We start from the raw sequence: 57,671 nt of genomic DNA, 5'->3' as shown, positions 1-57,671 counted from the left end.
CGCACTCCCCGCCCCTCCCCTGGAGAATTTCAACGGCGTGGGGGATCGCCGGAAGCACTACCTCCAGATTCTCCCTAACAGCCTGGGGGCTTCCCGGCAGATTGACGATCAGAGTGCGGCCGCGGCTTCCGGCGACTGCCCGGGATAGCATGGCATGAGGAGTCTTGTCCAGTCCCTTTAGGCGCATTGCTTCGGGGATGCCGGGTATCTGGCGTTCAATAACTTCCAGGGTTGCTTCGGGCGTCACATCCCGTGGGGAAAGACCTGTCCCTCCTGTAGTTAAAACCAGGTCCAGCCCCCTCGCATCTGCATACTCAAGGAGCTTTTTCTTGAGCAACTCTTTTTCATCGGGAACCACGTCGTAGGCAACCACTTCCCCGCCTATTTGAGAAACCATCTCTTTGATGACTTCTGCGCTGCGGTCTTCCCGCTCTCCCCGTGCCCCCTTGTCGCTGGCCGTGAGTACGGCAACCTTCATAAGTAAGCCAACTCCTTTGCTTATTGCACCAGAATTGAACAAGCGCCGCAAACAAATCAGTACTTTCTTCCGCTGTTGAAGATACCGCCGCTGTCGCCTTCCGGATTGTCAGTCGGCGACGACCTCAATTTCGTCTCCGACCTCTACCGGACCGCCTTTAAGAACACGGATGAAGATCCCTTTGCGGGGCATGACGCAGTCACCCGCCTGGTAGTAGATGGCGCATCTGCTGTGGCACTTTTTCCCGATCTGGGTCACTTCGCCCAGCGCTTCTCTTCCGATCCGCAGTTTGGTGCTCACCGGAAGGGAAACCAGATCGATACCTTCCGTCGTCAGGTTCTCCGCAAAATCACCAGGCCCGACATCCAGACCCTTTTCCTGCATCCTCCTGATGCTCTCTATCGCCAAAAGGCTCACCTGGCGGGGCCACTCCCCGGCATGGGCATCACCCTCCAGCCCGTGGTTGACAATGAGCATCCCCCTACCGATGTTTCTCTTGCGCTCTCCTGTCTTCTCACTGGTACAAACCGCTATGATTTTCCCCATACGGCTTCCCCTTCCCGATAAAATCTACCGCTTTTCCCCCCGGTTTTTTCCACCAGGCGGATCTCCCCCAGCACCATCCCGCGGTCGATCGCCTTACACATATCGTAGATGGTCAGGGCAGCCACGCTGACAGCGGTCAGGGCTTCCATCTCCACACCGGTCTTCCCCACGCAGCGGACCCTCGCTTCGATCTCCACTGCGCTGCGCTGCTCGTCGAAGCGGAAATCCAGATCTACCCCGGTGATCAGCAGGGGATGGCACATGGGGATAAGATCAGGGGTTCTTTTGGCACCCATGACTCCGGCCACCTGAGCCACGGCCAGAACATCACCCTTTTTAATTCCGCCGCTTCTGATGAGGCGGAGGGTTTCCGGAGCCATGAAAACAGTTCCCCGTGCCCGGGCCTCCCTTACAGTGCTTTCCTTCTCACCAACATCGACCATCCGGGCACGGCCGCTGGCGTCAAAATGAGTGAAATCTTCCACCGTCTATCCTCCAATCTGGCACATTCCTCGCCCCGAACCCGAAGAAGATGCATCCATTGCTGCATGGCAACTTGCGGGTTTAAGAGCCAGGGCCTGATAAAACAAAGCCTTAAGTTCTTCATCCCCGGCGCCGGACCTGATGGCACTGCGGATATCCACCTCGTGCTGGTCATGAAGACAGGGGCGAATTTTTCCATCTGCGGTAAGGCGCAGACGGTTGCAACTGGCGCAGAAGTGACCGCTCATGGCATGGATGAAGCCGATGGTCCCCTTGGCCCCGGGCAGAGCATAGTATTTGGCAGGCCCACCCCCCTGGAGATCTGCCACAGGACGGAGCTCACCCAGTTCCTGCTCGATCGCGCTTTGAACCTCCCCGCAGGGAACGAAGGAGCCTCCGGCCAGCTTCCAGCTTGTGCCTACCGGCATCAGTTCGATAAAGCGCACGTGAAGGGGATATTCAAGGGTCAGGCGGGCAAAATCCACCCATTCCCCGCCGTTATAATCACGCAGGGCAACGGTATTGATCTTGACGGGTTGAAACCCCAATTTCAAGGCCTCGACAATGCCATCCCAAACCTGTCGAAAGTCTCCCCCCCTGGTGATGCGCCGGAACTTATCCGGATTCAGGGTATCCAGGCTGACGTTGACCCTTTTAACACCGGTATCCAGCAGCTGCCGGCCAAGACGGGCCAGCAAAGTGCCGTTGGTGGTCACCGCCAGATCCTCCACTCCCGGGAGCAGTGCCAGTGATCTGATCAGGCTGATAACCCCCTTTCTCAGCAGGGGCTCACCTCCGGTCAACCGAAACCTGGTGATCCCTAACTGCAGGGCAACCTGAGCAACCCTCAAAATCTCCTCCAAGCGCAGGATTTCCTCCCGCGGCTTAGCGGTCACCCCTTCCGGAGGCATACAGTAAAGGCAGCGCAGATTGCAGCGGTCGGTAACAGAAACCCTTAGATAGTTGATCCTGCGCCCGAAACGGTCCTCCATCTATCTCCCCTCCTCGAATCAGCCCTACTCTGTTTCCCCCACTATTTTTCCGCAGTCCCTGAAGTCATACCCCCGCATTCTCTCTGCCAGCCGGCGAAAATCCGGGTCCTTCAAGAGGTCCAGCACCAGGGTGACCTCCTTCTCCTCCCAGAGATCCGCCGGGATACAGAGGTCGTAGCGTTCCTCTCCCACGGGGATAAAATCCAGGTTGAGGGCGCTTGCCGCCGCCTGGATGCCGAGCCCGGCATCGGCGCTCCCCGAAGCCACGGCGACGGCCACCGCCATATGAGTGTACTCCTCCCGCCCGTACCCCTCAATCTCCAGAGGGGAGATGCCCTCCTGGCGCAGTAGATAGTCCAACAAAAGGCGCGTCCCCGAGCCCCGCTGCCTGTTGATGAATTTCAGGCCGGGCCGGGTTAGATCCGCCAGTTTGGTGATTCCATGGGGATTGCCCCGCTGCACCAGGATCCCCTGAATGCGGTAGGAGAGATTAACCAGATACGCCTTCTTCCCACCTAAAATCCGCCGTACATAGGGTGTGTTGTATTCCCCCGTTGACTCATCCAGGAGGTGAATCCCTGCCATGTGGGCCTCACCCCGCCCCACGGCAGTCAGCCCTCCCATGCTCCCCACATGGGAGGAGATCAACCGGAACCCCGGGTGTTTCTCCTGCATCAGGTTCGCCATAATATCCAGCACCATGTCGTGGCTCCCCACAACAACAGTTGTACGGGGAATTCCTTCCGGGCGCAAGATCCGCACCTCAACCTCCGCCCCTGCCGGGTACCCTTCGGAGAGCCGGGGGACCCTTAAAATGCCGTCGGCCTGCACCAGCGAGGTGACCGCTCCCGCCCCGCGGGGGAGAGGCTGAACCAGCAGCCTGTCCCTCACCTTTCCCAGCCGCACCCTGATGAACTCCTCGGCCCCCAGGGGGGAAACTATCTTCCTGCTGACGACGGCCTTCCTGTACTGTTCGGGCGGAAGGGGAAGCCCGTGTTTCCGGTAAACAACGGGGCGCGCAAACAGCTCAAAGGCTAAAGCCGCGGAGACCGGATAACCGGGCACACCGATAACCGGTTTTCCCCTGATCACCCCAAGGCTCACCGGCTTACCCGGCCTGATGGCCACCCCGTGCACAAAAACCTCACCCAGTTCCCGGAAGAGAGGCACCGTATAATCCTCCCTTCCGTGCGAGGACCCGGCGATCACCGCCAGAAGATCCGCCCGATCTAAATATTCCAGAATTCTCTGTTTCAACAGCTCATAATCGTCAACGGTAACTGGAGCAATAACGGGCTCCCCGCCCCATTCCTCCACAAGACCGCCGAGGACACGGCTGTTAGACTCAATGACGTCCCCCGGTTTCAAAGGGGTGCCCGGCGGCACGATCTCCGTTCCCGTAGGGAGCAGGGCGACCCGAACTTTGGGAAAAACGACGACTTCGGTGACCCCAGCTGTGAGCAGCCCCCCGATATCATAAGGGGTTATCCTCTGGTGGGCAGGCAGCACCATCTCCGTTTCGATGAAGTCTTCCCCAACCACCCGCACATGCTGCCAGGGGACAGCCGGAGCGATAATCTCCACCGTATCTTCCTCCGGAAAGTGGAGGTCCTCAATCATGATTACGGCATTAAAACCCTGAGGAAGGGGATCCCCTGTATCGACGACAACCGCCTCTGATCCCAGGCGCAAGCGTAACGGTGTGGTTTCTGAAGCGCCGAATGTAGCAGCCGCCTGAACGGCGACCCCGTCCATGGCTGCGGCGTGGTAGTGGGGTGAGGACACGGCGGCAAAAACAGGCCGCGCCGTTACCCTCCCCCGTGCCCTGTTGACCGGAATCCTCTCTGGTTCTCCCGGCTGCAATGCCCCTCTTTGCTCAAGAGCTTCCAGATACCTCCGGAGCGCCTCCTCGAGGGGGATGTTCTCTAAATAAGGCTGCCCGACACGAGCCAAAAACTCCACCACCTTCGAATCTCTTTAAAGCACATAATCCGTTCCGAACAAATACACATCCACTTCCGCCTCCTGGGCCAGCCCCTCACTCTCGAGGGGAATACGGACAATCCCGTCCGCTTCCACCATCGGCGTCAGGAGACCTGATTTGCCCAGTATGGGATCCGCCCAGATCCTGCCCTGGTCCCGGCGCAACTTTACCCGGAAGTATTCCTCCCGTCCCGGAGCCGATCCCAGGCTGCGCGCCAGCACTGCTTTAACAGGTGATGCTCCCTCAGAGAGGCTGTGATAGCCCCCGAATTTCAAGAGGGGGGACACCAGCAGATCAAAGGAGATCAAAGCGGCGGCCGGGTGCCCCGGCAAACCGAAGACGGGCTTACCGTCTACTACACCTCCGAGGGTGGGCTTCCCCGGCCGCACCGCCAGGCCATGAAAAATCAGCCCCGGCTCCCCAAGGGCAGCAATGCACCCAGCCGTGTGATCCCTCGTTCCTACCGAACTACCACCCGAGATGACCACCAGATCCGTCTCCCGGCAGGCCTCTCGCAGCCTGTTCTCCAGCAATCCGGTATCATCGCGGACCACTCCGTAGAGCACCGGAGCGCCCCCCAGTGCCCGCACCATGCTGTAAAGGGTGTAGGAATTGATATCACGGACCTCTCCCGGGCGCGGCTTCTCCTCCGGTGGTACCAGCTCATCACCGGTAGAGATGATTCCCACCCTCAAAGGTGCAAAAACATCCAACTCTACCTCACCGATAGAGGCAAGGTATCCGATATCCTGGGGGCGCAGCAAATGGTTGCCGGGGAAAACCTCCTCTCCGGCCTTGATGTCCTCATCGGGACGCAGGATATTCTCCCCGGGCCCCACAGGCCTGAGCACCTCGATGCATCCCTCCCCTGCCTCTTCCGTGTATTCAACCATTACCGCGGCATCGGCACCAGGAGGGAGCATGGCGCCGGTGGCAACCCGCATCGCTTCACCGGGGGCGATCACTCGCTCCGGAGCAACCCCTGGACGCACCTCCCCGGTAACGGTGAAGAACGCCGGCAGACCCTCACTCGCCCCAAAGGTATCCTCCGCCCTGACGGCATAGCCGTCCACGGTTGAGCGCATAAAGCCCGGCACATCCTCCCGCGCCACGACGGGGTGGGCAAGGCGCATCCCCAGGCAGTCCAGGAGAGATTTTCTCGTAATCCGGCGAAGGTCCGCCGGTAGGCAGGAAGCCATTTTTTCTCTTGCCTCTTGAACGGTCAGGACATTGAAAAGCTCTTCTCCCATTGAAAACCCCTTCTCAGAAACACCCCAGAGCGCAGTTCTTGATCTTGATCTTCAATCTGTTACAGGCATCCCCGATAACCCTGGGTTCTACGCCGAGGGAGGCCGCCAGTTCCCGGGCAGCCGGGCAAGTTATCCTTCCCTCAGGAGCGGCTTTCAACAAAGCCTCTCTAATTCTGGGCTCGACTCCGTTTGCCTCTCCACTCTGCATCTTTTTCCTCCCCTTCTTCTCGTGTGATCATATAAACTGCCCGAAACGATTAACTTCAGCTCGGGATCGCTTTTCCCGTTTTTGCTCCACAATCTGCTTCAACAGATGAAAAAGAGCGCCAACCCGGTTCGGCTGCGCTCTGCCTATGCTCAGCAACTCCTTTCCAAGGTTGGGAGGCAACCGGGTTTCCCCGTTACCCTATGGCCACTACAACAGCCTGCGTTTAGCTTCCATAGCCATCACGGCCTTAGGAAGGCTAAATCGGAGCCTGCTTTTTTTACCTACTTTAACTCAATTATATTATAAAATTTGCTTTTTGTCGTTTTATTAGAGAAAAAATTCATAAAACCTCATTCAGGCTTCCCCTCCGGTAGCCCATGAGATCAAGAGACACATAACGAAAGCCCAGAGCCTTCAAGTGATCCGCGATCTTCCTGCGGTGCTCCAGAACCGCCGGGAAATGATCGAGAGAAGTCTCAATTCGCCCCACCCCCTGGTGCCAGCGAACCCTCACCGGGCTGCAGCCCAGGGATGACAGATACGCCTCCGCCTCCTCGATCATTCTCACTTTATCCTCCGTAATCTCTTCACCGTAAGGGATACGGCTTGCCAGACAGGCCGCTGCCGGCCGGTCCCAGTTGGGAAGGCCTGCTTTACGAGAGTACTGCCGGATTTCCGCCTTCGTTATCCCCGCCTCCAGGAGAGGGCTCTGAATTCCCAGTTCCAGTGCAGCCCTTCTCCCGGGCCTGTAATCAATTTCATCATCCTTATTGGAACCATCGAGGACCGCGAGATACCCCTCCTTCCGGGCGAAATCGCAGAGCACCCCAAAAAGGTAGCGCTTGCAGTAATAGCAGCGCTCCGGCGAATTCTCCCTCACCTCCCGGAGTTTCAGCGGCTCGGCCGGGAGAATCACGTGACTGCATCCTAAAAGGGATGCCAGTTCCTCTGCCTCCGCCACCTCCCGCCGGGGCATCAGAACGCTGTCAACGGTTGCCGCCACAACCTTCCCCCCCAATTCCCGCATTGCCAGCAGGAGGAGAAAGGTGCTGTCCACACCGCCGGAAAAAGCCACGACAACACTCTGATAGCTTTTTATCTTGTCGCTCAGAGCCTTGATTTTTTCGTCTCGGAAATCGCTCAACCCTACTCCCGCCCGTCTTCTGCGCTCCATATTTCAGAAGCATTCTTAAAGAAGTATTCTTCAATGCTGCCCCGAACCCTTCAACAAAGACCTGAAGAAAAAAAGCCCGGCACCTAATTCATTTGCAAAAAAGGTGCCGGGTAGGAAAAGCCCCTTTTATCTAATTTAAAAGAGGCCCATTACCTTACCTGTCTTCACATCGACATCAACTCTCCTGAAAGCAGGGTCGGAACTTGTTCCGGGCATCAGGCTGATAGAGCCTGCCATCGGGCAGAGGAACCTGGCGCCGCCATAAACCAGGATGTCCCGGATGGGAAGCCTCCAGCCCTTAGGCACACCCTTCCAAGTAGGCTCGTGGCTCAAACTCAGGTGCGTCTTCACCATCATGGTTGCAAAATCCTTGTAGCGGGGATCGGATTCGAACCTTTTAGCCTTTTCCTCGGCCAGGGGATACCAGTCAACGCCATCAGCACCGTAGACCTCTTTAGCAATCGTTTCCACCCGCTGCCGCAGCGGCATCTCCAGCGGATAGAGGAATTTGAAGTCGACTTCCTCCTTGCAGGCATCCATCACGGCATCCGCCAGCTCCAAAGCTCCCTCTCCGCCCTTGAGCCAGTGCTCGGAAACGGCGCAGCGCGCTCCTGCCTGCTCCGCCATTCTCTTTACCAGCTTTATTTCGGCGTCGGTATCGGTGTAGAAACTGTTGATGCAGACCACCGGCTTGATTCCCGACTTCCTGATGACATTGATCAGGTGCAGCAGGTTCTCGCATCCCTTTTCCACTAAGGAAAGATTTTCTTTGGTGTATTCTTCGGGGATCGGGCGGCCGGGAACAACGGTCGGCCCTCCTCCGTGCATCTTCAGGGCCCGGATTGTGGCCACCAGCACAGATACGTTGGGCTTAAGACCGCTCAGACGGCACTTCACATTCCAGAACTTCTCAAATCCGATATCCGCCGCAAATCCGCTCTCCGTCACGTGATAGTCGAACATCTTTAAGCCGAGGCGGTCGGCAATGATCGATGACTGACCAACGGCAATGTTGGCGAAGGGCCCTGCGTGAACCATGCAAGGCTGGTACTCCACAGTGCAGGCCAGGGTGGGATTGATGGTATTGCGCATCCAGGCACACATGGCTCCGTCGACTTCCAGGTCGGCCGTGGTGATCGGCTTGCCGCTCTTGTCATAGGCGACAACAATCTCCCCTAACCGCTTTCTGAGGTCTTCCAGGTCGTTGGCTATGGAGAGGATGGCCATCAGTTCGGAACTCACCGCAATCCCGAACTTGGATGCCATCATAAAACCGTCCTTCTTGCCCCCGATGCCGATGATGATATTGCGCAGCGCCTGTGCACAAAAATCGATGACCCACCCCATCTCTACGTTTTTCGGGTCGATATCAAGCCGCTTCAGGTTCCGTTTTGCCAGCTCCTCATCGGAATAGTTGGCCTCATGCTGCATCCTGGCAGTCAGGGCAACCATCGCCAGGTTGTGGGCATTCATAATATCATTGATATCTCCGGTAAGCCCCAGAGAAAACTCCGTCATGGGAATGAGCAGCGCATTGCCACCACCGGCAGCGGTTCCCTTGATATTCATGGTAGGACCGCCGGACGGCTGGCGGATGGCGCCACCCACATTCTGCCCTCTTTTACCGAGCCCCTCGAGAAGCCCCATGGTGGTGGTTGTTTTTCCCTCCCCCAGGGGTGTCGGGGTAATGGCGGTTACTTCAATGTACTTGCCGTCCGGCCGATTCTCCAATCTCTTCATCATCTTGATAAAATCGAGCTTTGGAGTCCTTCCGTAGGGGATGAGCTCGTCCTTTTCCAGCCCCAACCTGTCAATCCACTCTTCCGGAGTTGGCATGTTTTTTTCCGCCTCTTCGGCGATCTGCCAGTCCTTTAAACGAGTTGGATCCCAAGCCATGTCGTTACCTCCCGTTTAATTTAGAATTTTTTAACTAAGAGAGTTGAAGATATCTTCTTGAAGCACCCCCTTCTTTTGTGCAATATTTCACATAATGAGCCATTCAAACCTCCGGGAAATAGAACCGTCAGGCCCCAATCGTGAAATAAATCACATGCAATTCCCATGCCCGGTCAGGAACTAAACCCCTTGTTTTAGAAGAATCGGGGAAAAAATAAATCCCCGTCATCCGCAAAAACTTGAGGATAACAGGGATAGGGAGACTCTTGCCACGCCGGCCCCTCCCGCCGGTTTTCAATAACAGTGCAGGAGCACGGCCACGATCATTGGCAACACCTTAGAAGAATCTCCACAATTTCGGAAGGCATTGCCAAAATATCGTCAATCGGTGCCGGTTTCTCGGAAAATCCGGGGAAAATATTTTTCACACCCCGGTTACAGCGCAGCCCGATAAATCTCTGCAATTTCCTCTACAGAGGCATCGCGAGGATTGGTAATCAGACAAACGTCCTCTGCCGCCGCCCTGCTCAGCTCCATTATGTGTTCTTCCTGTAATCCGATTTCGGAAAGCCTCCTCTTGGCCCCGATGTCCCGGCAGAGGCGCTCCACCGCCTCAATCGCTTTTTCGGCCGCATCCCTCGTGCTGAGATGATCCACCTTCTCCCCCATCGCTCTGGCAATATCCACGTAGCGATCCATACAGGCGATCATGTTGAAGCGCATGACATGGGGCAGAAGTATGGAGTTGACCTCACCGTGGGGGAGATTGAGCAGCCCTCCCAGCGGGTGCGCCATAGCATGAACCGCCCCCATGATGGCATTGGACATGGCCATTCCGGCCAGCAGGCTGGCCATCGCCATTTTGGTCTTGGCCTCCAGATTGGTGCGGGAGGCCACAGAGGCCCGCAGAGAGGTATTGATCATCTCGATCGCCTTCAGTGCAGCGATATCCGTAATGGGCGTCGCCGCCACCGAAACGTACGCTTCGATGGCATGGGTCAGGGCGTCAATGCCGGTATTGGCGGTAAGCCTGGCGCCTATAGTGCTCAACAAAAGGGGATCGATGATCGCTATATCCGGCACCAGCGACTTCGACCCAATGGTCATTTTGACCCTTCTGTGGCTATCCACAATGATGGCGAATTGGGTCACTTCAGCAGCTGCCCCTGCCGTCGTCGCCACACAGATGAGTGGAGGCATGGGCTTTCTGATCTTATCAACACCCTCATAATCCTGGATCTTACCTCCGTTGGAGGCCAGGATGGCGACAGCCTTCGCAGCGTCTATTGCGCTCCCCCCGCCGAGACCGACAACCGCGTCACACCCTGCATCCAGGTAGATCTCCTTACCCTGGTCGATTTCATAGTCCTTGGGATTTTCACTTGGTCCCGTCCAGACCTGGTACTCCAGTTCGACTTCCTTCAGATGCTTTACCGCCTGGTCCACCCAGCCCGCCTGGGCCACCCCTTTATCGCTTACCACAAGCACCTTGGTGGCTCCCAGGCGGCGAGCGCTATCACCGACCAGGCTTAGGGTATCTTTACCGAAGATTATTTCAGGAACCATAAACTTAAAGATTTCCACCGGCCTCCCCCCCTGTTAAATAATAATCTGACATAATACTTTTTTCTTCGCGAAAAGCTATTTACCTTTTTTAAGAGCTTAATCAATATCAACCGGTTAAAAGAATGACAGCAACACCCGGCGGACCCTCACGCCACCTCCGGCGGCACCAACAGAGTATTAAAATACCCGACGGTTCTGCCGGCGAGCGACCTATGGAAGACCGGGTAACAGGACAGGCGAAGGGAGGATGACAGGTCGGGATGCGAGTACAGACACCTTAAGAGTTTCGATGGAATGGATTTGCAGCAAGGCCAAACGCTGCGATTGGCAGTAGCAGTTTGCAACTTGTTACGCAGCATCCCAGAGCTGTCCCGAAGCGACCCGTCGTCCTGTCCGGCCTGGAATCGGGAGTCGAGCGGCAGACCGGCGGGTGAACTTGATGTAATTTATGACAGGCGTGCTCAAAAAAACGCCTCCGGCATTTTTGGCCGCAGCCGCGCGGCCGCCAGAGGCACTTTACCCTTTTATCAGATGATGCCTCACTTGGGCTGTACACAGACTGCCGCCATCTCCCCGGCAAGTTTTTTCCGCCTGCAGATTGGACAGAGGTTCTCGACTGCGATACCAGTGTTGTCCAGTTGTTCCCGGACATGGCCGAACAGGGGCTGCGCGCCAACAGGAGCCCCGCACTCCGGACATCTGACTACCTGTAACTCCGCCTGCCAGGTATCCCCGAAGAGCCGATCCCCACTTTCTGTAAACTTAACCGTCCCGGTCGGGCAGACCTGTTCACAGGCCCGGCAGCCCATGCAGGCGGCAGCCTGTTTACCGAAGGGCGGGGTGACTCTCCGGCGGACACCCCGAAAGGCAAAACCGATGGCATAGGCGCCAACCTGCTCACAGGCCCGGACGCAGAGCCCGCAGAGGATACAGCCGTCCTTATCCGCTCCCAGGCGCTTAAAGGGGGTATCGGTAACCCCCAGTTTCTCCGCTAGCTCCCGCACCACCGGAGCGTTCGGGGCCATTGCCAGGAGCAGCCGGACCAATACCTGGCGACACCGGCGGACGCGTTCCGAGTCCGTCTCCACTACCAGGCCATCGCTTACCGGTAGGGTGCAGGATGCGGTAAGCCCCGGCCTGCCACCCGCTGTTACCTCCACCACACAGATCCTGCAGGAGCCGTAGGGGTTGAGACCCTCGTGATGGCAAAGTGTGGGGATCCAGATCCCTTCCCTCCTGGCAACCTCCAGGACCGTTTCCCCATCCCGCGCCGGGAACTCTCTGCCGTTAATAGTGATCATCTTGGTTGATACCTCCTCCTGGGGACCACTCTAATCGCTTTGTGTCGGCAGGTATTCAGGCACGCCCGGCACCTGATGCACTTGTCCTGATCCAGCCGATACGGCTTATCCTTTTCACCGACAATTGCACCCTGCGGGCAGACCTCGGAGCACCGGCCGCAGCTTTTACATTTCTCCTCATCGACGGTCAGTTCAAACAGTTCCCGGCAAACACCAGCCGGACAGAACCTCTCGCGAATATGAGCCTCGTACTCATCCCGGAAATACTTCAGTGTGCTTAAAACGGGGTTCGGAGCCGTTTGCCCGAGGCCGCAGAGAGCAGTATCTTTAACGGCATAGGCGAGCTCTTCCAGGAGCTCCAGGTCGGACATTTCCGCCTCTCCCTTACAGATCTTGTCAAGCAGCTCCAGCATCTGCCTGGTCCCTTCACGGCAGGGCAGGCACTTCCCGCAAGATTCGTCCTGGGTGAAGGCGATAAAAAAGCGGGCCACATCCACCATACAGGAGCGTTCATTCATGACGACCATACCGCCGGAGCCCATAATCGCCCCCGCCCTGGTGAGGGCATCGTAATCAACGGGAAGGTCGATTAAAGAAGCGGGTATGCAGCCACCAGAGGGGCCACCGGTCTGTACCGCTTTGAGGTCGAACACTCCGGTCCCCCCGCCGATATCGTAGACGATCTGCCGCAGTGTGGTGCCCATGGGAACCTCTACCAGACCGTTGTTCTTGATATCCCCCACAAGGGCAAATACCTTCGTGCCGCTACTGGTTGCCGTTCCCACCCCGGCGAACCAGTCTCCCCCCCTCATAATGATCGGGGGAATATTCGCCCAGGTCTCGACGTTGTTGATGTTGGTGGGTTTTCCCCAGAGCCCCTTCTGCGCCGGGAAAGGAGGACGCGGCCTAGGCTCACCCATTCTCCCCTCGATAGAGGCTATCAATGCGGTTTCTTCACCGCAGACAAAGGCACCCCGCCCTTCCACAACCCGGATTCGAAAAGAGAAACCCGAACCGAAGATATTATCGCCTAAGAACCCCTGTTTCTCCGCCTGGCGAATGGCTTCCTTGAGCGTGGCTACTGCCAGGGGATACTCCGCCCGGCAGTAAATGATGCCGGTTTGGGCGCCAATGGCATATCCCCCGATGGCCATCCCCTCCAGGACGGTATGGGGATCCCCTTCCAAGATGCTGCGGTCCATGTAGGCCCCCGGATCACCCTCATCGGCGTTGCAGATCACGTACTTGACATCTCCGGAAGCCGCCCGGGCGAAGCCCCACTTCTTTCCAGTGAGGAAGCCCGCCCCACCGCGCCCACGCAAACCGGATTTGACCACCTCCTCGATGATCTCCTCGGGCTGCATCTGCACGGCCTTTTTAAGGGCCAGGTAACCGCCCCGGGCCACATACTCGGCGATACTCTCCGGGTTGATATACCCGCAGTTCCTGGTGGCAATTCTGACCTGGGGGCCGTAAAAAGGGTTCTTTTCCAGCGGATGATCCCCTTCGGGAGCCAGATCCACCTTCTCCCCCGTCAAGAGCAGATCATCTGAGTATATTTTCCCGAGAAGCCTCCTTTTGGGGAGCTTACCGGCAGCAACCCCCTCAACGATCTGTTCGGCCAGCCGGCGGTCTACCCGGGAATAAACATAGCGAGGCCAGCCGGGCTGCTGCACAGTCACCAGCGGCTCTCCCTGGCAGAAACCCAGGCAACCGACAGTAGATACATCCCACTCCAAGCCACGCCGGGCCACCACATCCTGCAAGAATGTGTAAACATCCTCCGCACCTGCAGCTCGACCGCAGGTAGCCCTTCCGACAGAAATCTTCACCCGCTCCGGGTAGAGTGTAGAAAGGCCTTCCTTTTTCAGAATCTCCAGTTCTTTCACTTCTCCTCTTCCTCCTGCCATTCTGCCAACGTGCCGGGGACATCTTCCGGTCTCATACGACCGTAAGTTTTACCATCGATACTCACCACAGGCGCCAAGCTGCAGCAGCCCAGGCACCTCACGCCCTCCAGCGTAAACCTTCCGTCTTTTGTGGTCTGACCTTCCTTGATCTGCAACTCCTTTTCCAGCCGCTCGCTCAGCTGAGCCGCTCCCTTAACATGACATGCCGTACCATGGCAGACCGCAATCAGATGCTCCCCTTTTGGTTCCAGACTGTAGGCAGCATAAAAGGTAGCCACACCATAAACCTGGGTAAGAGGAATCTTGAGCTCCCTGGCCACCAGTTTCATGGCCTCTTCTGGAACATAGCGGTACTTCTGCTGAATGTCCCCCAGGATACCGGAAACTCTGCCGTTAGCATCCTGATATCTGGAAATGATATCGAGAACCTCCAACTCCTTCATAATCTCCTCTCCCTTTCCTTGAAAGCTCCAAAAGGTCAAATGGGGGCGAACTCCAGGTCCACCCCCATCCACCTTTCAGCCCCCTGCCAGCCTGGGGAAAATCGCCACCTCATCCTCTTCCTTTAAAGGTGTTGCCAGACCTGCCAGATGTTCTATTGCCCTCCCGTTGACCAGAATGATCACGTCAGAACTGAGCTGTTTCTCCTGAACGGAATCTGTGGGAGCAAAGAGCCACCGGGTCAGCTCCTTTCCGTAATGCTCGGATAGTTTTTCCAGCAGTTCTACCAATACAGTCGCCGTAAAATCCGCGGTTTCTTTTACACCTGTAATGTCCCGGAGGAGAGCAAAGAACTTCACTTTCAAAGGGGATCACCCCCATTCATGCGTTATTGGAGGCCTAGCTCTTGTAGCTTCTCTGGGGTCGGCCTGCCCTCAGCGTCCCATCCGCGCACCTCGTAGTACTCCGGAAGCATGACATCCAGTTTGCTGACCGCTCCCTTGCAGGGGCCGACCTTGACCGGCTCCTTCAAAATGCGCGGCGGCAGCGTATCGTCCGCTTTGGTAAAGCCGTTCGCCAGGAGGAAGAGTCGCTCCATGTTCCAGATCCTCTCGCCGATCTTCATTATTTCTTCAACGGTAAAGTCAATCCCTGTTGCAGCTGTGAGTTGTTCGGAAAGTTCCGGTGCTCCGATGGCAAATGTCAGGAAGAGGCAGATCCCGGAAGAGTCTACGGCCGCGGTGAGATCCTGGAAGATCTTCGTCCACTGAGCCTTCCCTTCGGTTGCCAGGTTGTCCAGCTTCTCCGGAATTCCCAATATCTCCGGAGCGGTCATATAGCCGCGGACATGGCAGCCGCCGCGGTTGTTGGTGGCGTAGTTGAGGCCCATCCCCTGCAGGACGCGCGGGTCGTAGGCGGCCATTTCCTGTTTCTTGCAACTCATCGACAGTTCCGGATGCCCGTACTTGCTGGCCAGACGGTAAGAACCTTCAGCTATATCATTGCCGAAACCTTCTCTGTAAGCAGCTTTTCTGGAAAGCTCAACCATTGCTGCCGCATTCCCGAATCCCAACGGTATCCCGGTTTCCTTCTCAGTAATGGCTCCAATTTCGTAGAGTTCAAAAGCACAAGCAATAGTGCTACCCAGTGTAATAGGATCCATCCCCAGCTCGTTGCAGTAGTTGTTGGCCTTGAGGATCGCCGCCAGGTCACCAACCCCACAGTCTGCCCCCAGCGACCACTGGGCTTCGTACTCGGGGCCCTCTCCGAATCCCTTATAAGGCCCTTCGGGTACACGGGTGATCCGCCCACAGCCAATGCCGCAGCCCATGCAGCCCTTGTTGCGAACCAGATAGGTCTTGGCCAGGGTTTCACCGCTGGTTTCCTCGGCGAACTGAAACTGCCCGGAATCGCGGAAGTTGTTGACCGGGTAACCACCGGATTGATCAAGGATGTTTACCAGTATTCCGGTGCCATAGGCAGGCAGCCCCTGACCGGTCACCGGATGGTTCTTGACCATTTCTCTCGCCTTCGCCAGCGCTTCCATGAAGGCATCGGGATCCGCTACCCTGACCGCTCCAGTTCCCTTGACCACTACCGCTTTCAGGTTTTTGGAGCCCATAACCGCTCCGACGCCGGAACGCCCGGCAGCACGGGTATAGTCGTTGACGACGCAGGCGAATTTAACCAGGTTCTCCCCTGCCGGCCCGATGCACGCCACCCGGGCATCGAAGTCGGTTTCATTGCGCAGGGTATCGGTCGTCTCATTGACGTCTTTGCCCCAGAGATGCTCTGCACTCCGGATCTCCACCTGATCGTCGTTGATCCAGAGATAAACCGGCTTCTCAGCTTTGCCTTCAATGATGATCCCGTCATATCCGGCGTATTTCAGTTCGGGCCCCCAATAGCCTCCTGAGTTTGATGCCGCCATAGCCCCGGTGAGCGGCGCCTTGCAGATAACATTGTAGCGACCGGCATTAGTTGCCAGTGTACCGGTCAGAGGACCGGTCATAAAGATTAAATTGTTTGCTTCACTAAGGGGATCGATCTCGGCGTCACATTCCTTGACCCAGAAGCGAGTCCCCAATCCCCGGGCACCGATATAATTCCTGGCCTCTATCGGGTCCAAGGGCTCTTTTTTAATGGTTCCGTCACTTAAGTTCACACGCAGAATCCGACCTACCCAGCCGTACATTATTTGCTCACCTCCTGCAGCACCTCTTTGAATTTTGCAGCGTACGCCCGTTTCTTGGCCAGCGCCCCCGCCGTCGCCTCAACGTAAGTGATGGCTCCACCGGGACAGAACCGGGCGCACTGCGGATCGCCACCACAGAGGTCGCAGCGGAGAACCCGGTTCTTCACGGAATCATAGGAGGCATTGCCAAAGGGACAGGCCTGAATGCACATCTTGCAGCGGATGCACTTATTGTCATCTACCTCCAGGGCACCTGTCGCTATATTGCGCTTAAGCGCCCCCGTGGGGCAGACCTTTTCACACGCTGCAGTGTCACACTGCAGACACATCAGTGGTACAGAAATCCCCTCTTTCTCAAACTGCACCACATTGACCCGCGCCGCACTGGGGCGAAACTCTTTGTCATGTTTAAATGAGCACGCCAGTTCGCAGGTGCGGCAGGATATACACTTCTCAGGATTGAGCATCAGTACCTTTGCCATCCGCAAGTCCGGCCTTCAACTCCGGCCAGACGCTTCACCTCCCTTGAGGATTCTGTTTTCTTTTTAACAACTTTTTTTCTTTGAAACACATCCAAGGTACCGTTATTCAGAAAATGCCTTATGACACCTCGAACCAAACAGTCAGGAAACGCCTTCAACCCTTACAGTTTCTAATACAAACCAGACCCTCTCTCGCAACACCTCCCTTTTCTCAGTTTGCTTCGCCGGCTGGAATCCGGTATTTCTTTTATTACTCTCCATGCGATTTGACTGGGGAAAAACAGATGCTCTTTATCTCTTAATCCGTTATCGAGGCGGCATCTCTCCTTCCAAAGAACAGGTATGCTGGGGGACGTTGTAAAGGATCTCTGGTGGGATAGTTGAAATGGGATAACTGGGAAGAACAATGCGGAACCCTCTCATTGAGTTAATTTGTTAATTCTTTTCTTTGTAAAGGTAGCGCAATACCCGGGGCGTCGTCTGCAGCCACTCTGCCGCCTGCGGGTAACGCCATCCTGATTCTTCTAGTGCTTTTCTGATCAGTTGGCGGACTGCGTCTGAGGTAACCCTTTTCAAATCATCTATAAAAGCCGGCAGGTCAAATCCACCTTTCACGTCAACCTCCCGGATAAAGGCTGCCAAGACGGCTGCTGCCTCCTCCTTCCAGCGCTGGTCCGGCGCAGGCGTAGGGTCATCCTGCGCCCTCACCTCATCAGCATCGGCGCCGGGAGCCGCTGCGGCCTGCTCCTCTTCTCGCTGCTTTTTAGTAATCTTGGCCGGAAGATGTTCCGGCAAAATGGTCTTTCCGTCACAGATGGCAGCAACCTGGGCCATCACATTGGCAAGCTCACGGATGTTTCCCGGCCAATTATAGCGTTCTAATGCCTCAACCACCTCGCTGCTGAGACGGGGCACCTGGTCAGGTTCAAAGTAACTGCTGAGAAAGTGTTCGGCCAGCAGGCAGATATCTTCCTTCCGCTCCCGCAGAGGAGGAAGGGTCAGCGTCACCACGTCCAGCCGGTAAAACAGGTCCTCCCGGAAGCGCTTTTCCGCCACAAGCTTTTCCAGGGGAGCATTGGTCGCCGCGATCACCCTGGTATCGACGCGGATCGGCTTCTCACCACCGACCCGAAATATTTCCCCGGTTTCCAGGACCCGCAGAAGCTTTACCTGAATCGCCAGGCTGGCCTCCCCGATTTCGTCTAAGAAAAGGGTGCCCCGGTGCGCCAGCTCGAAAATTCCTCTGTGCATGCTGGTAGCACCGGTGAAAGCGCCCTTTTCGTGGCCGAACAGCTCACTCTCCAGAAGATTCTCGGTAAAGGCACCGCAGTTAATGGCAAGGAAAGGTTGGTCGGCACGGTTGCTGACTGCGTGAATATAACGGGCGAGCACCTCCTTGCCGGTTCCCGTTTCCCCTCTGATTAGAATAGTAATGTTCTTGGTTGCCAGCTTTTCGGCTATAGTCAGCAGCCGCTGCATTTTCTCGCTTCTACCGGCCACAAACCCGATTTTCTCCATCACCTTTTTTCTCTGGGCGAGTGTATCGTCTTCGAAGGTCTCCCCCCGCGCCAGGGCGCGGTTCAAGGCCCGGTCGATAATGGCTTCCAGAGCATCCAGGTCGTCAAAGGGCTTTTCCAAATAGTCGTAAGCCCCCACTTGAATGGCCTCTACTGCAGACTTGACGGTAGAATAGCCGGTCATGATCAAAACTTCACTGCGGGGATGGCGCCCCTTCACCTCCCGCAGAAGGGTAAGGCCGTCGGTATCCGGCAGCTTCAGATCGAGCATCACCAGGTGATAATAGTTCTGCAGGGCCTTCCTTGCCTGCCGGCCGTTTTCGGCAACTTCGACCTCATAACCCTTTCCTTCCAGAAAGAACCGGAAAAAGTTTCCCATTTCTACCTCATCATCGACAACTAAAACCCGCGCCGCTATCGTTTACCCCTCCCTATATCCTCTTCTCATTCCCCGTCGGCCGTTTCCTTCCTTCCGCCGCCGTTCTCGCTCCCACCATCGGTTGGGGTCGGGGAAGGGGGGAGATAGACTGTAAACGTCGATCCCTTGCCGGGCTCACTCTCGACAGCGATGGTCCCGCCGTGCTTCTGAACGATCCCCAGGCTCACCGAAAGGCCCAGGCCCGTTCCGCCACCGCCCTTGCTGGTGAAAAAGGGATCGAAAATCTTGGTGATGATCTGCTGCGGTACCCCTTTGCCGTTGTCGATTACTTTAACAAAAACCTGGTTTCTCTCCTCATCGAAGCCCGTTTGCACCACAATCCGGCGCCCCTCGGTCTTCTTTTCGAAAGACTGTTTGGCGTTAAGCAACAGGTTTACGATGACCTGCTCCAGCTGCTGGGCGTTTCCTTCGATGGGGGGAAGATCCTCGCTTAAGTCGAGGACCATTTCGATGTTGTCGGTCTCAATGTGATAGGACACCAGCTTCAAGGCCTCATCGACGACGCTGTTCAGCGATAGAGGCTCGAAAACGTACTGCTCCTGTCTGGAAAAGGTGAGCAGTCCGCGCACAATCCTCTTGCAGCGCAGCCCGCAGGCCTTGATATCCTCCAAAATCTTGTATCTCCGGTCTGTTTCCGGCAGTCCCCGCATTAGCAGTTGGGCATCTCCTATAATCACGGCAAGGGGAGTATTCAGTTCGTGAGCAACACCTGCCGCCATCTCCCCGAGGGCTGCCAGGCGCGCCGCCTGCAGAAGCTGGACCTGCATTTTCAGCCTTTCCGTTATATCCTTCAGGTAGACCACCACACCGAGATCCCTGATCTGCTGAAAGGCCGGATAGGCATACATCTCCAGCACCCGACCGTCTTCCAGCTGCCGCTGGGTGGTAGCCGTTTCCCCCGTCTCCAGGGCCTCTTTAATGCTGCAATCGGAACAGTTGCCTTTCACCGTACAGAAGATATCGCAGTACTTCTTCCCCAGGATCTCATCCTCGGGAAGCCCGCAGAACTGCAATGCCGCCAGGTTCACCCGCAGAATTTGGAGCTCCCGGTCGAGAAGAACGATGCTGTCCCTTACTGCTTTGAATGTCGCCTCCCATTCGGACTTCGCCCTGTTGACCTCGGCAAAGAGAGCACCGTCCTGGAGGTAAATCGCCAGCTGATTGGCGAGCTGCTGGAGAAAAGCCAGGTCCAAAGGATCGTACGTGGTCTGCCGGTCGCTCCCTACTATAAAAAGACCGTAAATCTTGTTCTGCGTGATCAAAGGGCTGATCACGGCCACCTCCAGGCCCAGCCCCGTCAGGTAGTCGTCCTCGCTGCCGCTATCCCGGAACCAGACAAGCTGCCGTTCCCCGGTTATGGACTCCCAGAGGGTTTTTCCCGCAGACCTGGAAATCTCTTTACCTCTTCGGCAGCGTTCATCAAGGGGGTGGCAGTAAGAGGCGAACAGCCGCCCTCCTTTCAGCGTCAAAATAATAATCCGCTTCAGATAAAAAATCTGACCGGCCTGGTCAAATATCTTCTTCGCCGTGTTGTCGAGGCAATCCTTCGGCAGACTGATATTAAATTCCTGCGCCAGCTCATTGATGATCTCCAGTTGAGAATTCCTCTTGGAGATCTCCGCAATCTTCTCTTTCAATTCGGTGTAATAACTGCGTTTCGAGGCATAAACACCGGTCAGCTTTTCAATCAACTGTGCTTTCTGCTCCGGCATCTTCATCACCTCCCCGAAGCAAACTGCAGCAGGGGCAATCCCCGGCCCTCTTCACTTCCAGCTCATGAAAAGAAGTCGACATACCGTCGAAAAACAGCATCCTGCCGACCAGCGGGTTACCTACCTTCAGCAACAGCTTCAACACCTCATGAGCCTGCAATACGCCGATAATTCCGGGAGAGGTGCTTAAAACGGGAAGGGGGCCGCCCGCATCCGGCTCCTCCCCGCCAACACGCCGGGAAGGGGGGAAGACGCAGGCATAGCAGGGGCCAACACCCGGCAGGACGGTCATCAGACGCCCGCTAAACCCCAGCACCCCCCCCTCGACTAAAGGCTTCCGCAAGGTAACGCAGACCTCGTTTATCAGGTAACGGGTTTCCTCATTATCCAGAGCAGCAACCACAATATCATATCTCTCCACAAGCTCCCGGGCATTGGCAGCGGTCAGTCTGAAATCATAAGGTATAACCTCGATCTCAGGATTGAGGGCACTTAACGTCATTTTTGCCGACTCCGCTTTCGACATCCCGATCCTGCCGGTATCGTGCAGGATCTGTCGCTGCAGGTTGGACAGTTCCACGTCCTGGTCGTCGATGATCCCGATTGTTCCTACCCCGGCAGCCGCCAGGTAATAGGCAGCTGCCGATCCCAGACCTCCGGCGCCGACAACCAAAACCCTCCCCGCAGCAAGGCGCTCTTGTCCTTCTTCTCCAAAGCCGTCGATTATCAGCTGCCTGCTGTACCGCTCGCGTTCTTGCTCCTTTAACATAGCAACAACTCCCTGCGATCTCACCTACAGAACGATTGCTGGTTCCGTTTTTTCGTTATACTTCTCAAGATAATCTTCAACCAAAATCTTATGCAAAATCTATACCAGCTTTCCGAATTCTCGTCAGGGATGAGCAAAGGTTTCCGGATTTCCGTCACCTAGCCTGACAGAAGCCCGGCTCCAAGCACCCTGATAAACAGACCAAACAGCCGCAAGATGGAGTCCTGACATCTCTCAAGAACACCACTATATTACTTTGATTATATCCTTCTTTTTTCCTCCATCGGGGACGGATAAAATATTTGCCAACTGCTGCCGCTCAAGAGAGCGGAAAGGCATACTGCGATAGTAGGCAGCGCAACGGTCTCCCCTTGTCACGCCAGATCGCCAGTATGCATCACAGTTCGAGGAATGCTGTATCTCGACTGCCAGAGTCTTGTTATCGATGTTATTTTGACGTCGACAATGAGTAACAAAAGAGGACGAGATTAAAGAAAAAAAAACATTTTACGCAGCAGGAATTAGAGCATCAATGGAGAATAGCTTATATTAAAGAAGCCGCCAGGATGATAGCTGTCCATGCTATCACTTTTAGGGGGGGCACCTGGCGGCTTCGGGGGCCTCGTTTTTATAGAGGGTTTTTTAATCCCTCTATTTTTTTAGATGCTTTGTGAAATAAATCACTTCCCCTTTACACAATAGATAATACCAAATACTATTTTGTTAGTCAAATGCTATTGTGAATTTTTTCGATAATTATTAATCCTACTGCAAAGCAGGTGCTTCCCGTGATTGAAGAAGTCCTTTTAGCAACATCTAAGGGCCTACGGCCCCAATCCGTTGCCCAAGGAGAAAAGGGGAACTTCACCCAGGCTCTGCAAAAAGCCCTCAGAAAGGAGGGGAACAGCTTCGACTCGATCTTCCAGGAAGCAGGGGAAAAATGGGGATTGCCGCCGGCCCTGCTGAAGGCAGTCGCCCTGGTGGAGTCGAACCTCAATCCCCGAGCGGTTTCCCGTGCCGGAGCCCAGGGGTTGATGCAGCTGATGCCCTCGACGGCGCTCTCTCTAGGAGTCAAAAACCCCTTTGACCCCAGGGAAAACATCTTCGGCGGAGCCAGATACCTCCGCTCCCTCCTCGACCGCTTTGGTGGAGATGTCCGCCTCGCTCTGGCTGCATACAACGCCGGCCCGGGAACGGTGGAAAAATACAAGGGGGTGCCCCCTTTTCCGGAAACGCAAAAATACCTGCAGCGCGTCCTGGAGGCCGCCCGCAACACGTCATCCCTCAACGGCAGTTTAGAGGCCGCCGAAGAGATGCCCACCACACGCCGGCCGGCAGGTGCCCGAACCCGGCAGGATGCCGCCGCGGGGATAGCAACGGCGGAGGTATCGCCGGAGTGGGTGAGGATCTGGGCCGCCCTTCTGCTGGCCGAAGCTGCCCTGGCAGCAGGCAGCTCTAACGAAACGGCGGACTGACACTCTCGCAGAACGGCTTGCTCCGTAAATCAATCCCTTTTGCCCCGAAAATACTTCCAGCGCTCGCCTAATCGAAAGGCTGCCGTCCGATCGAGAGCCGGAAGAATAGCAGGTAAATTATGATACAATAACTGCCGGAGTGATGAAGAATGAGAACAGCAATAGAGAATCAGGACATCATCTGCCTTTCCACAGTCGACTGGGATCCCATCTGGACGCGCAAGCAGCAGATCATCTCCCGGCTGCCCCTTTCCAACCGCATCCTTTACGTAGAGCCCCCGATTTCTCTGCTCTCCCCTTTCAAAAACAAGGCCTGCTGGAAAAAGTGGCCCCTGTGGTGGAAAGGACTGCGGCAGTGGAGGGAAAACATCTATCTGTACTCCCCTCCCGTCATCGCCCCCTTTGGTAACATCTACCGGCAGGTAAACAGGCTTAATCAGGCCTGGCTGGCCCCCTTCATTCGCCGGGCGGCACGCCGGCTGAACTTCCGGGAGCCACTGCTCTGGACTTACCTGCCCAACAGCGCCGACATCGTCGGCAGGCTGGGAGAAAAGCTGGTGATCTACGATTGTGTGGACGAGCACTCCGCATACAGCGGTTTCCGCCCGGAAACCGTCTGGGATATGGAGAAAAGCCTTCTTGAGAAGGCAGATATCGTCTTTACGACGGCCGAGGGCCTCTACGAAAAAAGAAAGCCCTTCTGCCGGGAAATTCACCTGATACCCAACGCGGCGGATGTCGACCACTTCCAGAAGTCAGTTTTAGAAACAACACCCCTGGCTCCGGAACTGAAGGGGCTTCCCCATCCGGTGATCGGCTTCGTCGGCGTAATTCAGGACTGGATAGACCTGGACTTAATAGCCGATCTGGCCGCAGCGCGTCCGGGGTGGTCCTTCGTTCTGGTAGGCCCCGCGGGGCCAGGAGTCGATCTCAAGAGGCTGCACTCCCTCCCCAATGTGCATCTGCTCGGCAGAAGGAACAAAGAGGTCCTGCCCTCTTATTTCAAGGGTTTTGACATCTGCCTGAACGCCTTCCGGCTGAACCGGTTGACGGCAACGGTCAGTCCGCTGAAGTTCTACGAATATCTGGCCTCTGGAAAGCCGGTGGTTTCTGTCCCCCTTCCGGCAGTAGAACCCTTTGCCGATGTAGTAGAAATTGCCAGGACCCCCGCCGAGTTCCTCAAAAAAATCGAGCAGGCACTGACCTTGGAAACTCCGGAACGCCGGAAGCTGCGCTTAAAAAGGGCTCAAGAAAATTCCTGGGAGCAAAGGGTTGCGGAGATCATGGAAAAAATAGCACCGAAATTGTAGTTGTTAACAGATCTGATCGAAAGGAACCCGTACGCTTGTGAAGAATATCTCTTGGAGTACAAACATTAAGGAGAACTGGAAAGGATGAATCTCATGGAATCAGAAAGACAGGTGGCAATTTTCGGACTCGGTTTTATCGGACTTCCGCTTGCCCTCAGCTTTGCCTTAAAAGGGTGCCGGGTGATCGGTGTAGATGTCGATGAACAGCTCGTGCAGGACTTAAATAAAGGGGTCACCTACCACCTGGAGGCAAAGGATGGGATCCCCATCCAGCAGATCTTAAAGGAGCAGCTGGCCGCAGGCAGATTCCGGGCAACCACCGACCCGGAGCAGGCCACTAAATCCTCAACCGACGTAATCGTCACAGTAGGAGTGCCAGTCACTGACGGCATACCTGACTACAGCTACATTCGAGCCGCCGTTCAGACCATCGCCAGTTATCTGCGCCCCGGGCAGCTGGTTCTCATCCGCAGCACCGTCACCCCGGGCACAACCCGTCGCCTCCTTCAACCCATTCTGGAAAGCTCAGGCTTGCAGGCGGAAAGGGACTTCTATCTCGCTTATGCATCTGAGCGCATCGCCGAAGGGCGCGCCTTCGAAGAGTTCGAAAACATGCCAACACTTGTGGCCGGAGCGGGAGAAAAAAGCCTAAAACGCGCTAGGGAAGTTTTGAGCATCGTCACGAGGGCCGAAATTCACGAAGCCAGCAGTTACGAAGTTGTGGAAACGGCCAAAGTTTTTGAAAACATCTCCAGAGACGTGGATATTGCCATGGTCAATGAATTCGCCGTTTTCACCAAGGCTATCGGCATCGATATTTTCGAAGTGATCAGGCTGGCCAACACCCATAAGAGAGTCAATCTGTTGCAGCCAGGACCCGGTGTAGGCGGATACTGTCTGCCGAACGCCCTCTATTATCTCCTACCCCGCGCCCTCGAGGCCAACCTCAACCTCCGCCTGCTTCCGGTGGCGCGGCGGATAAACGATGAAACCCCCCGGCGAATTGCCGGCCTGATTCTTAAGAATCTGCCCGTCCCTCCGTCTCGGGCCAAGGTCGCCGTTTTGGGGATTGCCATGAAGGACTATTCCAACGATGATCGCTTAAGCCCAGCACTGAAAGTAATCCAATTTCTAGAATCCGCCGGTGTCACCGTTGCCGCCTACGACCCTGCAGTTCCGCACCAGTATCCTTTTAAGGTAAACTCTCTGGAAGACGCCCTGCGCGGAGCCAACGGCATCGCCGTACTGGCCAGGCAGAAGAACATCGACTACGAGAAACTCACCGAGTTCCGCAAACTGATGAAAGAAGACCCTTTTATCGTCGACACCAGGAATGTCTACAACAGGAGGCAGGCAAAAGCTGCCGGTTTTCGGCTGGAAACCCTTTAAACAACAGAAGATGGAAAAGGACTTTCCGCCAACCGGGAAAGTCCTTTTTTGCTGATTAGACATTCCTCCGAGCACGAAAAGTATTGCAGGAAACACCGGTGCCATCATCATCCCTACTGCTTTTGAATTCGACATCATCGGCCTGACACTCATTGTTATTATTAAACTCGCATCTGCTGCAGCCACAGCGCACTCTGGGCACTCTCTCACCTCCCTTGCGTCAGCTTGAGCCTGTGTTCTTATTATCGGCCCGAAAAAGAGGGGCTATCCAGTTAAGTTTTTTCAAAATTGCCGCCCTTTCCGCCGGGTTTATTTTTTCAAAATAAAAACATAATAAGAACAGGAAACAAGAATAACGCCCAACCTGGGGAAAGGAGGTATAAAGCGCTCATGGAGGTTTTTGTCGACCCCGACCTCTGCATCAGCTGCGGAACCTGCATCGATCTCTGCCCGGAGATCTACGATTGGGACGAGGACGGGAAAGCCAAGGCGATCGAAGAGGAAGTCCCTGAGGATCTCGAGGATTGCGCCAAAGAAGCTGTAGAAAGCTGCCCCGTCGATGCCATCAAAGAATCTCCATAAAATCCCGACTCCCGGCTTCTCCTCCGAAGGCCAAGGAATGCCGGCGGCCCCCCCTTTTTTCAGACCCTGCTACCACCCCCTTCGGTATCACCTGCGCCGGCAATTTTTTAGCCTTATCTCCGGTCGCAGCCGACAAATAACCGCAATTCTTCCCATCACATCTTTTTGGTATAATAAAAAAGGACAGAGGCTTTACCGGTTACCCTCTGATAAGGGAGATGGCTCTTGATGAAAAGGACCGGAGGATTGATCACCGCCTGTGCCTGCATTCTCGCGTGTTTGCTCTTTACTGCCGGGCTCTTTCTGGCGGGAGTGTTTCCCCGCCCCGATACCTCGGAACACCAAAAGGACGAGAACACCGCATCCCTTAAGAAGTTCAACGTGCTCCTGCTCGGAAGCGACGCCAGGCCTGGGGAAAAGGTCGGCAATACGGATACCATCATGGTTGCCCAGGTAAGCCCGGAGAGGATAGCCATCCTCTCCATACCCAGAGACACGCGGGTGGAGATTCCCGGCAAAGGAACACAGAAAATTAACTCCGCCGCCCGTTATGGCGGCCCCGAACTGACTGCAGCAGTAGTATCAGATCTGATCGGCGTTGACGTCGATAAATACGTTCTGGTGCGCTGGGAGGGTTTTATCAAAATCGTCGACATCCTCGGTGGGGTGACGGTGGACGTTCCCAGAGACATGAATCATGACTCCGGCGACGGAGAAGAATACATCATCGACCTCAAAAAGGGCAGACAAAAGCTGAACGGCAGGCAGGCACTGGCCTTCGCCCGGTTCCGCAATGAGGCCCTGGGGGACATCGACCGCAGCGGACAGCAGCTCGCCTTGATGAAGTCCTTGATCGAGCAGGCGAAAAAGCCTGCCACCCTGCTGAAACTCCCCTGGCTGGTACCGCAGCTGTACAAAAATGTGGAAACAAATCTCGACCTTCAGGAGCTCCTGATCCTGGCCAGGGCAGGAAGCAACCTGAAAAACGTAGCCGTGGTCACCCAGACGCTCCCCGGCTACTTTCTCGATCTGAACGGTGTCAGCTACTGGGGGGTGGAGCCGGAGCATGCCCGTCAGGTGGCTTATAATCTCTTCACCTACGGTATAACCACGACAAACGTCGTTCTGGAACCGCCCTATGAAGAAAGGCAACAAATTCCTGTTGACAAAACTCCTGCGCCGCCGGTTGTTGCCCAAAATCCAGAAGAAGAGAAAGAAGAGGAACCCCCTGCGGAGGCGATTGACCTTCCGGATTTACAGGAGGAGCCTGGTGACAAAGGGGAGTCGCCGCCTGAAACGGAGACCCCTCCTGATCCGGAAACAGAGCCGGGAGACGGTAGCGAAACACCTCCGGAAGAAGAAACCCCACCACCGGCTGGTGAACATGGAACAAACACCGCCCCAAAAGGTTAGAAGTATCAACTAGTGCAGGTTGGGCTGCGTTTCCTGGAAGTAACGAAGAGCCTGATCTGCAGCTTCCTTCAGCCTCTGCAGGTCATCATTCCCCGTCCCTTCGGCTGGCAGCCTTTCCATCATGACCTGATAGCGCCGCTGTACCTCCTCGGGGCCGGAGGGTATTTCCTCAAAACCCAGCACCTTGAAATAACCAGGCACCTCTCCTTCTGCCGAAGAAGACTGGTGCCTCATGCCCTGGACCCATTTATCCAGCCCGTAAACTCCCCGCTCCAGGATGCGTGCCAGGTCTTCAAAGGTCAGTACAAGCTGAATAAAGGCCTCCGAACCGCTCCTCAGCTCAATGCCCCGCTCCTTTGCCTTCTTGACGCTGTGTTCAAAGCAGTATCTTTCTCCCCGGTAGATAAAATCCACATAACAGCCCCAGCGGTCCCAGTTGTAGTTGTAAGAGTCGACAGCAAGCCGCCTCATAACCTGATCCAGTTTGTATTCGTAGAAACTGGCCCCACTTAAGCTTCTTCCAGGCATCGCCACACCTCACCATGATGTTTACTGTTTAATTCCTACCCTAATACCGGAACCGATCTTATTCACGATCCAGCCCGCCTCTCTGCCGCCCCCAAATCCCGGTCTATAACAATTTCAGCTGCAACTCCGGCCGGGTGAGAGCGACCGGAAGACCTCTCATCAAATCTCTGCCTCCAGCCTTCTGACCAGGCTGTCCAGATTTTTTTCGAAAATCTCCTCTTTAATCAACACCAGATCCCGGTCCCTTTTATTAACGGCCTCCTCCAGGTCGCCGATGTCGAAGTGCACACTCTCCGTCAGGGTGCGCGGGGTATCCTTCAGCTGCAACAGAGCCCGTGACCACAGTTCCCGCATCTTAACCATGTCCTGGTCGGCCCCTGCCCAGTCACCGCCATCCACCCGGTTGACCACATCCCGCGCTAGGTAGCGCAAGCGCAGCAGGTCTGCAGGAACCCTCACGGCATACAGTTCCAAAAAATCGGGCAGATAGCCGGCGGCATTGTTAGCTTCCAAACGCAATCCCGAACGGTCCTCAACCGATACCCTGGCCGGCAGATCGTTGAGTTCCCGCTCTATCCCAGCAACATCTTCCGGTCTGGCTCCGGACTGGATCACCTTATGCTCCAGTCCACTCCACTGCATGTGTATCCTCTCCACCTGCCGATGAAGTCTGCTCCAATCGATCCCCCCTGCAGTTTCCGGCCGTTCCATCCTTTGCCCTCCTTCACCCATCTCCTCCCCTTCCGCCTTAGCCTGCTTTTCGTCGGCCAGAGCCGCCGGTTTCGGCTTGAGCTCTTCGTAGAGCTGCTCGAGACTCGTCTGAAGCTGCTGCAGTTCCCGGGGCGGCGGTTCCTTCTCTTCTTGAGACCGATCGGGCAGGGGTTTGGATTGCGGGCTCCTGCAGCCGAACACGCCGGATCCTATCGAAGCGATGAGCATCACGACTGCCAAAATCAACCCCAGGCGTCTCATACCCATCCGGGAAACACCTCCGGAATTAGTATAGGCAAGAGGATAAGAATCATACAGGAGCATCTGGCTTCAAGCTCCTCCTCAATGCCCGCTACCTCTTCGCCACAAGCGGCCCTTCTGGGGAAGGGTTCCTGCGAGCAATCCAGATTATGTTAGCAGGGAAAGGGGAGCACAAAATCTCTTCCAGACATAACATAAATTGAAAAATCTTAAACGGAGGGAGTGAATGACACCATGTCAAAGCCATCCTGTCCCGGCACACTGTACACAATCCGGGCGGGCGATACCTTTTTCCTCCTGGCGCAACGCTTCGGGGTGAGCCTGGACGCCATTCTGGCCGCCAACCCAGGAGTTGACCCGAACAACCTGCAGATCGGCCAGGTGGTGTGCATCCCCGCACCGGCACCTCCTAAACCCGAATGCCCCGGATTCTTTTATACAATTCAGCCTGGGGACACACTCTCTGAACTGGCTAAGCGCTTCGGCACTACCGTTAAGTCCATTATCGACGTCAATCCGGGCATCGACCCCAGAAATCTAATCGTCGGGCAAAAAATCTGCATTCCCGAAAGGCGCTGCCCCCGGGGGACCGTTCCCTACACAATCAAACAGGGGGACACCCTGGAAGCGATCGCCCGCAAATTCCATACCAGCGTCCAAAGGATCCTCAAAGAAAATCCCTCACTTGATCCTAAAAATTTAATCGTAGGAGAGCGAATTTGCGTTCCGGCCAGGAACGATTAGACCTCACACTCCACCCATACCAGGTCATGGTCGGAAACGCCACCGCTGTCGACAATACCCGAAGCAAGAGGCAATGCGCCTTTTCCGTAGAGGAAGTCAATACGAGCCCTGTAGCCGGAGCGGTCGGTAAAAGAATACCCGGATGAGGGCCCCAAGTCACACAGAGGGAATGCTCCTGCCAGCATCTCCTGGTAAGCTGCACTGCTCCTTTCCCCGTTGAGATCACCTCCCAGGATTAACGGCGGAGGAGGGGAAAGCCCCGACAGTGCAGCTTTAATTCTTTTTACTTGCTGCAAACGCAAGCCGTCCCCTTCGACCGACAGGTGAAAACAGCCGATGCCGCAGGGCGGCCCTCCGGGAATTAAGAGGCGGGCAAAAAGAAAAAGGCGCTTTTCAACCCTCTGGCCGGGGACATCCAACGGCACCCGGACGACCTCATCGAAAGGAAAAGCAGATATGATGGCGTTGCCGTAAGCTCCCCCCTGAACGGTTAAAGTTTTGGCGAACAGGTAGGTCCAGTCATCACCCGTAAGACGGGAAAGCCTTTCCACAAGGTAACCGGGTTGGTGCAAAAACCCGCAGCGGAGGGTACTCACATCCACCTCCTGGAGGGCTACCACCTTGAGTTCGAGGGTCTTAATTATCTCCGCAATCCGATTGAGGTATTTTGTCCTTCTGAACAACACAGGAAGTCCCCGGGCTCCCCTGCCGCCTTTGATATTCCAGGTACCCACACGCAATCCAGCCATTTTGATGCCACCCTCTCCGTTCCTAATCCCATTATACGCCGCAACAGCACTTTGACTCTGCGATAATAACACCTCAGGCCGGCCGCTGCTCGACGAATTCTCGGAGGAGCAAGGGTGCAGCAGGGTTTTGATCTCACTGAAAACAAGGCAAAACCTGCTGCTTCTCCACTACCGGACCAAAGAGATCCCCCCATTTTGCAAACCGCTCAATGGCCTCCTCTGCCTCAAAAAACAGCAGCTCGGGGTCATCCCTTTTAACTGCTGCTTCCACCTCCGACCAGCTCACCGGGGTGGAAACCGTCGGGCGCTCCCTTGCACGCAAAGAATAAACGGAGATCGTCGTCTTGTGAGGGTCGTTTTGGCTCCAATCGATAAAGACCTTCCCTGTGCGCAGGTCTTTTCTCATCCGGGAAACCACTAACTCCGGTAGCTGTATCTCCAAAGCCTCAGCACAGGCTCTGGCGAATCCCTTTGTTCGCTCGTAACTCACAGGAGTATTCAAGGGCACATAAACCTGCAGTCCCTTGGAACCGGAAGTCTTGGGAAAGCCTTCGAGATGGAAGCGGCGGAGAAGCCTGCTCAAAATCAGAGCTACCCGGCAACACTCGATGATGCCTGCAGGAGGACCGGGGTCCAGGTCAAAAGCCAAAAAGTTAGGGGACAGGGGATCATCGGCAAGTGAAAGCGAGGTGTGTAGTTCAAGGGCGGCCAGATTGGCCGCCCAGATCAGTGAAGGCAGATCCTCCAGAAGACAGTAGTTGATCTCTCGCCCCCCTCTGATGCGAAGCGGCGCCGTCCTCAGCCACTGCGGACGGCGCGCGGGGCACTCCTTCTGGTAGAAAGATTCCCCCCGGACGCCATCGGGATAACGCTTAAAGGTCACCGGCCGCCCGCGGAGATGAGGCAGCAGCGCCGGAGATATTTTTGTGTAATAATCGATCACCTGGGCTTTGGTAAACCCCCCGGCCGGGTAAAGAACCTTGTCCAGGTTTGAAAGCTGCAGCTCCTTGCCCTCTATAGCCACCAACACTTTCTTATCTGCAACCGGCATTCTGCTCCGCCCTTCAATCGACCTGAGTGCTCTCTGCTGCTTCCGGATATGGCATCCCTGCCCTCACAAAAGTTCCCCTCAGCAATTATTATGGCAAAGAATCTCGTCAGCAATTCCTAAATCTTACCCTCTGCAGAGAAATCCCTTCTTATTCCCGGATCCCCCGGCTGCCAGCCGGCGGGCACACATACTACGTCATCCTCTCTTCCCTTGACACCGCTCCCAACCTCCGATTTTTCGTCATCTTCTTCCGTAATATCGGAACATTTAACGCAAAATAGGCACGAGATGCCACCACGGCACCGATCATGCTGTAACCGAAGGGACCTCGGGGCTTGTGCTTTTTGTAACAAATACAGATAAAAATTTTTTAATCTGCCAGCCGAATCTCCCATTACCTGGCACGCATTTTGCGTATAGCTATTAGTGAAATTTATAACAACCCCCCGATCCCCCGGAAAGGATGGTGATCAGAATGGCAGTGGCGCTCAAAAAAGTCCACAGAGAAGTGAAAGAAGAGGCCTTGAGGGTGGTGCCCAAACCGGAAGGTGAGCGTAAGAAGGTACAGTACGAGTTCCCTTATGACGACCTGTACCTCCTCTATGACTACATTCTGGAGGAAATGCGTAGGCAGAAGAAATAAAATGAACATCGGCGAGGATTTCAATAAGCATACCGTTAATCCCCGGGATGAACCGCCGGAGAGTTCACCGGCGGTTTTTTGCGGCGGAAAGCTCGCAGTGCCACGAGAACAAGCGTTCACATTATGGGAGCTTAAAAAGATAAAAAGAAGCTGCCGGTCGAAATTCTTTACTTGGGAGGTAACCGACAGCTTCGGGGGCCGCTAAGTTAGGATTAGACATTATCTTACCTGATTCGACTTGTTTTTGTCCTTTGTGCTAATATTATAAGCAATTCTTGTGCCAAAAACAATTACCTTATAAGTTTTTCAGGTTCAAAAATCAAACAAAATCAGGTCAGCCATCCCCATAGGTGCGAATAACGGGCCATCTGCCGCCGGCAGGTCTTTTTCTGGCCCCGGCGCTTCTGCAGCAGTTACCGACTCTAACCGGAAGGCAGGGAGGACGCTCTCCATCGCTCCGGCCAGCTCCTGAATGACCGCCTCATTATCCTTACCGGTAACGGGGAGGAGCACCTGGCAGCGCTCCTTCAGCTGGTCATCGGCGGAAAGATAATAGCCGGAGCTCTCCAGCGGAGATGCTCCGGGGAGGACAAGACCGGCGATCTCGGCGGTCGGCGTCAGACGGGTGGATACCACAACCAGCAGGTCCAGCCTTTCCAGGTCGGAGGGGGTGCAGATACCTGCCCCTACCGGGTCCTCTTCAAAGACGAAGAGCCCCCGGCAGGCACCCCGTCGAATATCGGCAAGAATTTCCGTAAAGGGCGTCCTGATTCCCAGCTCCCAGAGCCCGGCCGCATTTCCACCTGGGCTTACGACGAGGAGCCCTCTCCCCGCTGAGCCGATTCTTCCCCCAAGGCGAGCCAGAGCCGACAGCAGCTGAGCCCCGGTTTGCGTTACCGAGAAGCCGTCGACAAGGATAAGGGGCTTCTTCGCTGCCGTATAGAAGTCGGCCACCTTCTTTGCCTCGCCGGACGGCTCTATGCCTCCTAAAGTCATCTGCAGGGAGCCGTCAAAGGGAAACCCCTTTTCAGCAGCCGCTGCCAGCACCTCTTTTAAAAACCCCGTTCCGTTCTCAGGTGATACCTTGTAAACGGCCAGGTCATCGACCAGCCCGGCTTCGTCAGAGATGACGACCAGCTGCGCCCCACGCCGCACCGCCTGGCGCACCCTGACGGCCGCAATCTGGCATTCGTTGCAGGATCCCACCATCAGAATGAGGTCTGCTGCCTGGAGTTCGCTCCAGGCACCGGCAGTAGAATACCCTGCCAGATTAAGGTTTGCCGACCCCACCCTCTTCGTCCCGAGAGCAATCCGCCCAAACTGTGCCGCCGCCCAGGCCTCCTCTAAAGTGTACGCAGGAGAAACAAGCACGGCCAGGACATCTTCCTGCTCACGCTTCCTGATGCGTTTTACCTCCCCAGCCGCACGGTTGAGTGCCTCCTCCCAGGAAACAGCCTCCTTTTGTCCGTCGATCCGCACCAGGGGTGTCTCCAGGCGATCGCGGGTAAAGTAGGCAAATCCAAAGCGCCCTTTGCGGCAGAGCAGCCCGTTCTTGCGGGGCAGAGCGCGTCCCACCAGCCCGCCGTGCACACTGTAAACCAGTTCACATCCCAGGCTGCAGAAGGAGCAGAGGGACGGTTTCTCATCCATCAACAAAGGCACCTGTTTGTCCAGTGGCTGACGCTCTAACAAGGCGCCGGTAGGACAAACGGCGGCACACTGGCCGCAGGAAAGGCAGGCCGTTTCGGACAGGGGTAGGCCGCACTCCGGCTTGACAACGGTATCGAAACCCCTGTCAACCAGCCCCAGTACCCCCGGCCCCACCACCTCATCACAGATCCGGACACACAGACCGCAGAGAATGCACTTTTCCGAGTTGAACTCGAGAAGGTGGTGTCTGTCCCGGAATTTTTCCCGGCGTTTGGCGCCCTCCAGGTGGTCCGGCCGGGCGCCGTATTCGGCGGCGTAGGCGGCAAGTTTGCACTCGAAGTAGTCCAGGCAGCCGCATTCCAGGCAACGTTTGGCCTCGTTGCGAGCCGCCTCTTCCGAGAACCCCAAGTTGACCTCCCGGAAGTTCCCCCTGCGTTCGGAGGCGCTCAACCGGGGCATGGCCGCCCGGGGCGTGCGTTCCCGGTCGGCAAAATCCTCTGCCGTGAGATCCTTTCGGGTCACGGCAAAGACCTTTCGCGGGGCCTCAAGTTTACCCGCAAGGTAGCTGTTGATGGCCGCCCCTGCCTGCTGCCCCTGGGCAACCGCCTCGATGGCAATTCCGGGGCCGGTTACGGCATCCCCGCCGGCAAAAACACCGGGGATGTTCGTCTGGAGTGTGACGGGGTCCACTGCAATCGTTCCCTTACGCGTGAGATCCAGGCCGCCTAACCCGCAAGCGTCCGTCTGCTGGCCGATGGCCGCGATCACCATATCCACGGCGATCTCCTCCTCGGCCCCGGGGATGGGGAGAGGACGGCGCCGTCCGCTGGCGTCAGGCTCTCCCAGCTGCATCCGCCGGAGCCTGATGGCCCTCACTTTTCCAAGGTCATCGCCGAGCACCTCCAGGGGGGATACCAAGAATCTGAACTCTACCCCCTCTTCCATGGCCTCTTGAACCTCAACGTCTTCGGCGGGCATCTCCGCTCTGGTCCTCCTGTAAACCACCATGACCTTCCGCGCTCCCAGTCTGACGGCGGTGCGGGCAGCGTCCATGGCGGTATTCCCGCCTCCGACCACGGCGACCCGTTCCCCGATGCCAACATCGGAGCCGTGGGCGACCCTCCTCAGGAAGTCGATCCCGCCAACCACCCCCTCCAGGTTTTCCCCCGGACAGCCCAGGGAGGAACTCCGCCAGGCTCCAATCCCGATAAACACGGCCTGGAAATTCTCCCTCAAGTAATCCAGGCTGATATCTCTGCCGATCTTTGTATTGGTGACGATCCTGACACCCATCCGGGCAATCAGCTCGATTTCCCGATCCAGGATCTCTTTAGGCAGACGGTACTGGGGTATGCCGTAGCGAAGCATTCCACCGGGCCTGGGCATGGCCTCAAAGATCGTCACCTCATGCCCCTCCCGGGCCAGGAAGTACGCTGCGGTCAGCCCTGCGGGCCCCGATCCCACAACGGCTACCTTCTTCCCGGTAGCCGGTTTGACCTCAGGAAGGTAGGGATTCCCGCCCGCCAGATCCCGGTCACCCATAAAGGCCTTCAAAGCCGCAATAGCCACCGGTTCCTCAACCAGCTTCCTGCGACAGGCGGTCTCACAAGGGTGCGGACAGACTCGTCCGATGCTGGCGGGCAGGGGAAGTCTCTCCTTGATGAGAGCAACCGCCTCCCTGTACCTGCCGTTGGCAATCAAGCCGACATATCCCTGACAGTCCGTTTGGGCCGGGCAGGAGAGAGTGCACGGGGGCCGGCAGTCCCCCGTGTGATCGGAGAGCAGCAGTTCCAGGGTCATCTTGCGGGATTCCCTTATGCGCGGGGAATCGGTGGTAACCACCATCCCAGGAACGGCCTCGGTGGCACAGGCCCTGAACAGCTTGGAGCTCCCTTTGACCTCCACCACACAAAGCCCGCAGCCGCCGTAGGGCTTCAACCGCTCGTCGAAACAGAGAGTAGGAATCTCGATACCGCTCCTCCGGGCCACCTCCAGGATGGTCTCACCTGCAGAACCCGTCACCTCACGGCCGTCTATAATCAAACTCAGTTTTTCCACAGCTCTTCCCCCTACTCCACGATAATTGCCTTATACCTGGAAGGGCATGTTTCCAAACAGGTACCGCATTTGATGCACTGCGACTGGTCGATGACATGGGGCTCCTTTTTCTTCCCGGAAATACACCCCACAGGGCACTTGCTGGCACAGGAACCACAGCCTCCACAGCGCTCCGGGTCGATCCGGTAGCTGATCAGGGCGCGGCACTGACGGGCCGGGCACCTGTGATCCCTGATGTGGACCTCATACTCCTCCCGGAAATAGCGGATGGTGGTCAGGACGGGGTTGGGAGCGCTCTGGCCCAGGCCGCAGAGGGAGCCCTGCTTGACCTGGTTGGCTATCTCTTCGAGGAGCTCGATATCCCCCTCTCTCCCCTCTCCATTGACGATCCGCTCCAGGATCTCCAGCATCCGCTTGGTGCCGATACGGCACTGCACACACTTGCCACAGGATTCCTTCCGGGTGAAGTCCAGGAAAAAGCGGGCGATATCTACCATGCAGGTGGTGTCGTCCATCACCACCATACCGCCGGAGCCCATGATGGCTCCCGTGGCCACGATCGATTCATAATCCACAGGCGTATCCAACAGCTGTTCGGAGATACAGCCTCCGGAGGGGCCTCCCAGCTGCACCGCCTTGAACTTGCGGTCGCTTTTGATTCCGCCGCCGATCTCGAAGATCACCTTTCTCAAGGACACGCCCATGGGAATCTCTACCAGACCACCCCTCTTCACCTTCCCGGCGAGGGCAAAAACCTTCGTCCCCTTGCTCTTATCAGTACCGACGGCGGCGAAGGCTTTTCCCCCCTGAGAAATAATCCAGGGAACATTGGCGTAGGTTTCCACATTGTTGATGACAGTGGGTTTTCCCCAGTAGCCCTGTTCGGCAGGATAAGGGGGCTTCAAACGGGGCATTCCCCGCTCCCCCTCCAGCGAGGCGATGAGGGCGGTTTCCTCACCGCAAACAAAGGCCCCGGCACCATGCTTGATCCTGATATCAAAGGAAAAGCCAGAACCGAAGATGTTCTGCCCCAGGACGCCCTCCTTCCGGGCTTGCTTGATGGCGACCTCCAGGCGCCGGACGGCAAGGGGATACTCCGCCCGCACGTAGATAACGCCCTCTCCCGCCCCAACGGCATAACCGGCGAGAGCCATCCCTTCCAGCACGGAATGAGGGTCCCCTTCCAGGATGCTGCGGTCCATAAACGCCCCGGGGTCCCCCTCATCCGCGTTGCAGATGATGTACTTGACGTCTCCCTCCGCCTGCCTGGCGGCCTGCCACTTGACCCAGCTGGGGAACCCGGCACCCCCCCGACCGCGGAGGCCTGATGCCTTCACCTCCGAGATCACTTCTTCAGGGCGCATCGCCGTAACCGCCTGCCGCAGGGCAGCGTAACCACCCCGGGCACAGTAATCCCGGATCTCTTCAGGATCGATGACGCCACAGTTGCGCAAGGCGATCCGCACCTGTCCGGAAAGAAAATCATTGGGCTGGGAAGAGGTGCCCACCAGGTATTCGGCAACCGGTTGCCCCCCGGTGACGTGGTCGTCAAAAATCCTCTTGACCCGCCCAGGGGTAACATGCCCATAGGTGTAAACCTCCCCGCCATCGTCGATCAGATCCAGCAGCGGCTCGTGGTGGCACATGCCGACGCAGCCCGTCTGCTGCATCTCGATCTCCAGGGAGCGCCGTTCAGCTTCGGCTTTGACGGCCTCCCAAACCTTCATACCTCCCGCAGCGATACCGCAGCTGCCCAGGCCGACTCTGATTTTCACCGGCATTCACCGCCCTCAAGGCTATTTTTCTCCCGTTCTGCCAGTTCCCTTACGATTCGCCGTGCCTTCTGCGGAGTAAGCTGTCCGTAAGCCCGGCCGTTGATCATCATCACCGGCGCCAGGCTGCAGCAGCCCAGACAGGCGGCGCTGCTCAGAGTAAACAGGCCGTCGCCGGTGGTTTCCCCATCCTCGATCTGCAGCTCTTCGCGGAGCGCCTCTGCCAGCCGCTCCGAACCGTTGACATGGCAGGCCGTGCCCTGGCAGAGAAGGAGCTCATACTTGCCACGAGGAGTGAGCCGGAACTGTTTGTAAAAAGAGGCCACCCCGTAAACCTTAGCCAGCTTGATGCCGGTTCTCTGCGCTACATACCTGAGCACCGGCAGGGGAAGATAACCGAACAGATCCTGGACCTTCTGAAGGATGCTGATCAGGCTGCCGGGTTCATCCTCGTATTCCCGGATCACACTATCAACTCTGTTTATGTCGGGCTGCGTAACTTCCATGACCGATTCCCCTCTCTGCAATCGACTGTCAGTTAAAATTGTACACGATTCCCCGAACTCCTGTCTGCTGTAAAAAGATCTTTATACTCCTCTAAAAAAGATGCCGGAGATCGGCTGCCGAAAAGCTGCAGCAGACCGCGGACCCCGATTCCGGGCCGGGCAAAAAGACGGTTTGCTCCCCCTGTCCTGCCATCCGGCCCCGGACCACAGGTGCCCATCCCTCGCCGTTTTATACAGAAGCCGGACCTGCGTCTAACGCAAACAGGCGACCGACCCGCCCCTCATCGCCCTTTTCTCGTTAACTCGACAAAGTGTTTCCAGGCAACGACCAGGCCGATCATCACCAGCCACAACTTCCCGGGGGCAACACCCCTCCAGGCGGCCAATCCGGTAAAGGCCAGGGCTCCGCCCAACCCGGCGCGGTCGGAGTCCCTGCTGAAAAGGTAGATACACAGCCATACGCCGCAAAAAGCGAGAATACCAAAGAACTGCTGCTCCAGCAGCAAGCCGCCGAAGGCAGTTGCCAGCCCCTTCCCTCCCTGCCACCGCAGCCAGACCGGGTAAATGTGCCCGACCACCGCAGCCAAAAGAGCAATGTTTCCTTCAAGGCCAGCTAGGCGGGCAAGATAGACGACCAGCATTCCCTTGCCGAGATCCAAGAGGAAAACCGGAACTGCTGCTCCCCATCCCAAGACGGCTCTGGCGTTCATGGTGCCGACATTCCCGCTCCCGTACCTCCTGATGTCGATACCGCGCCACAGCTTCCCGGCAAGATACGCCGTCGGAATACTGCCCAGCAGATAGGAAAACAAAAGAATCAAGAAATACATCCGAAAAACCTCAAGGTCCTAATTGTCGCTGCTTGATCTCATTAAAGTTCCCTATTACCATAACAAATTCCTGCAGGTTATCCGGCGCACCCATGTCACTTTACCGTAAAATCAACCGGCTACGATTCCCCTTAAGGAGCCATCCATCCCGCAATTCCTTCTGCCATAGCCAAAGCACTGTCGATCGGGAGAAGCCACCGGGTCGTTAGCTGGCCTTTTCCGATTTTACAATACCATCGTAGCCAAAGCATTGCCGATCAGGAGAGGCCAACGGGTGCTCTGCAGGGTCAGATAATTGTCGCTGCCCCGCTTTCGGTAGCTTCCAACCGGATCTTAATCGGCGCTCTGCCTATATCGGAACAGTCATTAAAGCTCCTCCGGCGCTGGGTGATGATGAAAGCGATTTTAAAGCTGATTTGGTAAGAGAGAGGCCGTCCCCCCGATCGGAGGAACGGCCTCTCGTCGGATTATCAATGCCATTTTTAGAAGAACGGCGCAACAAACACCAGGGATACGATGGACATCAGCTTTAACAGGATGTTCAAAGAAGGCCCAGCTGTGTCTTTACACGGGTCACCGACGGTGTCACCCTCAACGGCTGCCGCATGTGCGGGGGAATTCTTACCGCCATAGTTCCCTTCTTCAATATATTTTTTGGCGTTGTCCCAGGCGCCACCGGAGTTGGCCAGCATAATTGCCAAACAGACGCCGGAGACGATGGAACCGGCCAGCATACCGCCCAGCGCTTCGGCACGCAGGATGAACCCGACCAGAATCGGCGCGATGACTGCCAGCAAACCGGGAGCAATCATCTCTCTAATGGCCGCACTAGTGCTAATTTCAACACACTTTACATAGTCGGCGGGGGCAGTGCCTTCCAGCAAACCCTTGATCTCCCGGAACTGCCTTCTGACTTCGTCCACCATCTTGCCGGCAGCTTTACCGACAGCACCCATGGTCATAGCGCAGAAGAAGAAGGGCAGCATCCCCCCGATTAACAGCCCGACAATAACCATCGGATCCAGGAGGTTGATGGATTGGATCCCGGCTACCTGTCCATACGCAGCCATCAGAGCCAGGGCGGTCAGGGCTGCAGATCCGATGGCAAAACCTTTGCCGATGGCAGCGGTGGTATTGCCTACTGCATCCAGCTTATCGGTGGTTGCGCGGACGGAGTCGGGCAAATCAGGAGTCATCTCGGCAATTCCGCCGGCATTATCGGCAATCGGCCCATAGGCATCGACCGCAACCACCATACCGGTTGTCGCCAGCATACCGACAGCCGCCAAAGCGACTCCATATAGGCCACCTGTAACGAAAGCCAGAATAATTGCAGCACAAATTAAAAGAATCGGAATAACCGTAGAGAGCATGCCTACACCCAATCCTGCAATGATCACCGTTGCCGGACCGGTCGTTGCTGCCTTGGCGATGCCCCGTGTCGGGTTGTATTCTGAAGCGGTATAGTATTGGGTCACAAAGCCGATCAGCATTCCGACTACCATGCCACCCAGGATCGCCCAGAATAAGCCTGGTTGATCGGGTGTAATCAAGCGCACGGCAATGTAGGCTGCAATCAAGAGAACGACAGAGGCAACAGTTGTTCCCATGTTCAAGGCCTTGAGAGGATTCGATTTTTCATCGGTTTTAACGAAGAAGGTTCCGATGATAGATGCAATAATACCGGCCGCAGCAATGATCATCGGCAGCAGGACGCCGTTGAATCCCAATCCCAGCACACCCAGGGTCATGGCACTGATAATGGAACCAACATAAGACTCAAAGAGGTCGGAACCCATGCCGGCCACATCCCCGACATTGTCTCCTACGTTATCGGCAATGGTGGCTGGATTCCTGGGATCATCTTCTGGGAGGCCGGCTTCTACTTTGCCGACCAGGTCGGCCCCAACATCGGCGGCTTTGGTATAGATACCGCCGCCTACACGGCCGAAGAGAGCAACAGAGGAACCCCCCATGGCAAAGCCATTGACAATGGTAGGATCCTCAAAGATGAGGTAAAGGAGCCCCAGCCCCAGAAGGCCCAAGCCCGTAACCGACATGCCCATCACGGCCCCGCCGGAAAAAGCAATTCCCAACGCGGCATTCTGGGAAGTGCGGGCTGCCTGCGTCGTTCTGACGTTGGCTTTAGTAGCCACCTTCATACCTAAAAACCCTGCCGTTGCCGAGCACACCGCCCCTACCAGATAACAGATGGCGGTTTGCCAGGCCTTAGAAGGAAGCAGAAATAAAAGCACCAAAAAGACAATCAGCACGAAAATAGCAACTGCACTGTACTGCTTCCTCAGAAAAGCCATCGCCCCATCAGCAATGTAACCGGAAATCTTCACCATCATCTCGTTTCCGGGATCTGCTTTGCTTACTTTGCTCGCCAGGTAAAGAGCAAAAAGCAAAGAAATTGCTCCCATTGCCGGAGCATAGATAACTAAGCTCTGTAGATTATCCATTGCTCAAACAACTCCTATCCGTCAACTGTTGTTAATATCGTCAAAAACGCATCCTGCCTCAGCAGGTCCAAAGAAAGAACCAATTCTTACATTCTACAAGGTTAGCTGTCCGGGATTGCCAGGCGCATTTTCTTATTGAAAACCCCCAACCATTACCTGTTTACCTTCCACAAGTACACCTCCTTCCCTTACGCCTGAAGCCACCCTCAGGTAAGTATGGCACCAATCAAAGTTTTTGTCAATATATGTCATGGTTTTATGTGATCCGTCTGTGATATTGTCAGGGTAAAATCCATCAGTGAAAATGTCAGTATGGACAGGGAGAGGATTACTTTGTCACAGATGGAACTAAATCGGATTCAAGTTTTAGAACAATCTCTGGGAGGGTTAATTACTACCAAGCACGCGGCCTTGGTTCTTGGCCTGAGTGAACGCCACGTCTACAGGCTCAAAGCCAGGTTACGAGAGCACGGGCCCGCTTCCTTGGCCCACGGAAACCGCGGCCGTAAACCAGCTCACACTATTCCAGAAGATATCCGCCAACAGGTGGTCCAACTCGCTCAATCTAAATATTGGGGGTGTAATTTTACTTTCCTTAGCGAGTTGCTCCACGAGTATGAAGGTATCTCTCTAAGCCCTTCTTCTGTCGCTCGTATCCTTAAAGCCGCCGGTATCTCAAGCCCTAAAAAGCACCGGCCTCCTAAACTTCATCGTAGCCGTCAACGTAAACCTCAAATAGGCCTTTTAGTCCAAATCGACGGCAGCCACCACGATTGGCTGGAAGGCCGCGGCCCTAAGCTCGTACTGCTTTTAGCTGTCGATGACGCCACCGGCCAAATTCTTGCCGCCCTCTTTTGGCCTTCCGAAGATTTTGAGGGCTACTGCTACCTCCTCTTTGACTTGGTGACTAATCATGGTATCCCTGTGGCCATTTACTCCGACCGCCATACTCTCTTCTTTTCACCTAAAGGTGAAGAGGACACTACTGTCGAACAGCAGCTCCTCGGCCAACAGCGCCCTTTAACTCAAATCGGCCGCATCTTGAATGAGTTAGGGATTCAACATATCCCCGCCCGTTCCCCTCAGGCTAAAGGCCGCATCGAACGTTCCTTCCAGACCCTCCAGGAAAGGCTCGTTCTCGAGTTGCGCCTGGCAGGTGCTGCTACCCTCGATGAGGCTAATGCCGTCCTTAAAAATTTTATCGTGCGCTATAACAAAAAGTTCGCCGTGCAACCCGCTGATCCGGTTTCCGCTTTCCGCCCCATCCCCTCCCACTTGCGCCTGGATCATGTCTTCTGCTGGAAGGAACACCGCATGTTGAACCCCGGCTATACCATCCGCTTCGAGTGTAAGGCTTATAAGGTGTTAAATCCTAAAGGCGCGCCTGTTATCCCTCTGCGTTCTGTGGTCGAAGTGCATAAGCTCCTTGATGGCCGCTTGTATGTGGGATGGAAGGGTAATATATACCCACTAGAGCTCTTGAATGTTACCTCTTCTCCTAAAACAAAATCTAAAGCTGAATCTAAGGCCTCCACTGTTGCTAATGAAAAGGCAGGCACTACTCTTACCCGTAGGCCCGCTCAAGACCACCCATGGCGTATGCCATGGAAACCTCGCAGGCCTAATTATACCACTTCTACCCTGACAAAATCACTGACGAGTTTTACCTGACATTTTCACTGACGCTTGACATATATGTCATGGTTTTAATTGGATTGCTGAAAGACTTTCCTTAATTTCAGCTGACTTTAAGCATACCTTATCCGGACAGGCTTCTCAAGTTCCTTAAATTATAATAGCCAAATAAACCGGCAGCATCAACTCAACTGCTCTGCATAATAAAAGACCCGGCGAATAACCGGGTGGCAAAAAACGACAAATGAACGACCTGTAATTCAGGACTCATCCGGCGTTCCGGACTTTTTAATCTGTCAAACTCCTCTCGTTGATCTGCCTCTGCCCGTACCCCTCCAGCTTTCCGCTTTATTCCGACTTCCAGTGACCGTGCAGATTGCAGTAGGCCCTGGCGGTAACCCTGTCCGCATCGCGCATGAAAACCGCCTCCGGTGGCATCCCCGGTTTCAGATACCTGCGCAGGAGACGATCGTACGCCTGGAGTCCGATCCATTCAATGTAGTGCTTATCCTCCATGGGATGAGGAGTGCCGCCCACCGTTACCTTAAAACCGCCATCTACCTTTTCGAGCACTGGCACGTGTTTCTCCTTGCTGGCATCCACCGTATTCTCCACTTGTAACTCCATCGGCTTGCCGCAACACACCAGGGTTCCCTTTCCCGGGTGGACACCGTACATTCGTATTTGGCCATATTAACTGTCTCCTTTCTTTCCTGTATATCAGACGAAGCGGTAGGCGAAGCGCTCCCCCGCTTCAACTGATGGTAATAGGCGTAGGTCATGGGATTGCCATCCCGCAGCACCTCCGCCTCTGTCAGCTCCCCGATAAAGATGGTATGGGTGCCGGCATCCACCTCCTGGACTACCCGGGCCTCGAGATAGGCCAGCATATGATCAATCAGGTAGGGGAGACCGTTCCCGGTCAACTTGTAAGGGATCCCTTCGAACTTGTCCACGTCCCGCCCGGACTTGAAGCCGAACTGGCCGATGAGGGAGAGGGGAGCATCCTCGGCCAGCACTGATACCGCAAAGAACCAACACAGGATTTTACCGGCACTCCTTGCATTCTGGCACCTCCGGCGCAGATAAAGCGCCGGAAAGTTTCGAAGCCTCCGCAATAGGTGGCTCACTTAAACTTTCCCGCCTGTAAAATTGCCCTCTGGTGCTCTTGGCACTTATCTTGGCACTTAAGACTCAATATCTTTATTCTGCTTTAAAATTGTTCAACAGTCTCAAAAAAAGACTTTTGAGTACCGGAATATCTTGCTGAACTGTTTTCCACACCACGTCAAGGTCTACTCCAAAGTATTCATGCACCAGCACATCACGCATTCCAGCGATCTCCTTCCAGGGAACCTCCTTATGCTTATTCTTGAAAGAAGCCGGGATCTTTTTAGCTGCTTCACCTATGATTTCAAGAGCCTTTCTCGTAGCGTAAACCGTTTTGAGATCGCTGATGAAGTTTTCTTTCGTCATTCCCATGGTGAATGCTTCTATAGCAGTTATCGCTTCCATTATGTCGTTGAGATAATCTTCGAATGAACGCTTCATACGTAGATAACCTCTTCCAGTATTCTCTTGCCGATACCCGGCTTGAGTGCAGTCTTCGTGACCAGATCAACATCTCTGCCGATAATTTCACTCAATTGGTTCTTCAGGGCCACAAACTTTAGAAGCCCAATCGGCTCCTTGAAGTCAACCAGAATGTCAACATCACTGTTTCTTTTTTGTTCCCCACGAACATAGGAGCCGAATATGCCGAGGATTTCGACACCGTACTGCTCATGGAGTAGAGCTTTGCTATTTTTTAGTTTGGCTATTAAGTTATCCAGCTCGTTCACGCCAAACATCCTTCCTTAAAACTGTTCTCACTATATATATTACCAAATATTAGGCTTAGCAACAGTATTAATTTTCTTCACCAGTACAAACCCGTTCTCCGCACTCAACACATCGGGGACTTCTGCGGGCGACATCACTATGACGTTGCTCCCGGCGTAGTTCATGAGCCAGTATGAAGTCGCCGCACCCGCGGTATCCCTCTCCTTGTACAGGACGATCACCCCGTCCGTTTTCGGAGCCCGGAAAGCGATCTTAAGGTTTCCTTGGTTGTCGTAAATCAGCCGTTTGGGTACCCCGCCGAAAAATTCAAATGCTCTGATATGCCCTTCGATGAACGCTTCCCGGCGCTGGCTCGGAAACGCCATTACAAATGGCATGGCGCTGTGGCAGAGCCGCATACAGATAAGATTTGCTTTGATTTTCTCTCCGTTCAGGTAGATGATGGCTTCTCCCCAGTCTACCTGAGCCGCTTCTCCTGGCTCGAAGAATAGGGGTATGTAAACATCCCGGAGGGAAGGGCGCAACTGCCCAACCAACCGGCGAATTGTGGATTCCGCTCCTGCATACCTAAGCTCTTCCTGGAGCCGCTTAAAGATCCTGCCGTTAAGTTTTCCTATAGACCACCATGCCGCCATCGGCGGCACCAACAGAGGAACGAAAAAAGGGTTTATCCTTATCGGCGCAGCGACCTGACGGAGGTTGTTACTCGCCCTTGACGAAGGAGCATAGCGAGCAGCCGAATCGAGATAGGATGTCGAGATAGGCGACTCAGCGCCAGGGAAGGCGCATAGGAGCCGGTCGGCTGCTTATCTATCGACGAGTCTTAGGGCGAGTTAAACCAAAAGATCCGGGAGCAAGCGCAAGGATAAACCGAAACGTATTTTCATGGCAGCTATTTCTTTCACACCCCGCCGTACGCACTCAGCAATGAAGTGAAACGTGGCTATGTGCAGTAAGTGCTCCACCTGTCTCATCTCCTGGTGCGCAATCTGCTTCCACCTCTGGGAGTTCTGTTGGAGGTTCGCCCGTACCTCCTGCCAGTACCGCCTTACGGCCTTGGCCAGCCTACCGGAGTAGAGTACAGTCCCATCGTCAAAGACGCAGGGACTGTGGACACCGTTTGTCGCATGTGCCCACCCTCCCCACTGACTCCATGCAGCCCTGGCTCACTGGCTCACTGCCCGTGTACGCCCTGCTCCACTTTCCAGGGCCACAAAAAAACCCCGGGCACTTTCACCTGTTTTGCCCGGGGATTTTGTTACTCACTTTGTTACTCTCTTGTTACTGTCCTTGCGGAGAACCCCAGAAATTACGGAGGTCTTACGGAGACGAACCCCGCCCTTCCTCTTATTTACAGAACCCGCAAACCCTTGATTTTCAAGGCTTTTCACTCAATTTTTGGCAAGTTAGGTAAAAAAAGATGCCACTGTATTATTGATAAAAACATCAAATGGTTGGTATGGATCTTCGTTTTGCTATTTCATTATATACTCGGACAAATTGAACACGAAAATCTTCTGCCTGTTCAGGATGATGTTCCAACCAGCACTTAAAGATATTGTTTCCCCCACGTCCCCAAAACTTTTTCTGATTATTAAACCAAGCCTTCATTTTATTCCTGTCATCGTAGCGCCCACTTGTCTGCTTTGATAGTTCTTTTTCGAAGACTTGCTTTGTATATCCTAAATCATTTTTCCAAAAATCATGATCAGGCGGAAGTTCTTCCAGCAACTGACGAAAAACATTTTCCGGGTTAGCATTGCCAGGCAAACATAAAACATTGTGAGATGCTTTAGGAGGCTTCTTATCACCATCTAAAATGATTATACTATTATTAAATTCGGGTATATTTTTCTCTGCAAGAGAACTCAAAAAATTGCCGCCAAATGTCGCATCACAAAAATTAAGATATTTAGTCTTTTGAGGCCCAAGCAGTCTTTTTATAAACCAAGAAGCTTCTACATCTTCACAATATAGGTTGATTTTTGGAATTGGTGAAGGTGAAATAGTAGCCATGTTCAAATCGCTCCTAATGCGTTGCATTTGAGGCGCTACTATTAAATCTAGCTTTCCGTAAACATTGGTAAAATACAGCACCTCTGTATCATTATTATTATGCTGTCTTTTCTCTATAATATGCTCTAAAGTATACAAAGAATGTGTTGTAAATACAAATTGTAAATTGTACTTTCCCGCAAGCTTATAAAACAGATCCACCAGATTTGTTTGTGCTGCAGGAAACAAGGTTGCATCAAGCTCATCAATCAAAAGAATTCCACCTTTGTATCCTTCACCAAGTTTTGTTTTCAGACGGTCAAAGGATATGATTGCGCCTAAAATTTGGCCAATATTGTCTTGTCCAGCAGAATTAGCAAAGTAATCATATTTTTCTGAGTTTACTGCTAGAGTATCCTTTTGCAGCTTAGAGGTAATCTGGATAGGAGATACTTTCTCCTGCGGAAAAAAGATCTCTTTGTACCACTTATTAAACATCTCTATTTCAGTTTGAGTAAGAGTAGGTATTGACTCAGTAATTTCTCTCAATTCACCAATTGGGTATGTCCGCTTGAGTCCAAGATATATTACCGGATAATCTAAATTTCCATCACCTTTTCCTCTGGTTTTTCCTACAACCAAACGGATATGTGACGTATCACTTGAAGCACGCTTATATGATTTTATATATTCAACATTTTTGCCAAACAGAGATGAATCATAAAACTCAATCTGATATTCATGTTCCCCTGGCAAGTCATAAGTCTTTGAAAATTTAAAGATATCGGAGAACTTGGTTGAAAAAGGTTTGTTAAAAATGGTTCTTTCGCTTTTTAATCCAAAGGGTTGCCCTATCATTCCCAATAATGTTGATTTGCATGTGGCATTTTGTCCGGCAATAACCGTAACCTTTTTCCCCAAGGGAATAGTCAATTTTTTCATTGCTCTAAACCGTTCTACATACAAAGATTTTATCATCTTTATGTATCCCTTGCTTTCCGTGCTTATTCTATAGTAACTGCTGAATATTTTCCTTCTGGAATAATAAAGTTATTGCTGAAGGCCAACATTTCGCTGCCTTTCACTTTCTGGGATGCAGTATAGCTTAATGTCAGTAATCTTTTTTCAACGTTACGATACATCTCTACAATTTGGGGTGTATAATCATATGTCAGCATCCATTTGCAATTCAATTGTTGAATGTATCGAGCTAATTTTTCGTGATCCTCATGTGTATAATGATTCACATAGAGTGCAGAACCCTGATTGTAATAGGGGGGATCGAAATAAATCAAAGTGTGTTCGTCAATATTGGGAAGAATATCATTAACAAATGCAATTGAATCTGCACAATGCAGAGAAATTCTATCCCGATATAAGGCGATCTTTCTAATTCTTTGAATTAGGTCTACCTTGTTAAATCTTACATCCATTTTCCAATCACCCGATTGGTCTTTACCTCCAATAACTCCACCTTTAATAATGCCAGATCGATTAGTTCTATTTAAAAAGAAAGTCGAGAACGCTAAATCTAAAAGCTCAGCATGTTCTTTATTTAATTGGATAGCTTTCTGCCTTTCCCATTCTTCCATCGTAATTCCAGTTTGTTCAATTCTATCACATAGTTCATCTGTACGGTTTATTACGCAATGCCAAAATGAATAAATTGATCTATCGATATCGTTAATCACTATTTGATTTACATATTCATTAAATAACAAATAAAGCGCTACGCTTGCGCCCCCTGCAAATGGTTCAACATACGTTCCACCTTGTATATCATTCAGAATAACCGCATCTCTAACAAATCCAGCCAGTTTTCGCTTGCCTCCCGGATAGCGTAGTGGCGAATAATGCTGCATAATAAGTCACCTCCATATCTGTTCAATAAATGGCCATATGTCATCCCATGCGGATTTTAAATCTGTTGAAGACGGAGTTACGTCTTTGTTATGTACATATGAGTGAAAAGTTCTTACAGAGTGAGTCTGATTTTCACTTGCAGTCATCTGCCTTATGGCTCTGAGTTCGTGCTTAGTCATAATTTTGTTAATTTCGAAATAAGACGCAACTGCATCTATTTTGTGAGATAACTTACTATCCACACTCAATTTAGAATCAGCAAGGCCTTTTCTTGTGATGAAACAATCTACACTCAATTCTATAAACACTCTAAAAAGAACAGCCACGGCATTAGGATAATCATCAATAACAAGAGATTTCAGCTCATTAAAAATCTTTAATATCCTTGCATGTGTAATGGTTAGTTTATGGTGAGAAGGCACAAGGGTCTTTCTGTTTACATGATAACTAGACGCCTTCTTCTGATTATTATCTTTATTCGCTATTTAGCCCCCTAACGAGATTGGACAGTTAGACCACAATCTGTTACAGTTAAGTAAGGGGGTATGATTTAGTTGAACAGAAAACAATATTCACCAGAGATGAAAATGCAGATCGTGAAAGAAACCCTGGAAACGGGCAATGCCTCGATCGTGGCCAGAAGACATGATATTGCACCCAGCCTGGTCGCCCGCTGGGCAAGGTGCTATAAAAGATACGGCACATTTTACCCGCAAAAGGAGGTACCAGGAACAAACGGCTCCTGTATTCCTCCTGATTACAAGAAGATAACAAAGGAGAATGAACAACTAAAGAAACTGCTGGGCGAAAAAGACCTGGAAATCGCCATTCTTCGTGATTTGTTAAAAAAACGAACCTACCCTTCCCGATAAAATAGCCGTGGCGCAAAAATGGATCTCTTTGGGATATAAAGTCTCCCTGGTTTTGCGGATTATCGGGATCAGCCGTTCCACGTATTACGCTAATTTAAAGCGCCAACCCAAACCCAGGATCTTTGCCGGCGGCCGGCCTAAATCCCATTATACCTTCACCAGCGATAACAAGGTGGTGAGCAACGAACAGGTCAAAGAATGGTTGTGCGAATTAATTACCGCCGAAGGGTTTGCCTATGGATACTTAAAATTAACCCACTGCCTGCGCCGGAAGTTTCACCTGATCATTAACAAGAAAAAGGTGTACCGGCTTTGCAAGGAACTGGATATCTTAAGGCCGCAGCGGAAAATAAAGCGCAAACATCCCCGCCGGCTGGCCAGGAACCGGGTCATTACGGCTTCCAACCAGCTCTGGGAAGCCGATCTTAAATACGGCTACATTGCCGGGGAAGACAGATTCTTTTTCATTATGCCGATTATTGACGTTTTTGACCGTTGCATTGTAGCTTACCATATCGGTTTGTCCTGTGAAGCGAAGGATGCTGTAATCACCTTTAAAAACGCTCTTTTTAAACGGCAATTATACACAGCTGAACAAAAACCAATCTTCAGATCCGATAACGGGCCGCAGTTTATCAGCAACCTTTTCGAGGGGACGTGCCTGGAACTTGGCATCGAGCACGAAAGGATTCCCTTTAAAACACCCAATTTAAACGCTCATATCGAGTCATTTAACGCTATCTTGGAGGAGGAATGCCTATCGCGTCATGAGTTTGCCAGCTATGCCGAAGCGTATGCAACGGTTGTCGACTTTATCCGCTTTTACAACGAAACCCGGATTCATTCAGCAACTAAATACTTACCACCGCTGGAATGCTATCAACTGCTGAAAAACAACCAGGTAGAGTTAAAACCAGTAAAAGTTTAACATGTTCTTTGGTGGGCCCTGGAGGTCTTTGGGCGGCGCCGTCAGGGAAGCCTTGACGGCCGGGGACCCCGGAGATGGTAAAATGTGTTTTCCGACGGGGCGTGCACACCTTGCCTACATGTTCCCCGGAGCCACCCCGTCGGTAGTTCCTGGCCTACCACCTGCGGGGTGGCAGTCAAGGCCGCCGCCTTCCGACTAAACAATTCAATGATACTTTATGAAATAGTTAGCAATAAAGACTAATTGTCCAATTTTAGGGGGTCAAGCCGTTCGAAGCTGCGTTGGTCGTAGATGAAGACTGCTGCTCTCCATTTGTTACACCATTTGCAGAATAATCCCCATTTGATAGTTTGGGTGTATGATAGCCTGTGTTATTGGTATCCCCCATAGTATCACTATTCTCGGAGTTTTGTCTATCAGCAATTGCACTATCCTCCTGTTTGAGCCGCTCCTTCAATGATTCTATGTATTTAATACGATCCTTTTTCAGGTATATAGTCCCTACATTAAGGTCTTCATAAACCAAATCGTTAAGTACCATTAGTAAAAACGGATTAATACCATTTATTAGTTGAAGCTTATTATCAACAATCTCAAGTCCCAAAAGATTTCGAATGTCAGGATCTCCTATAAGACGGTCAAAATTCGTTTTCTTAATATCTCCTAATCTATCCTTTATATATTGGGGAACAGCTTCCATGCGTCGTAAATCATCCAAAAAAGTCAATCTCATGTCTGGCTTTCCTTCGGCAATCGCACGAAAACGGCTTGTTTGCTGACCATCCCAGCTTACAGTGCCAGCACCTTCATTTTGGCCTGTATGCTTTAAGCGAACCCATTCGTTAATTTCGTCTTCGCTCTCCAAAACAACACATTAAATATTTTCCAATAGATCTTTATCAATAGTCAAACTTAATTGTTGAAATTCTTTCTTTAGTTTTGGAAAGTCAGATGGAATTAAGGATGGCTCATTTACTAACTTTAAAGCTGTCACGCGCCGATTACCCTCACGTACTACCCATTGTTTTTTATAGGGTTTCACAAGAATAAGATCGCTGGGATTAAGTCCATAAAGAGATATATGTCTGGCTAACACGACCAACTTATCCTGTTGGTCACGAATCATAGCATCAATTGCTTCCGATTGATGTTCTACAGGATTAAAACGCGGATTGCTAGGATTAAGCAATAGATTGGTAATATTTATTTTTTTGTAAATTGGATTACTCATATCTAAACGTCTCCTTATCCTTTCTTCCGGGTTTTCCTCTTATCATCTGGTTTTTTCGCATCAGCGGGTATAGCCCATGCATTACCCAGCCGAAACGCTCCATCTATTCTGTTTTCAGAACATAATACTTGTACACGCCGGTCTGACAGTCCCCATTTTTGAGCAGCAGCTTTCACACTTATGTATGCACTCATGCCAGACACCCCATTTTACCATAATTATCTAAATTATATTATATGCGGAGATGCGAATAAATGCAATGGCTTATTCACTTTAATTAGAATAAACTCGGGTCTTTGACAGTTGAATAAGTATCGAAATCGTTAAAAGCCTTGAAAACAGGGCTTTTTTTATAAAAAAAAGTCAAATTTAGCCATGGAAATATTGCGTAATTTAGCGTAATGTGTTACAATAAAAGGGATGGGAGGGATTTTACTATGAGATTATGCGTATCTAGATCGAAGAATGCCGCATCCCTGTACATAACAAAATCTATATACGAAAACGGAAGACGTTCTACAAAGGTGGTTGAAAAGCTCGGTACTTATGCTGAACTTAAGGAGAAACTTGGTGGTCAGGATCCCATTGAATGGGCGAAAAAATATATAGAAGAGCTTAACCAAAAAGAAAAGGAGGAAAACCGGGAGATCATCGTCAAATACTCCCCATCCAAGGTAATTGCAAAGGGTGAGCAGCACTTTTTCAACGGCGGTTATCTTTTTCTTCAAAAGATATACCATGAACTTAAACTCAATAAGCTTTGCAAGGAAATATCTTTGAAATACAAATTCACGTTCAACCTGGACTCGGTACTTTCAAGACTTCTTTATGCAAGAATCATCTATCCCTCTTCAAAACTTGCAACCTTTCAACTTTCCACAAAATTTATCGAGCAACCTGATTTTGAACTCCAGCATATATACAGGGCCCTTGAGGTCATTGCCAAGGAGACTGATTTGATACAGTCTTACCTGTACAAAAATAGTCTGAGAATTTCCAAGAGGAATACAGGTGTGCTATATTACGACTGCACGAATTACTTCTTTGAAATCGAACAGGAAGAGGGATTGAAACAATATGGTGTTTCAAAAGAACATAGACCAAACCCTATCGTACAGATGGGGCTTTTTATGGACGGAGATGGTGTCCCCCTTGCTTTTGTCATTAACAAAGGGAATACCAATGAGCAGTTGACTTTAAAGCCTCTGGAGGAAAAAATTCTATCCGACTTTAATCTTTCCAGGTTTATTGTATGTACTGATGCAGGCCTGGCATCCGATAGCAACAGGAAATTCAATAATAAAGGTGAACGGGCATTTATTACAACACAGTCCATCAAAAAGCTGAAAGCACACCTGAGGGAATGGGCCCTTGACCCAAAGGGCTGGTCTCTGGCTGATGACGGTAGAACCTACAACATTGCTGAACTAGACGAAAACAAAGATAGGGACAAGGTGTTCCATAAAGAACGCTGGATAAAGGAAAACGGGTTAGAACAGAAACTCATTGTTACCTACTCTATTAAATATCGTGATTATCAGAGAAATATACGAAACTCCCAGATAGAACGGGCACAAAAAGCAATTGATTCCAACCCTGGTAAAATAGAAAGATATGGCCCAAATGATTACAAAAGATTCATAGAAAAAAGCCACTGCACTGCTGAAGGAGAGGTTGCCGAACATGAAATATACCGCATCGACACCAAACTCATTTCAAAAGAAGCGCTATTTGACGGTTTCTATGCTGTGTGTACGAATCTTGAAGATGATGCTTCTTCAATCATCAATGTGAATAGAAGGCGATGGGAAATCGAAGAGTGCTTCCGGATTATGAAAAGCGAATTTAAAGCAAGACCGGTATACTTAAGCCGGGATGATAGAATAATAGCTCATTTTACGACCTGCTTCATTTCCTTAGTCATCTATAGACTCCTTGAAAAGAAGCTGAACGGAAAATATACATGTTATGAAATCATTAATGGATTAAGAGATATGAATTTCTTGGAAGTAAAGGGCGAGGGTTACATACCTGCTTACACAAGAACTGACTTTACAGATGATATTCACGAAGCATTTGGTTTCCGTACGGATTATCAGATTGTCAGCAAAAGCCAGATGAAAAAAATTTTTAAATGTACAAAAGCATAAATACATTACTCACTTTTTAATGAGAAAACAAAAGCTTGGGTCTCTCTATCTTCAAGGGTTCCCAAGCTTCTTCTTTTCTTCAACTGTCAAATGTGAGATTATATGCGGAGATGCGAATAAATGCAATGGCTTATTCACTTTAATTAGAATAAACTCGACAAATAACTTCTAAAAATTCACATGCTTCACAGCTATAAAACTATTATCTAAGTAATCGACAATCCAATCTATTCTACATAAATAGTTCCGGAGCACTCAACTTAACCAAGCAGAAAAACTTGTATCATTCATATTCAGCTTATTTCGATGGAAATAGCGGAGCTGCTTTGCTCCGCTAAATGGTTTTATTATTTGCTATACATCGGGATATCCTGTATCGTGAGCGGTTGTTCCATCGTAATGCCGCCTTTAAAAATAAAGAGCAGCTTATCTTCATTCACCACCTTGATGGTGTCGATAAACTGCCGCACAATGTTGTTGCTGTATTCCGTTATTTCAAAGGGGGCGTCTTCCAGCGCCTTGCAGATGTCATCCATCTGCCTGGCGAGTTCATCCGGACCGTTTTGCTCCGCCTGGTATTGCTCCAGTGTTTTCTGCAGGGATTTGATTTCCTCCGAAATTTCTCTGAACTTGTCCTCGTAGCTTTCGGCGTTTCCCGCCTTTGCCGCGACCGCCACCAACTCCATCATGCTGTCCTGCAGCTCGCGGATGCGGTTTTCGATTGCGTATGGATTGGTCGCGCCGCTGCTTTTTTCAGAAAGCGTGATTTTCAGATTGGTTTTAAGGATACCGATGAGCCGTTCCCGATTGCTCATCATGGCGTTGATGGCTTTCAGCACCGCCGCCTGAAGCCTTTCTTCATCGACGGTGGGGGAGCTTTTGCAGTATTTCGTGCCGTAGTCCAACCGGCTGATGCACCGCCACACGATCTTTTTCTTGCCCCGCTTTGACCAGGTCACCCGCTTGTAGGGAGTACCGCAGTTGCCGCAGATGAGAAGCTCGGTCAGGGCGTACCTTCCGCTGTATTTGGACTGTCCGGTTTTGCTGGTCTTGTCGGATACCTTCCGCTTTCCGGCACGGCGGGCGATTTCCGCTTGCACTTTCTCAAAAAGCGTACGGTCGATGATCGCCTCATGGTGGTTTTGAACCAGGTATTTGGGTAGCTCGCCGTTATTTTTCCTCGTTTTCTTGCTGATGCAGTTTTCCACGAAGGTCTTTTGCAGGAGGGCGTCGCCGCAGTATTTCTCGTTCCGGAGCATATACTGCAGGGCGCCGACGGACCATTGGGGCTTTCCTTCCGCCGCAACGATGCCTTCCGCTTCCAGCATCCGCTTGATATCAGGCACGCTGCTTCCGGCAAGATAGCTTTGAAATATCCGCCGCACTACAGCCGCCTGTTCGGGGACCACCCTGGGCTTATCATTCTCGCCCCGTTCGTATCCGTAGATTCTTGAATACTGGAAGGATACCTTTCCGCTTTTAAAGGCCTGGCGTTTGCCCCAGCGGACGTTCTGGCTGATTGACTCGCTCTGCGCCTGGGCGAAGCCTGCCAGCATGGTGATAATAATTTCGGTGTCCGCTTTCATGGTGTTGATGTTTTCGTTTTCAAAAATGACCGCTATCCCCAGCTCCTTGAGTTCCCGGATGTAGTTCAGGCAGTCTACCGTGTTTCTCGCAAACCGGCTGATAGACTTGGTCAGTATGATATCAATCTTGCCCTTCCTGCACAGACGGATCATTCTCAGAAAGTTGGTGCGCTTTTTTACCGACGTCCCCGTGATGCCTTCGTCTGCGAATATGCCTGCCAGCGTCCATTCGGGGTTGCTCATGATCTTGTCGGTATAGTAAGCCACCTGCGCCTCGTAGCTGGTGAGCTGTTCCTCCTGGTCGGTGGAGACCCTGCAGTATGCGGCGGCGCGAAGCTGCCGGGGGAAGGTCCTGTTTTGGGCTACGAGGGGATTGGCGGGGATGATGATAATTTGCTTTTCTTGCGGTTGTAAATCGCTTTGTGCCATCAGCATGGTATTGCTCTCCTTTCCGGCCTGTTTTCAAGGCTCTGTCCGTTTTTTAACTTCAGGGAGACCGTTCCGTCCGGCTGGATGACGACCGCGTCCACGGCGCATTCGAACAGCTCCGCATCAAACTGTGTTAGGAGTTTACGACTTTCAAAGGCCGCTTTGATTTCCCGCGCCTTTTGCGGCAGAAGACTGTCCGTGCAGCTCTCGTATTGGGCGGCGGCGCGGGCTATGATCAGGATTCTGGCGTATTCCTCGTCGCAGTCCGTCTTGTCCAGTTCCCGGTTGATCTCGTTGGTCAGCCTTGTGATTTCGAGGTCATGGCATCGGCTTACAATGTCCGGGATTTCGATACGCTGCGGATTTTCAACGGCAAGGTTCAGCAGGGAGATGATCTGCCCGGTCAGCAGGGTGTCGGTGATTTTTGTCGTGGGGCGGCACCCGGTATTTTTGCATTTCCATTTCTCCCCGGTCCGGTTGTCCAGAATCCTTTCATAGGGGCTTCCGCATTCTCCGCAAAATACTTTCCTTTTCAGGGCTGTAATCTTCGGAGCCGTATGTATATCCTTGCGGGTATATTTTGCCTGCTGGAGCAGGGCGGACTGTCTGAACTCGTCCTCCGTGACCAGTTTGGGATATCCGTCCTGTCCGGTATATTTCCGGTTTTGCAGGATGCGTCCCACCATATTCTTGTTCCAGCGGGAGCCTTCGCTGTAGGGCTGCCCCGCTTTTTCCAGCATGGCGGCGATCCGGCTGTAGGACTCGCCGGATATGTATTGCCGGAAGATCAGCCGCACCATTTCCGCTTCCCTGTCATGAGGTACGATGACTCCTTCAGAAAGCCGGTATCCGAATGGGATGTATCGGTTTTTCATGCTACCGCACCGTCCTTTCTATGGGTTCGGCAAGCTCCAGACCGTTTATCAGCTTGAATTTCAGCCGTTCGCCGGACTCGGCGGTGACCAGCTCCACTATACTGTCAAAGAGCGTTTCGTCAAAACCGCTCAGACGCTCCGGTCCGTCCTCCAGGATTTCGATCAGGCTCCTGGTTTCGGTGATGGCGCTGTCGTCCTCATCCTTTTCCATCAGCTTGTTTTTCTCTGCTTTTAAGGCGCGGATTTTTCTGCTCAGCTCGTCGGTTTGGGATATAAAAAGAGCGGAATCGATGATGCCTTTGGACTTCAGTCCGTTCAGCACATGATTCCGCTCAGTGAGTTCCGCGATCTGCCTGTTCAGCTCGACCACTTGCAGATTGCTTAAGTTTCGGTGTCGCTTGAGCGCCTGCAGTTGATCCAACATGGGGGATAAAATTTTGTCATAGTTCAGCTTCAGCTTGTGGTACAGCCGGAGGAATGCTCCGTAGATCTCCGGCTCCGGAATTTGGGTAACGGTGCAGTTAGATTTGCCTTTGTTGTGGTTGTGGCATACCCAGTAGGTTTTTCCGTTGCAGGTTTTCCTTTTGAAAAGCGACCCGCACTCTCCGCATCGAATCCTTTTGCTCAGCGGATACATCGAGCGTTTCGACATGGTAGGGATATTCCTGCTTTGGTTCAACTCCTGCGCCCTTTCAAAAATATCGCGGGAGATAATTGCGGGATGCGAGTATTTGACATAGTATTTGTCCTTCTCGCCTTTGTTGCGCTTTTTCTGGAACGGCAGGA

At 53.1% G+C, this 57,671-nt stretch carries 53 protein-coding genes and 1 riboswitch (2 of these 54 only partly in view); of the genes, 11 read left to right on the top strand and 42 right to left on the bottom strand.

The genetic code is table 11. The features are described from left to right. From TPH_RS04195 to TPH_RS04105, 19 genes are all read right to left on the bottom strand, one after another. Nucleotides 1-478 carry the 5' portion of a MogA/MoaB family molybdenum cofactor biosynthesis protein gene (locus tag TPH_RS04195; RefSeq protein ID WP_015049947.1) on the bottom strand. It extends 20 nt beyond the left edge of the window, so only the first 478 of its 498 coding nucleotides appear in the window; the start codon lies at nucleotides 476-478; its stop codon lies beyond the left edge, outside the window. A 108-nt stretch (nucleotides 479-586) separates the two neighbouring features. Continuing rightward, nucleotides 587-1,024 carry an MOSC domain-containing protein gene (locus TPH_RS04190; protein ID WP_015049946.1) on the bottom strand — a complete coding sequence of 146 codons (438 nt, stop codon included), beginning with the start codon at nucleotides 1,022-1,024 and terminating at the stop codon, nucleotides 587-589. Continuing rightward, nucleotides 1,009-1,509: a cyclic pyranopterin monophosphate synthase MoaC gene (gene moaC, locus TPH_RS04185; protein WP_015049945.1), complete on the bottom strand. Its 501-nt coding sequence runs from the start codon at nucleotides 1,507-1,509 to the stop codon at nucleotides 1,009-1,011. The genes TPH_RS04190 and moaC overlap by 16 nt, the downstream gene beginning before the upstream one ends. A gap of 3 nt (nucleotides 1,510-1,512) precedes the next feature. Beyond that, entirely contained in the window at nucleotides 1,513-2,499 is a 987-nt protein-coding gene (gene moaA, locus TPH_RS04180) for a GTP 3',8-cyclase MoaA (protein ID WP_015049944.1), read from the bottom strand. Nucleotides 2,500-2,523: 24 nt separating this feature from the next. Further along, nucleotides 2,524-4,464, bottom strand: a complete 1,941-nt coding sequence (locus TPH_RS04175) for a molybdopterin biosynthesis protein (RefSeq protein ID WP_236608821.1) — start codon at nucleotides 4,462-4,464, stop codon at nucleotides 2,524-2,526. 12 nt (nucleotides 4,465-4,476) lie between these two features. Next, entirely contained in the window at nucleotides 4,477-5,733 is a 1,257-nt protein-coding gene (locus tag TPH_RS04170; protein WP_015049942.1) for a molybdopterin molybdotransferase MoeA, read from the bottom strand. 13 nt (nucleotides 5,734-5,746) lie between these two features. Further along, complete coding sequence (locus tag TPH_RS04165) at nucleotides 5,747-5,941, bottom strand: hypothetical protein (protein ID WP_015049941.1); 195 nt, start codon at nucleotides 5,939-5,941, stop codon at nucleotides 5,747-5,749. 140 nt (nucleotides 5,942-6,081) lie between these two features. After that, a riboswitch (molybdenum cofactor riboswitch) is annotated at nucleotides 6,082-6,220 on the bottom strand. A 61-nt stretch (nucleotides 6,221-6,281) separates the two neighbouring features. Continuing rightward, entirely contained in the window at nucleotides 6,282-7,115 is an 834-nt protein-coding gene (gene larE, locus TPH_RS04160) for an ATP-dependent sacrificial sulfur transferase LarE (RefSeq protein ID WP_049886074.1), read from the bottom strand. A gap of 135 nt (nucleotides 7,116-7,250) precedes the next feature. After that, nucleotides 7,251-9,011: a formate--tetrahydrofolate ligase gene (locus TPH_RS04155; protein WP_015049939.1), complete on the bottom strand. Its 1,761-nt coding sequence runs from the start codon at nucleotides 9,009-9,011 to the stop codon at nucleotides 7,251-7,253. Between the two features lie 435 nt (nucleotides 9,012-9,446). Beyond that, nucleotides 9,447-10,595, bottom strand: a complete 1,149-nt coding sequence (locus tag TPH_RS04150) for an iron-containing alcohol dehydrogenase (protein WP_015049938.1) — start codon at nucleotides 10,593-10,595, stop codon at nucleotides 9,447-9,449. A gap of 521 nt (nucleotides 10,596-11,116) precedes the next feature. Beyond that, nucleotides 11,117-11,878 carry a 2Fe-2S iron-sulfur cluster-binding protein gene (locus TPH_RS04145; protein ID WP_015049937.1) on the bottom strand — a complete coding sequence of 254 codons (762 nt, stop codon included), beginning with the start codon at nucleotides 11,876-11,878 and terminating at the stop codon, nucleotides 11,117-11,119. Continuing rightward, complete coding sequence (locus TPH_RS04140) at nucleotides 11,875-13,788, bottom strand: NADH-quinone oxidoreductase subunit NuoF (protein ID WP_148275840.1); 1,914 nt, start codon at nucleotides 13,786-13,788, stop codon at nucleotides 11,875-11,877. Before TPH_RS04140 ends, TPH_RS04145 begins: the two co-directional genes overlap by 4 nt. After that, nucleotides 13,764-14,231, bottom strand: a complete 468-nt coding sequence (gene nuoE / locus TPH_RS04135) for an NADH-quinone oxidoreductase subunit NuoE (RefSeq protein ID WP_037999485.1) — start codon at nucleotides 14,229-14,231, stop codon at nucleotides 13,764-13,766. The genes TPH_RS04140 and nuoE (TPH_RS04135) overlap by 25 nt, the downstream gene beginning before the upstream one ends. 75 nt (nucleotides 14,232-14,306) lie before the next feature. Beyond that, a complete protein-coding gene (locus tag TPH_RS04130; RefSeq protein ID WP_236608847.1) occupies nucleotides 14,307-14,588 on the bottom strand; it encodes a MoaD family protein in 282 nt (93 codons plus the stop codon). 29 nt (nucleotides 14,589-14,617) lie between these two features. Further along, on the bottom strand, nucleotides 14,618-16,423 hold the full coding sequence (locus tag TPH_RS04125) for an aldehyde ferredoxin oxidoreductase family protein (protein WP_015049583.1): 1,806 nt from the start codon (nucleotides 16,421-16,423) through the stop codon (nucleotides 14,618-14,620). Beyond that, nucleotides 16,423-16,905: a 4Fe-4S dicluster domain-containing protein gene (locus TPH_RS04120; RefSeq protein ID WP_015049582.1), complete on the bottom strand. Its 483-nt coding sequence runs from the start codon at nucleotides 16,903-16,905 to the stop codon at nucleotides 16,423-16,425. Before TPH_RS04120 ends, TPH_RS04125 begins: the two co-directional genes overlap by 1 nt. 435 nt (nucleotides 16,906-17,340) lie before the next feature. Next, nucleotides 17,341-18,840: a sigma-54-dependent transcriptional regulator gene (locus tag TPH_RS04115; protein ID WP_269077493.1), complete on the bottom strand. Its 1,500-nt coding sequence runs from the start codon at nucleotides 18,838-18,840 to the stop codon at nucleotides 17,341-17,343. Nucleotides 18,841-18,866: 26 nt separating this feature from the next. Next, the gene (locus TPH_RS04110; protein WP_015049933.1) at nucleotides 18,867-20,573 is read right to left on the bottom strand and encodes an ATP-binding protein; all 1,707 of its coding nucleotides are present in this window, start codon (nucleotides 20,571-20,573) and stop codon (nucleotides 18,867-18,869) included. Continuing rightward, the gene (locus tag TPH_RS04105; protein ID WP_015049932.1) at nucleotides 20,545-21,342 is read right to left on the bottom strand and encodes a HesA/MoeB/ThiF family protein; all 798 of its coding nucleotides are present in this window, start codon (nucleotides 21,340-21,342) and stop codon (nucleotides 20,545-20,547) included. Before TPH_RS04105 ends, TPH_RS04110 begins: the two co-directional genes overlap by 29 nt. Nucleotides 21,343-22,130: 788 nt before the next feature. Between TPH_RS04105 and TPH_RS04100 the strand changes: the two genes are divergently transcribed. From TPH_RS04100 to TPH_RS04090, 3 genes are all read left to right on the top strand, one after another. Further along, a complete protein-coding gene (locus TPH_RS04100) occupies nucleotides 22,131-22,817 on the top strand; it encodes a lytic transglycosylase domain-containing protein (protein ID WP_015049931.1) in 687 nt (228 codons plus the stop codon). A gap of 149 nt (nucleotides 22,818-22,966) precedes the next feature. Next, nucleotides 22,967-24,127, top strand: coding sequence for a glycosyltransferase family protein (locus TPH_RS04095; RefSeq protein ID WP_015049930.1), 1,161 nt, complete (start codon nucleotides 22,967-22,969; stop codon nucleotides 24,125-24,127). Between the two features lie 84 nt (nucleotides 24,128-24,211). Beyond that, nucleotides 24,212-25,516 (top strand): nucleotide sugar dehydrogenase, encoded by a 1,305-nt coding sequence (locus tag TPH_RS04090; protein ID WP_015049929.1) that lies wholly within the window; start codon nucleotides 24,212-24,214, stop codon nucleotides 25,514-25,516. A 55-nt stretch (nucleotides 25,517-25,571) separates the two neighbouring features. Here the strand turns inward: TPH_RS04090 and TPH_RS15085 are convergent, their stop codons facing one another. After that, entirely contained in the window at nucleotides 25,572-25,718 is a 147-nt protein-coding gene (locus TPH_RS15085; protein ID WP_148275839.1) for a DUF1540 domain-containing protein, read from the bottom strand. Between the two features lie 188 nt (nucleotides 25,719-25,906). Here TPH_RS15085 and TPH_RS04085 point away from each other — a divergent pair, with 188 nt between their 5' ends. Next, complete coding sequence (locus TPH_RS04085; RefSeq protein WP_015049928.1) at nucleotides 25,907-26,098, top strand: ferredoxin; 192 nt, start codon at nucleotides 25,907-25,909, stop codon at nucleotides 26,096-26,098. Nucleotides 26,099-26,326: 228 nt separating this feature from the next. Further along, on the top strand, nucleotides 26,327-27,511 hold the full coding sequence (locus TPH_RS04080; RefSeq protein ID WP_015049927.1) for an LCP family protein: 1,185 nt from the start codon (nucleotides 26,327-26,329) through the stop codon (nucleotides 27,509-27,511). A 9-nt stretch (nucleotides 27,512-27,520) separates the two neighbouring features. Here the strand turns inward: TPH_RS04080 and TPH_RS04075 are convergent, their stop codons facing one another. Together TPH_RS04075 and TPH_RS04070 are read right to left on the bottom strand one after the other, a co-directional pair. Continuing rightward, the gene (locus TPH_RS04075) at nucleotides 27,521-28,039 is read right to left on the bottom strand and encodes a hypothetical protein (RefSeq protein WP_015049926.1); all 519 of its coding nucleotides are present in this window, start codon (nucleotides 28,037-28,039) and stop codon (nucleotides 27,521-27,523) included. 159 nt (nucleotides 28,040-28,198) lie between these two features. Next, on the bottom strand, nucleotides 28,199-29,074 hold the full coding sequence (locus TPH_RS04070; RefSeq protein WP_015049925.1) for a hypothetical protein: 876 nt from the start codon (nucleotides 29,072-29,074) through the stop codon (nucleotides 28,199-28,201). Between the two features lie 159 nt (nucleotides 29,075-29,233). Between TPH_RS04070 and TPH_RS04065 the strand changes: the two genes are divergently transcribed. After that, on the top strand, nucleotides 29,234-29,755 hold the full coding sequence (locus TPH_RS04065) for a LysM peptidoglycan-binding domain-containing protein (RefSeq protein WP_236608820.1): 522 nt from the start codon (nucleotides 29,234-29,236) through the stop codon (nucleotides 29,753-29,755). Here TPH_RS04065 and TPH_RS04060 read toward each other — a convergent pair. Both TPH_RS04060 and ligD read right to left on the bottom strand, forming a co-directional pair. Next, a complete protein-coding gene (locus TPH_RS04060) occupies nucleotides 29,752-30,504 on the bottom strand; it encodes an endonuclease/exonuclease/phosphatase family protein (protein ID WP_015049923.1) in 753 nt (250 codons plus the stop codon). The genes TPH_RS04065 and TPH_RS04060 overlap by 4 nt on opposite strands. 133 nt (nucleotides 30,505-30,637) lie before the next feature. Beyond that, nucleotides 30,638-31,555, bottom strand: a complete 918-nt coding sequence (gene ligD, locus TPH_RS04055; protein WP_015049922.1) for a non-homologous end-joining DNA ligase — start codon at nucleotides 31,553-31,555, stop codon at nucleotides 30,638-30,640. A 475-nt stretch (nucleotides 31,556-32,030) separates the two neighbouring features. On the opposite strand from ligD, the gene TPH_RS15360 reads away from it, so the two are divergent. Further along, complete coding sequence (locus TPH_RS15360) at nucleotides 32,031-32,198, top strand: hypothetical protein (RefSeq protein ID WP_015049921.1); 168 nt, start codon at nucleotides 32,031-32,033, stop codon at nucleotides 32,196-32,198. A gap of 312 nt (nucleotides 32,199-32,510) precedes the next feature. Here the strand turns inward: TPH_RS15360 and TPH_RS04045 are convergent, their stop codons facing one another. The 5 genes from TPH_RS04045 to TPH_RS04025 form a co-directional block, all read right to left on the bottom strand. Continuing rightward, complete coding sequence (locus TPH_RS04045) at nucleotides 32,511-35,906, bottom strand: NAD(P)-binding protein (protein ID WP_015049920.1); 3,396 nt, start codon at nucleotides 35,904-35,906, stop codon at nucleotides 32,511-32,513. 11 nt (nucleotides 35,907-35,917) lie between these two features. Beyond that, nucleotides 35,918-37,633, bottom strand: coding sequence for an NADH-ubiquinone oxidoreductase-F iron-sulfur binding region domain-containing protein (locus TPH_RS04040; protein ID WP_236608854.1), 1,716 nt, complete (start codon nucleotides 37,631-37,633; stop codon nucleotides 35,918-35,920). A gap of 44 nt (nucleotides 37,634-37,677) precedes the next feature. Then, nucleotides 37,678-38,184, bottom strand: coding sequence for an NADH-quinone oxidoreductase subunit NuoE (nuoE, locus tag TPH_RS04035; protein WP_015049918.1), 507 nt, complete (start codon nucleotides 38,182-38,184; stop codon nucleotides 37,678-37,680). Nucleotides 38,185-38,465: 281 nt separating this feature from the next. Then, on the bottom strand, nucleotides 38,466-39,014 hold the full coding sequence (locus TPH_RS04030) for a glycerol-3-phosphate acyltransferase (protein WP_015049917.1): 549 nt from the start codon (nucleotides 39,012-39,014) through the stop codon (nucleotides 38,466-38,468). Between the two features lie 482 nt (nucleotides 39,015-39,496). After that, entirely contained in the window at nucleotides 39,497-41,479 is a 1,983-nt protein-coding gene (locus TPH_RS04025) for a sodium-translocating pyrophosphatase (RefSeq protein ID WP_015049916.1), read from the bottom strand. A gap of 342 nt (nucleotides 41,480-41,821) precedes the next feature. On the opposite strand from TPH_RS04025, the gene TPH_RS04020 reads away from it, so the two are divergent. Further along, nucleotides 41,822-43,150 carry an ISNCY family transposase gene (locus TPH_RS04020; protein WP_236608853.1) on the top strand — a complete coding sequence of 443 codons (1,329 nt, stop codon included), beginning with the start codon at nucleotides 41,822-41,824 and terminating at the stop codon, nucleotides 43,148-43,150. A gap of 312 nt (nucleotides 43,151-43,462) precedes the next feature. Here the strand turns inward: TPH_RS04020 and TPH_RS04015 are convergent, their stop codons facing one another. The 8 genes from TPH_RS04015 to TPH_RS15080 all read right to left on the bottom strand — a co-directional run bounded on the left by TPH_RS04015 (nucleotide 43,463) and on the right by TPH_RS15080 (nucleotide 49,236). Then, the gene (locus TPH_RS04015) at nucleotides 43,463-43,762 is read right to left on the bottom strand and encodes a desulfoferrodoxin family protein (RefSeq protein WP_236608852.1); all 300 of its coding nucleotides are present in this window, start codon (nucleotides 43,760-43,762) and stop codon (nucleotides 43,463-43,465) included. Next, entirely contained in the window at nucleotides 43,672-44,244 is a 573-nt protein-coding gene (locus TPH_RS16695) for a flavin reductase family protein (protein ID WP_015049913.1), read from the bottom strand. The genes TPH_RS04015 and TPH_RS16695 overlap by 91 nt, the downstream gene beginning before the upstream one ends. Before the next feature lie 73 nt (nucleotides 44,245-44,317). Beyond that, the gene (locus TPH_RS04005; RefSeq protein WP_015049912.1) at nucleotides 44,318-44,665 is read right to left on the bottom strand and encodes a HepT-like ribonuclease domain-containing protein; all 348 of its coding nucleotides are present in this window, start codon (nucleotides 44,663-44,665) and stop codon (nucleotides 44,318-44,320) included. Beyond that, on the bottom strand, nucleotides 44,662-44,964 hold the full coding sequence (locus tag TPH_RS04000) for a nucleotidyltransferase family protein (protein ID WP_028991084.1): 303 nt from the start codon (nucleotides 44,962-44,964) through the stop codon (nucleotides 44,662-44,664). The genes TPH_RS04005 and TPH_RS04000 overlap by 4 nt, the downstream gene beginning before the upstream one ends. A 30-nt stretch (nucleotides 44,965-44,994) precedes the next feature. Further along, the gene (locus TPH_RS03995; RefSeq protein WP_015049910.1) at nucleotides 44,995-45,591 is read right to left on the bottom strand and encodes a DDE-type integrase/transposase/recombinase; all 597 of its coding nucleotides are present in this window, start codon (nucleotides 45,589-45,591) and stop codon (nucleotides 44,995-44,997) included. A gap of 811 nt (nucleotides 45,592-46,402) precedes the next feature. Further along, a complete protein-coding gene (locus tag TPH_RS03990) occupies nucleotides 46,403-47,929 on the bottom strand; it encodes an AAA family ATPase (protein WP_015049908.1) in 1,527 nt (508 codons plus the stop codon). A gap of 26 nt (nucleotides 47,930-47,955) precedes the next feature. Continuing rightward, nucleotides 47,956-48,813 (bottom strand): DNA adenine methylase, encoded by an 858-nt coding sequence (locus tag TPH_RS03985; protein WP_015049907.1) that lies wholly within the window; start codon nucleotides 48,811-48,813, stop codon nucleotides 47,956-47,958. Between the two features lie 6 nt (nucleotides 48,814-48,819). Further along, entirely contained in the window at nucleotides 48,820-49,236 is a 417-nt protein-coding gene (locus TPH_RS15080; protein ID WP_148275835.1) for a hypothetical protein, read from the bottom strand. A gap of 132 nt (nucleotides 49,237-49,368) precedes the next feature. Here TPH_RS15080 and TPH_RS03980 point away from each other — a divergent pair, with 132 nt between their 5' ends. Both TPH_RS03980 and TPH_RS03975 read left to right on the top strand, forming a co-directional pair. Then, nucleotides 49,369-49,686 carry a transposase gene (locus TPH_RS03980; RefSeq protein WP_015049906.1) on the top strand — a complete coding sequence of 106 codons (318 nt, stop codon included), beginning with the start codon at nucleotides 49,369-49,371 and terminating at the stop codon, nucleotides 49,684-49,686. 28 nt (nucleotides 49,687-49,714) lie between these two features. Beyond that, the gene (locus TPH_RS03975; RefSeq protein ID WP_015049905.1) at nucleotides 49,715-50,614 is read left to right on the top strand and encodes an IS3 family transposase; all 900 of its coding nucleotides are present in this window, start codon (nucleotides 49,715-49,717) and stop codon (nucleotides 50,612-50,614) included. Nucleotides 50,615-50,867: 253 nt separating this feature from the next. On the opposite strand, the gene TPH_RS03970 is transcribed toward TPH_RS03975, so the two are convergent. Next, nucleotides 50,868-51,479, bottom strand: a complete 612-nt coding sequence (locus tag TPH_RS03970) for a hypothetical protein (RefSeq protein WP_148275834.1) — start codon at nucleotides 51,477-51,479, stop codon at nucleotides 50,868-50,870. Nucleotides 51,480-51,488: 9 nt separating this feature from the next. Then, complete coding sequence (locus TPH_RS03965; RefSeq protein WP_028991087.1) at nucleotides 51,489-51,845, bottom strand: hypothetical protein; 357 nt, start codon at nucleotides 51,843-51,845, stop codon at nucleotides 51,489-51,491. A gap of 437 nt (nucleotides 51,846-52,282) precedes the next feature. Here TPH_RS03965 and TPH_RS03960 point away from each other — a divergent pair, with 437 nt between their 5' ends. Further along, nucleotides 52,283-53,995 (top strand): IS1634 family transposase, encoded by a 1,713-nt coding sequence (locus TPH_RS03960; RefSeq protein WP_015049904.1) that lies wholly within the window; start codon nucleotides 52,283-52,285, stop codon nucleotides 53,993-53,995. 347 nt (nucleotides 53,996-54,342) lie between these two features. Here the strand turns inward: TPH_RS03960 and TPH_RS03955 are convergent, their stop codons facing one another. The 3 genes in view from TPH_RS03955 to TPH_RS03945 are tightly spaced (at most 1 nt apart) and all read right to left on the bottom strand, a layout consistent with a single transcriptional unit that may run on beyond the window. Continuing rightward, the gene (locus TPH_RS03955) at nucleotides 54,343-56,016 is read right to left on the bottom strand and encodes a recombinase family protein (protein ID WP_015049903.1); all 1,674 of its coding nucleotides are present in this window, start codon (nucleotides 56,014-56,016) and stop codon (nucleotides 54,343-54,345) included. Then, nucleotides 56,010-56,885, bottom strand: a complete 876-nt coding sequence (locus tag TPH_RS03950) for a recombinase family protein (protein WP_015049902.1) — start codon at nucleotides 56,883-56,885, stop codon at nucleotides 56,010-56,012. The genes TPH_RS03955 and TPH_RS03950 overlap by 7 nt, the downstream gene beginning before the upstream one ends. 1 nt (nucleotide 56,886) lies before the next feature. Then, nucleotides 56,887-57,671: the 3' portion of a recombinase family protein gene (locus tag TPH_RS03945; protein ID WP_015049901.1), read on the bottom strand. 826 nt of this gene lie beyond the right edge of the window; the window shows 785 of its 1,611 coding nt (coding positions 827-1,611); its start codon lies beyond the right edge, outside the window — the gene reads right to left on this strand; its stop codon occupies nucleotides 56,887-56,889.

It is taken from the genome of Thermacetogenium phaeum DSM 12270 (genome assembly GCF_000305935.1).
In the GTDB taxonomy this organism is placed as follows: Bacteria; Bacillota; DSM-12270; order Thermacetogeniales; family Thermacetogeniaceae; genus Thermacetogenium; species Thermacetogenium phaeum.
This window is presented reverse-complemented; position numbering and strand designations above follow the sequence as displayed.

What these genes read in the sequence shown, in the direction of transcription:
- TPH_RS04190 (WP_015049946.1), bottom strand. Translation starts at nt 1,024, where the DNA reads ATGGGGAAAATCATAGCGGTTTGTACCAGTGAGAAGACAGGAGAGCGC.
- moaA (WP_015049944.1), bottom strand. Translation starts at nt 2,499, where the DNA reads ATGGAGGACCGTTTCGGGCGCAGGATCAACTATCTAAGGGTTTCTGTT.
- TPH_RS04170 (WP_015049942.1), bottom strand. Translation starts at nt 5,733, where the DNA reads ATGGGAGAAGAGCTTTTCAATGTCCTGACCGTTCAAGAGGCAAGAGAA.
- TPH_RS04165 (WP_015049941.1), bottom strand. Translation starts at nt 5,941, where the DNA reads ATGCAGAGTGGAGAGGCAAACGGAGTCGAGCCCAGAATTAGAGAGGCT.
- larE (WP_049886074.1), bottom strand. Translation starts at nt 7,115, where the DNA reads ATGGAGCGCAGAAGACGGGCGGGAGTAGGGTTGAGCGATTTCCGAGAC.
- TPH_RS04155 (WP_015049939.1), bottom strand. Translation starts at nt 9,011, where the DNA reads ATGGCTTGGGATCCAACTCGTTTAAAGGACTGGCAGATCGCCGAAGAG.
- TPH_RS04145 (WP_015049937.1), bottom strand. Translation starts at nt 11,878, where the DNA reads ATGATCACTATTAACGGCAGAGAGTTCCCGGCGCGGGATGGGGAAACG.
- TPH_RS04140 (WP_148275840.1), bottom strand. Translation starts at nt 13,788, where the DNA reads ATGGCAGGAGGAAGAGGAGAAGTGAAAGAACTGGAGATTCTGAAAAAG.
- nuoE (WP_037999485.1), bottom strand. Translation starts at nt 14,231, where the DNA reads ATGAAGGAGTTGGAGGTTCTCGATATCATTTCCAGATATCAGGATGCT.
- TPH_RS04125 (WP_015049583.1), bottom strand. Translation starts at nt 16,423, where the DNA reads ATGTACGGCTGGGTAGGTCGGATTCTGCGTGTGAACTTAAGTGACGGA.
- TPH_RS04120 (WP_015049582.1), bottom strand. Translation starts at nt 16,905, where the DNA reads ATGGCAAAGGTACTGATGCTCAATCCTGAGAAGTGTATATCCTGCCGC.
- TPH_RS04110 (WP_015049933.1), bottom strand. Translation starts at nt 20,573, where the DNA reads ATGCCGGAGCAGAAAGCACAGTTGATTGAAAAGCTGACCGGTGTTTAT.
- TPH_RS04105 (WP_015049932.1), bottom strand. Translation starts at nt 21,342, where the DNA reads ATGTTAAAGGAGCAAGAACGCGAGCGGTACAGCAGGCAGCTGATAATC.
- TPH_RS04095 (WP_015049930.1), top strand. Translation starts at nt 22,967, where the DNA reads ATGAGAACAGCAATAGAGAATCAGGACATCATCTGCCTTTCCACAGTC.
- TPH_RS04090 (WP_015049929.1), top strand. Translation starts at nt 24,212, where the DNA reads ATGAATCTCATGGAATCAGAAAGACAGGTGGCAATTTTCGGACTCGGT.
- TPH_RS04085 (WP_015049928.1), top strand. Translation starts at nt 25,907, where the DNA reads ATGGAGGTTTTTGTCGACCCCGACCTCTGCATCAGCTGCGGAACCTGC.
- TPH_RS04080 (WP_015049927.1), top strand. Translation starts at nt 26,327, where the DNA reads ATGAAAAGGACCGGAGGATTGATCACCGCCTGTGCCTGCATTCTCGCG.
- TPH_RS04075 (WP_015049926.1), bottom strand. Translation starts at nt 28,039, where the DNA reads ATGCCTGGAAGAAGCTTAAGTGGGGCCAGTTTCTACGAATACAAACTG.
- TPH_RS04070 (WP_015049925.1), bottom strand. Translation starts at nt 29,074, where the DNA reads ATGCTCCTGTATGATTCTTATCCTCTTGCCTATACTAATTCCGGAGGT.
- TPH_RS04060 (WP_015049923.1), bottom strand. Translation starts at nt 30,504, where the DNA reads ATGGCTGGATTGCGTGTGGGTACCTGGAATATCAAAGGCGGCAGGGGA.
- ligD (WP_015049922.1), bottom strand. Translation starts at nt 31,555, where the DNA reads ATGCCGGTTGCAGATAAGAAAGTGTTGGTGGCTATAGAGGGCAAGGAG.
- TPH_RS15360 (WP_015049921.1), top strand. Translation starts at nt 32,031, where the DNA reads ATGGCAGTGGCGCTCAAAAAAGTCCACAGAGAAGTGAAAGAAGAGGCC.
- TPH_RS04040 (WP_236608854.1), bottom strand. Translation starts at nt 37,633, where the DNA reads ATGAAGGTTTGGGAGGCCGTCAAAGCCGAAGCTGAACGGCGCTCCCTG.
- nuoE (WP_015049918.1), bottom strand. Translation starts at nt 38,184, where the DNA reads ATGGAAGTTACGCAGCCCGACATAAACAGAGTTGATAGTGTGATCCGG.
- TPH_RS04030 (WP_015049917.1), bottom strand. Translation starts at nt 39,014, where the DNA reads ATGTATTTCTTGATTCTTTTGTTTTCCTATCTGCTGGGCAGTATTCCG.
- TPH_RS04025 (WP_015049916.1), bottom strand. Translation starts at nt 41,479, where the DNA reads ATGGATAATCTACAGAGCTTAGTTATCTATGCTCCGGCAATGGGAGCA.
- TPH_RS04020 (WP_236608853.1), top strand. Translation starts at nt 41,822, where the DNA reads ATGGAACTAAATCGGATTCAAGTTTTAGAACAATCTCTGGGAGGGTTA.
- TPH_RS04005 (WP_015049912.1), bottom strand. Translation starts at nt 44,665, where the DNA reads ATGAAGCGTTCATTCGAAGATTATCTCAACGACATAATGGAAGCGATA.
- TPH_RS04000 (WP_028991084.1), bottom strand. Translation starts at nt 44,964, where the DNA reads ATGTTTGGCGTGAACGAGCTGGATAACTTAATAGCCAAACTAAAAAAT.
- TPH_RS03995 (WP_015049910.1), bottom strand. Translation starts at nt 45,591, where the DNA reads ATGGCGGCATGGTGGTCTATAGGAAAACTTAACGGCAGGATCTTTAAG.
- TPH_RS03990 (WP_015049908.1), bottom strand. Translation starts at nt 47,929, where the DNA reads ATGATAAAATCTTTGTATGTAGAACGGTTTAGAGCAATGAAAAAATTG.
- TPH_RS03985 (WP_015049907.1), bottom strand. Translation starts at nt 48,813, where the DNA reads ATGCAGCATTATTCGCCACTACGCTATCCGGGAGGCAAGCGAAAACTG.
- TPH_RS03965 (WP_028991087.1), bottom strand. Translation starts at nt 51,845, where the DNA reads ATGAGTAATCCAATTTACAAAAAAATAAATATTACCAATCTATTGCTT.
- TPH_RS03960 (WP_015049904.1), top strand. Translation starts at nt 52,283, where the DNA reads ATGAGATTATGCGTATCTAGATCGAAGAATGCCGCATCCCTGTACATA.
- TPH_RS03955 (WP_015049903.1), bottom strand. Translation starts at nt 56,016, where the DNA reads ATGCTGATGGCACAAAGCGATTTACAACCGCAAGAAAAGCAAATTATC.
- TPH_RS03950 (WP_015049902.1), bottom strand. Translation starts at nt 56,885, where the DNA reads ATGAAAAACCGATACATCCCATTCGGATACCGGCTTTCTGAAGGAGTC.